Source organism: Roseateles sp. 22389 (genome assembly GCF_052044995.1).
In the GTDB taxonomy this organism is placed as follows: domain Bacteria; phylum Pseudomonadota; class Gammaproteobacteria; order Burkholderiales; family Burkholderiaceae_C; genus Roseateles.
The window spans coordinates 192561-237713 of the sequence record NZ_JBQEOF010000009.1 but is presented as its reverse complement, the minus strand read 5'-3'; the positions used below and the strand labels follow the sequence as shown (position 1 = coordinate 237713).

Below are 45153 nucleotides of genomic sequence, written 5' to 3'. Positions count from 1 at the left end.
TCTTCCTGCGAGTAGCCGAGCTCAATCCGTCTGGCCTTGATTTCCACGGCCATGGCGTCGATTAATTCCGGATTCCTGCTGGGTCGCATTGCGCGACGCAGTTTTCATGGATCGTAAACTGAAGACACGTGTCAACTGACAGCAAAGTGAGCGTTCCTCGCTCGCTGGCGGGACGTGACATCGCGGCCGTTTTCACGGCCGTACGGAGCAAGTGGAGCCCCGGTCCCCGGGGCTGCTCGACAACGTCAATCTCAGGGAAGCCATGTCTCTCGCATCCAGGTCACTCATCTCGATCCTCGCCAGCTTGGCGATGACCTCTCCGGCTCTGGCCGGGCTCACCCCCACCGAAGGCAACGTGGCGCAGAAGAAGTGCGGCGCCAGCCGCGCCGAGTCGTTGACTGCCATGGGCACCCTGGTGCGCGGCAGTACCAGTCTGAACGTCGCCAACAGGCGCCTGTCCATCGGCAAGGTTCTGGCTCCCGGCGAGGTCGTCTTCTACGCCAGCTTGGCTGAAAGCAAGAAGGTCTATCGGGCCAAGAAGCAGATCGAGGTCATCGATTCGAGCCCCATGACACCGGATGTGAAGATCACGCCCGAGATGCCATTACCCGTGCTCGGTACCTTCACGAGCAACAGCGGACGACGTTATGACGTGGTCGGCGTGGGCAGCGGCTATAGCGGTTTCCTGACCTTGGTCGACGACGCAGGGTTCCTCTGCTCGGATCGCCTGGATGACAAGCTGGTGGCCGTTGGCATGCCGACGGTCTACCAGCAGGAGCCCTTGATCAGCCAAACAGCGGATGCTGGTCTGACCAAGCCGCGCACCCAGGCGGTTGCCGTGACCTTCCTGGGCTTGGCCGGTGCCTCGGCTAGCTTCGAAGTTGCAGTAATGGTCAACGGTGCGGTGGAAGCGAAGAAGGTCTCGAGCTTCGACGCGTTCTCGCCAACCGTGCAGCTCGGCGACCTCGCTATGGCCATCAGGGTCGACGGGAGCGGACTGACGGTGACATCCCTGAACGAGCCCACCGACTACGTTCGCTGGCTCGGAGAACTCCGGGCGGGCATGCGTCGCTGATCCCCCGGCCAACTTCGACCATGCGGCTGTTGGTCGTCTGGACCCTCTGCTGCCCGGTGTGCAGGGGGCCAGGCGTTGCGACCTGTTGACGCAACGTCAGAGCCGCCCCGCTGTCACCGAACATGGAAGAAGGCCTAACGCCTCCTTGGGGTCTGGTTAAATGGCGCCGCGTCGCCACGAGCGACGACCATAGATCCAAAAGGAGAGAGTCATGCCGAAGTCCCTGCAACATGTTTTGAGCCAGATCGACAAACTGCAGAAGGAAGCGGACTCGCTTCGAGCCAAGGAGGTGTCGGGAGTCGTGGCGCGCATCCAAGAGGCGATCGCCCACTACAACCTGACGCCCGAGCAGCTGTTCGGGCGCGCTGGGCGCAAGGCGAAGGGTTCTGCTACTTCCTCGAGCACAGTGGCAAAGCGCGGCCGCGGCGTGCCGAAGTACCAGAGCGACGACGGGCGCACGTGGAGCGGTGTCGGCAAGCGTCCGGCCTGGTTCGTCGAGGCGCTGGCGAACGGGCGAGCGGCGGAAGAACTGCTGGTCGCAAAGTCTGGCCCCCAAGCCGCCTCGACATCTCGCAAGCCCGGCAAGCGGGCCAAGACTGCTCGCTCCGCTGGTGTCGCAAAGTACGCCAGCGCCGATGGCCGGACATGGACGGGGGTGGGCAAGCGTCCGAAGTGGTTCAACGAAGCACTGGCGGCCGGCAAGACGCCAGAAGATCTGCTCCTTGCAAGATCCTGAGGGACTTGAGCCCTTCCTCATTTCGAGAGCGGCGCGCGATCTCCCCGGTTGGGCGCGTCAATCATTCAGCCTGAGTGCGGAAGCGACCTATGCTTAGACGGTTTGATATTCACAAGACCATCAGCCTTGGCTTCTTTAACGGGCGTGAACAGAACGAACAGATCATCGAACCTGGGCTCGGTCATCTTGAGTTCGACGGGCACGACATATATTGGGTGACCGGAGATCGACGGTTGATGTCGGACACGATCAACGAAGCCATCCTGATATGGCTTCGAAGCGGCGACATCGTAGAACGCGATTGAGGCAGGCCGCGGAATCGCTGCGCACTGGTTGTTCCCGGGGCGCTGGGCATGGAGCGAGAGAGATTTTGCTGCGCACCGATGGGTGCTTGCGTCAGATCAATATCTCTACTGGGCACGGGTGGGGCTAGTGCGTGGCAGCCCCACTTCTCTGCATGTGTCGGAGTTCCGCTTATCTGAGGGCCTGGCCATCATGTTGGGAAGGCCCCCACTTCACCCCTGAACCAACTGGCCGGAGTGCCTCACAGCTGCAGAACCAGTAGTCGTGTGGTTCCCAGGGGCGACTTCAGCTGGGCCGGCTCTTTGTAGATCTCCATCCCTGAGCCGTCGTGGAAGGTGATGAACGTTCCATCGTCGTTGGTGAGGAGCCAAACCTCGTACACATCCGTTGCGCTCCAAGCGCGAGGCGACGAGTCGTTAACTGGCCGCATGCACGCAAGAGCGCGTACTTGGACGTTTTGCCGGTCTTCCAGGACCTGCATCAAGTCGTGCGCCCACGCGACGCACCAAGTGCGCAACAGTGACAGTTCTGCAGCCTGATGGTGCTCGACAACGGTGAGAACAAACCATGGGCAGCGCAAGGCCACCTCCATCAGGCGCCAGTGCTGAGATTTGTCATCGGTGAGCACCGGCGGAACGTGGAATTGATGACCGGTGTGTGATACGAACATGGCTGATCTTCACAGCAGCATCGACGTTGAGCTCTTCTTGCGCTGTGTTATATAAACACAAGCAGCATGTTCACTCCGCACTCCCGCTGGGGCAAGTGTGAGCCGAAAGGCGAGCCCCAGGTCCGGAAAAATATCCGTTTACCGAATACGAGGAGTCATCGGCTAGGGTCCCCGACCGGAAGGTCAAGATGGCAAAGATCCTGAACACGCGCCACAACGAAATTTTCTTGAACAAGCTGCGGCGCCAGCGCACATCGCTCCGCCTTCGACAAGCCGATCTGGCCATCCGGCTGGGGCGGCATCAGGGTTTGGTGAGCAAGGTCGAGCGCGGGGAGCGTCGTCTCGATGTCATTGAACTGCGCGATTGGCTCATGGCAATGCAAATTGACTTCATAGCGTTCGTCGCAGACCTGCACGCGGAGCTAGAAGAACATGGGACATCCGAACTCAGGGTACTCAGGAGGGAGCGCCCAAGATCTCGTTGATGGCCCACAAGGCTGACGCGACGCGTCTGTCGAACTGAGTTATATATAACGTGGCATAAATAATACATTTGCCCGACCCTCGGGTGGATGTCAACCCGTCCGAAGGCCGCCCCCCGTCCAGGTCGCCCCAAGGGCGCCACTAGCTTCGATGAGGAAGTTGCGAAGGCTTTCGGTACCGCGTTAAAGGCGCGACGGATTGCGACGGGCATGTCGCAGGAGCTCTTGGCGCTGACTACTGGCATGGAGCGTTCTTACCTAAGCAGACTTGAGCGCGGTCTTAGTCAGCCTACCCTGCTGGTACTGCTCAAGGTTGCAAAAGGCCTGGACTGTGAATCCTCTGATTTGGTCGCTCCGGTTGAGAAAAGGTTTCGTCGGAACCATGAGGCGAAGTTCAGAAGGCTGTAGTGACCGATCTGATTTTGTCGAGCGGCCTCTGAAGCGTCCCGACCATGCACGGCTTGCCGAGGTGGTTGATTCATTCCGGTCGGGAGCTGTTGCTCGACAGCAGGTGGCACTCCGTAACCTAGCGGCCCAACGTGGCTAGCAGATCAACGTTAGCTCGGCGTGGCGCCGGCCGGCTACAAGAAGGCTGGCGTCACCTTCCCACAGCCGAAGTCCTTTTCGGCCATGGTCACGGTCGTCCACTACTTACTGACTCAGACAGGCCTTCCTCATCGCTGGAAGCCAACGCTATAGACCGCGTTTGCGGCCGTCCCCGGGTGCAGATTTCCGAGGTCGGTTCTCCCGTGGGATGGGAGACCGCCTGCGGCCGGTAGGTCCTCGCCCTAGCTTTGGCGTGCTGGAGTCCATAGGGCAGGGCAGCCTCGGCGAGCGTGTGACGCTGATCAGATCGGTTTGCCGTTCGACTCGGCCTGGCGAACGGATTCGCGCTGAGCGTAGTCTCCGCAACAAAGTCGATGAAGGCGACGGCGGACGCTACCGCCAGCCGTGCATGTCGAGGCTGCAGTCCGCGGTGCTGCCCGTCACGACCATGCCCGGTGCCGTACAGGCCGCGGAGCTGCGCCAGGTTGTTGGTCAGCTGGGTCAGGTTGCGAAGGATCAGTCGGATGTTGTCGGCCCCCTTGGTCTCGTCTGTGATGCCCTCAGGGACCAGGTGCAGCTCCTTGGTCACCTTCTTGGTGAGCTCCCCCAAGTCTTCCGACTTCGTGAACGGCACACTGCGCTTGCCCAGCAGCGACTTGCAGCAGGACTCGACCAGCTCCTTGGCAGTCCCGATCGCGAGGGCTGGATCTCGTTCGACGGCCTGCTCCAGGCGCTCGATCTCTTTGGCCATCCACCCGGCATCCAGCGCATCAGCAACCGTTCTTGCACGCATCACCGCTCGGGCCGTCTGATCTCGCAGCCGGCGGTATGAAAAGCGCGGGCGGCCTGCGATGAACTCTTCTTCGAAGATCTCCCAGCCAGTCTGGCGCAGTTGGTCGTTGAAGTGGCTCACGAGCTTGATGGCCTCATCACGACTCGGTCGAACCACCGGGTGCACGATCTCGCACAGGAAACGCAGGAAGGCCTCGGCTGAGCCATCGAGCAGTGTGAAGCGATCGTCGGAGTAGACCCAGTCGTTCTCCCAGTCGTCGTTGTTGAAGCGATGCTGCCAGATGTCTCCGGCAGCATCCTTGTATCGGGAGTCCTTGGAGGGCATGCCCTTCAGGTCATACAACCGACTGAGGATTTCGACGTCGTCAAGAGTGCCGAACCACACGACTTTCTCTAGCTTGAGACCGTCGACGATGTTCTGTCGGACCTGGCGCGGCAACGCGATGTCCTTTTGAGGTGCATCGGTTTGCGCATCGCTGCGCCAATCGGACCGGGTCGCTTTCGCAGGCACGAAGCGGACTGAATACCAGTCCTGTGTCTCCGGCTCGAGGACGGTCTTCAGCCCCGCGGCGATCTGTTCTTCCAATTGGCTGCGGCGCGTTCCCAGACGCGCGAACTCAGAAGGCGGCAGTTCTAGACGCATCTCGTAGATGTCCGTGCCTCCGTTCCAGTTGTCGTACCCGACTTGCTCCGCGCTTGCCGGGCAACGGCGCAGAAGGGCGGCTGCTTCATCGAGACGCTCGGCGCGCAGCAGGTCGTGCACTGTGGCCAGGGTTTGCTCAAGCGAGTCCATGTCTTCTCCCTCTTTGCTGTATGTGCTTCGCCCGGTTCTTATACCCGGCCGCACTTTCGCCGCCCCCCCGATGGCAGCTACCGCGACGAATGCTTGGTGTTGGCGGCCGGAACGGCCGCGCTGCGCCAGTTGCAGGGCGAAGGCTGGTTCAAGTTGCCACGGCGTCGAATGCCTGGAAAGGTGGCCGTGCTCAGCGGAGAGGTTCATGAGGCCTAGTCGAACTGATTCCGGTGCTAAAGCGCACGCGAGGTTGTCCGACACGGGGTCCTCGCGTGAGCCACACAGGCCTAATCTTTTGCCGCTCAATCCGGTATAAAAGTGAATTAAATCAATGACTTATATCACATGCATCGGTACGTCTGATGTATTAAACCAATACCGTCATACCCATTTGCTGACCACGCATCCAACTCATGGGAACTACCTCGCCGCCTTCTTCGAAGACTGAAAAGTACGTAGCCAAGCGCATCCGCTTCCGCAATGGCGAGCGCTTGTCCGTACTTCTGCGTGCTGGAATGCCGGTGCACATCGCCGTCTTGTTCCTGAATCGATATCGGACGCGTGGCCTGGCTGCGAACACCATCCACGATGTCTGCGATGTCCTGGCCGGCCTTCACAACCACATGCTGCGGCGGGAGGTGGACATTTGGGAAAGGCTCAGCGCCGGCCACTTCCTGTCGCTGCCCGATCTGAATGCGTTCGCGGAGGCGGCACAGTACAAGAAGCGACAACTGGACGAAGTTGACGAAGCCAAGGCCAAGCGCGTTGTGAACATGGAGAAGCTTCGGTTGCGCGCGACGGTGAAAGCCAAGCCTCGTACGCCAGTCAGCGGCAGCTCGCATGCCTTTCGCCTTCGGACCGCTCGGGCCTACCTCAAGTTCGTTTCAGACTACGCGCGAGCCTGCCTGCCCGAGGAGCAGGCTGCGATCCTCGACGCTGAAACCCAGCAAGGCCTGGCCGTCCTTCAGGCGCAGGTGCCACGGGTCAGTGGCCGGTCCAAGGTTGGAGCGCGCAAGGGGCTCACCAGGGAGCAGGAAGCCTTGCTGCTGAATGTGATCGACCCCAACTCGCCCAAGAACCCGTGGAAGTCCCCCTTCGTCCGCATAAGGAACCGGATGATTGTGATCACGCTGCTTGCCGGCGGAATGCGTAAAGGGGAAATGCTCGGCCTGAAGGTTCAAGATCTGCTGGCGCACAACGCGAAGCTGCAGATTCTGCGCCGGGCCGATGACCCAGAGGACTCCCGCAGGTACCAGCCATGCACGAAGACAGCTGATCGGGAGGTCCCGCTCGGCCGCAACATCTGCCGCGCCCTGGAGGATTTCATCCGCCACGAACGGCACAGCATCAAGGCAGCCCGGCGCATCCCCCAGATCTTCACGTCCGATGAAGGTGACGCGCTCTCGCTATCCAGCGCTAACCAGATCTTCGTGGCCATCCGGCGGGCTTGTCCCGAGCTGCCGCGTGACCTCACGGCGCACGTGCTGCGCCATACCTGGAACGATCGATTTTCCGAGTATGCAGACGAGACCGGCATGGCACCTGTTGAGGAGGAGCGGGCACGAGCCGAACTCCAGGGCTGGGTTGCCGGATCGCAAATGCCGGCGACCTATACGGGGCGCCATACCGAACGCAAGGGCCGGGCCGTGGCGCTGAGCATCCAAGAAAAGTTGGAGAAGCGTCTAGATGGCCAGTCCTGACCACAAGAGCCAGCACGAGCCGGCACTGTTGGAACTCCCCAACGAGGCGCACACGAAAAGCGGGTTGAGCTATGACCCTCGAATACCGGTTTGGGACTGGGTCGACGGACCATTTCGCATGCTGCTCGACTTCGGCGCCGTGCCTGCCAACTTTGAGCAGTTCGTACAGCCTTTGAAGTTCTGCCTGGTGGTGTTCGCTAAGGGCTACTCGCCGGTCTATGTCACGAACTTGTTCTGGGCGTTCTTACACTTTGCTCGAGCAACCCCGACCTTGCCCTCGGTCGCTGCGGCCATTACTTCCGCCGAGATCGGCACGTATGCCGCATCGCTTGGAAGCCAAGCGGCCTGGCGGGTGTCAGCCCTGAACCCCCTGCTTCAGAAGTGGAAGTCGCTGGGCCTGCCGGGCATCGACCAGACTTGCGCTGATTACTTGCGCGGCCGGCGCAAGCCCGGGAATACCAAGGGAGCGGCCGTACGAACTCGCGACCCCGAGGCCGGTCCGTTCACCGACAGCGAGTTCCAGGCAATCTTCCGGGGGGTGACCACCGCCTATGAATCGGGCGATATTCCTCTCTGGGTCAACGTGATGGTTCGGCTGCTTGCGGCCTGCGGAGGTCGCCCTTCTCAGCTGGCGTCCCTGAAGATCATCGACTTCACGCCGGCCGACTTATCCGCTGAGAAGGTGGTTCCTGCCAGGATTGCACTTCCGCAGATCAAGAATGGTCAGGAGCACGCCCGCGAGAAATTCCTGGAGTTCGACCTCTCGGACCGAGCAGCGGCGTTGCTGGCCGATCACGTCAAAGCGCTAGTCGAGGATCTTGGCTGCACGCCGAACTCGGCTCTGTTCCCGCTGAGCATGCTTCGACTTGACCGGCAGGAAGACAGGCAGAGACCTGTCGACGATCTGTACTTCGACCATCCTACAGGGCGTAGCTTGTCCTACTACTTCGTGGCTCGCGTACGGCACTCTGCGCCGACATCGGACCGTACGGGCTTCGCGCCAATCTCGATGAACCCCCGTCGGTTCCGGTACACCTTCGGCACACGAATGGCCGAAGAAGGCTGCAGCAAGGCGGTCATTGCCGACCGACTGGGCCATGCGGACCTGCAGAACGTCGATGTGTACTTCGAGGCGTCGCCAGCGATCGTGGAGAACATCGACCGCGCCATGGCGGCCGGCCTTGCTCCCATCGCCCAGGCCTTCTGCGGCCGGACCATCGACGGGGAACACCAGGCGTCGCAGAAAGGGGCGCCAGGGTCGCGGATCATCGACTTCCGCAGTTCAGCCAATCCACTGGGGAGCTGCGGCAAGGGGTCCAGTTGCGGGTTGACCAAGCCCGTGGCCTGCTACACCTGCTTCCGGTTCGAGCCCTGGGTAGACGGACCCCATGAGGAATCGCTAGATCGCCTTCTGGCGGAACGGGACCGTTGCGCCGACGAGCGGATGGCCGGTGTGAACGACGACGCCATCACTGCCGTCATGGAGGTCATCGCCGAATGCGAGCAGGCCCGTCAGCAGCGCCAAGGCGGTGTGACCGCATGACCGCGTCAGTTCTCCACTTCACGCCTCGTGCCGAGCTCTCGGCCCACGACAACATGCTGTCGTTCGTTGAGATGTGCCGCAAGTCTGCCATCCTGGGGGCGTCGGATCAGTTCGACCAAAACGTCTGGGAGGGTGCCTACCGGAAGGGCAAAGGCAACAAAACGCGCATCGTCTTCAGCACCCATGAGGCCGCCCGCAAGGCGAAGCCAAGCCCCACGCCGGCCCTGCCTGAGCCCTTCTTGTCCTTCGCCAAGGCAATCCTGACCTACCTGCAGGATCGGCGGCCTGTCGTCTCTCAGCAGGTGCGGTTGTCTGCGCTTCGGTACCTGGAAGCAGCGCTGCGGCGTCACGGTAGGAATGCCCGACCCTCCGGCACCGACGCGCTGGTGCTCGATGCCGCCGTGCAGATCGCGGAGGAATCCGTCTCCGCCAGCGTTGCATACCGAGCGGCCGGTCAATTGGAGCTGTTCGCCGAGACCATGCAAGAGCTCGGCATCGTCAAGCTCCGCGGCCGCTGGGAGCATGGGCTCACGAAGCCTGCGGAAACCAACTCCCGCATCTCGGAAGAGGCTCTGGCCGCGCGCCAGAAAAAACTGCCGTCGGCCGCCGTCATTCGAGCGATCGCGGGGATCTTCAACGAGGCTCAAGGCGTCGCCGACACCCTCGTCTCCTCCTACTGCGCCCTGATGCTGTGTGCACCAGAACGTGTCAACGAGGTCATGCGTCTCGAAGTTCGCTGCCTGGTTGATGGGGAGGGCCGTTACCAAGGCAAGCTCGGCATTCGGTGGCCGGGCTCCAAGCTCGCCGATGACACCATCAAGTGGCTGCCATCCCACATGGCCCCCCTCGCCAGGGAGGTGATCGCTCGTCTGGAAAAGACTTCCGCGCCGGCCCGGGCGCTCGCTGACTGGTACACAAAGAATCCACGGCGTCTGTACCTAAACGAGGATGCAGAGCACCTGAGAGGCGTGGAGCTACTCTCTGCCGAGGACGTCGGTCTGATCCTTTGGGGGCCGTCAGCCAGCAGAGACAGCGCGAACCAGTGGATCAAGGGCCATGGTTTGGGCCCTGCCCGCACGGTCCGGAAGAAGTTCCTGTACCGGTTTGCCGACGTTGAGGCTGCGGTTCTCAGCCTGCTCCCGGAGACGTTTCCAGAGGTGCCTGGTGCCCCTGGCCTCGAGTGCCGCGCATCGCTCGCGCTTTGCATGATGACGGAACTCCATGCTGGCAAGTCAACCTACACCTGCATGTTCCAGACGGTCAGCCAAGATGACTTGTACAACCGGATGGGCGCACAGGCAGATCGGTCCTCGATCTTCGATCGTTACGGCTACACGGAGGATGACGGGTCGCCAATTCGCGTCACCAGCCACGCGTTCAGGCACTACTTGAACACCTTGGCCCAGTTGGGCGGGCTGTCTGACACCGAAATCGCCATCTTCTCGGGCCGCAAGGACGTGCGCCAGAACCGGGCGTACGACCACCTGACCTCTGACCAGGTCTTGGCGCCGATCATCAAGGCCACCGCACGGGGGTATCGCGCTGAGCTGGTCGCCTCGACTGGCCGACAGCTGTATACCCGGTCGGAACTGCTGGCGCTGGGCAAGGCGGCCTCCCATACGACTGAGTTCGGATACTGCATGCTCGACTTCGCGGCAGAGCCTTGCCAAATGCATCGCGACTGCGTGAACTGCGACGAGCAGGAGTGCGTGAAGGGCGAACAGCACAAGGAGGAGAACCTGCGCAGATCGCGTTCTGAGGCTGAGCAGGCCCTTGCGCGCGCTAGGGCGGCCCTGACCGACGAGGAGTACGGCGCAGACAAGTGGGTCACGCACTATGTCAAGACGCTGGGCCGCATTGAGGAGCTTCTGTCGGCCCTTGAGGACCCCGCGGTCCCCGTTGGCGCTCGCATTCGCCTAGCCAAGGGTTCCCCGCCGCAGGTTCGCATTCGCGACGGCGTTCACCCCATCAAGTTCCTGCCGCGATGAGGAAGCAGCGCGCGCCCGATCTGACGGAGGCCACCATCGCCGTGGTGGTGGACGTGCTGGACGGTTGGACAGGGAAGCTCACATGGGACCTGCTGATCGCGGAGGTGCTCCGGCTCACCGGCTTCGAGTACTCGCGGTTCACGTTCGCCGAATACCCCCGAATCGCCGACGCCTTTGCGGTCAAGAAGAAGAAGCTCAGCGGCACGCTGGTCAGAGGGGCTCGAACGGCGCGGGACGGGCAGATCCTGGCCGCGCTGGACCAGGCGGAGCGCTTCAAGGAGAAGGCGGACCGGCTGGAGCGTGAGAACGAGTTGCTTCTGGAGCAGTTCCAGACATGGGCAGTGAACGCCGAACGGCATGGCGTCACGATCGCTAAGCTCAATGCACCCCTAGCCCTGCCCAACCGAGAGCGGTCCAGAAAGACCGGCTGACGCTCTTGCTGGGTAGATCGGCCCTCCGGCCCTACCCACACTTCAGCCATCGAGGCCTACTTCGGACGGAGATGGTGGCTTCTGACTGCCAAACCCACATTTGCAACCGGCGATAGCCCGGCGGCGACGGTAGACATCGGGCAAAACGGCGTATCAACAGTTCCTTGTGCTTAGAACCATTTTGATCGATAGCGATCCCGGCTGTGCCGGGGTCGGATGATCAAGATGAAGGAAGCCCGTTGGCGTTCACGCCGCGGGCTTTTTTCCTTTTCGAGCCGGACGCCCACCTTCAGCCGAAATGGCCGCCGCTCAGGGCAGGTCCACGATCTCGATCCAGTTCGCGGCGCGTCCCACCGGTTGCCGGCCGATCAGCCGGAGCGCGCCCTTGTCCGGATCGATGCGGTACACCGACAGCCGCTCCGATTTCTCTCCGGCCACGAGCAGGAACTTCCCGGTCGGATCGATGCGGATGCCACGCGGCTGCGTTTCCGTCGGATAGGCGTCCACCAGGCTCGGTTTGCCGGACGCCGCGGCAAGCGTCAGCAACGAGATCGTGCTGCTCGTCCGTTCGGACGTGTACATGAACCGGCCATCCGGCGTGATGGCGATGTCGGAGGACCAGATGCGTCGCTGCTCGTCGCTCGCCGGCACCGTGAGCGTGGTCGAGAGCTCGGTGAGCGTCCCCCGATCGCGATCCCTTCCGAACTGGATGACGTTGCCGCTCAGCTCGCTGATCACGTAGACGAATCGACCGTCGGGGGAGAACTCGATGTGCCGCGGGCCGTTGCCCGGCTTCGTCTTGACGAGCGGCGGATCGAGCGGCGTCAGCTTGCCGCTGGCGGCGTCGAATCCGAACTGCAGGAGCTGGTCGCTGCCGAGGTTGGTGACGTACAGGAAGCGATTGCCGGCGTCGATCCGGATGCTGTGTGCCTTCTCGCCGGTGGGCAGGACCTGGATGGCGCCCTGCTCGACCAGGCCGTCCTTGATCGCGCTGATCGCGATCCGGCTTCCGTCATAGGAGGCCGTGAACAGGAAGCGTCCGGTCCGGTCGGTGGACGCGTAGGCCATGCTGTCCGGGAGTGGCGCGTCGGCCTTCTGGCGCAAGGCGCCGCTCGCGGCATCGATGTCGTAGCTCAGCACGCGGAATGGCTCGGAGCGCACGACCGCGTACAGATGCCGTCTGGCGGGATCCACAGCCATCGGCATCACGAGCTTGCCAGCCGCCGTCTTGCCCAGCGGCGTGAGCGCGCCGGCGGCGTCCATCTCGAACGCGTCGATGACGCCGTCCTGCGCCGCGGAGACATACACGTAGGTCTTCGCCGAGACCGGGACGGCGGCGGCGATCGCCATGGCGGCGGCGCTGGCGATCTTGATCATTCCACTTCTGAGCTTGCGCATCGACTCTGCTCCGGGCCTGTCATGAATGCTGGTGCGCCCGCATTCTGCCGGCGCGGAGTGTCACCAGCCGCGACGTGCGGTCCGGAACTCCACGCCATTGCCGATGGTGCAGTTGAAGCTCGACTGGCTCACGAGGGCGTAGTCCGGCAGGTTGAAGAGCACCTGACGGAAGTTCACGCTGCCATCGACCTTGACCTGATAGCGCAGCGTCTGGAACAGCGGCGCGGCGCTGTCGGACGCCGTGAAATGCGTGTCGGCGAAGGAGATGGTCCCGTCGGGCAGGACGCGATAGGCATCGATGGCCAACAGGCCGCCCTTGGTCTGCGACGGCCGGCCGCCGGCCTGGGGCTGGCAGCGGCTCAGGTCGATGGTGACGGAGACCTTCTGGCCCGCGTCGAGCGCCTCCAGGAGCGCCGCGGGTTGGTTCAGCGTGGTCGTCGGCTCGGCGTGGCTGAGCGCGGCGCCCAGCAGCAGGGGCAGCAGGACGAGCGATTTCTTGGGGAACACGGAGGTCATGGCAATGGCTATGGCGTTGAAGAGAACGTCAGCGTGCCATGTCTTGCCTGGCCGGAGAGCGGCCAGCGCCGAGTTCGCGGCCGAGTTTGCAATCAGCGGTTGAAGCCCGTAAACGACTGAAATTGTCTCGATGGAAGTCTCTACGGGATCCTCGGCGATCGCAGAGAGGGGCCCCCGCATCACCGGCGTCCGGTCATGCGTGTGGAGCGATCTCAGCCATCCGATCCAGACGCCCCACCGCTTCCTCGGGCAACCGCAGTTCAGCGGCCGCGAGGTTCTCCCGCAGATGCTGAACCGATGAGGTGCCCGGAATCAGCACCAGGTTGGGCGAGCGCTGCAGCAGCCAGGCCAGTGCCACCTGCATCGGCGTGGCGCCGAGCTGGCTGGCGACCTCCGACAAGGCGCTCGACTGCAAGGGCGTGAAGCCACCGAGCGGAAAGAACGGGACATAGGCGATGCCGTCCCCGGCCAGCTGCCGCACCAGCGCGTCGTCGTTCCGATGGACGAGGTTGTAATGGTTCTGCACGCAGACGATGGCGCAGAGGCGACGCGCATCCTCGACCTGCCGCGCGGTCACGTTGCTCAGCCCGATGTGCTGGATCAGGCCCTGTCGTTGCAGTTCGGCCAAGGCGGTAAGTGGCTCCTCCAGCGAGCCCTCGGCCGGCCCGTGGACGTCCAGCATGCTGCGCAGGTTGACGAGCTCCAGCGACTCCAGACCGAGGTGGCGCAGGTTGTCGTGCACCGCCCTCGTCAGCTCGTCGGCGGACAGGGCGGGCAGCCACGACCCATCGGACCCCCGCTTGGCGCCCACCTTGGTGGCGATGAGCAGATCCTGGCGATAGGGGTGCAGCGCCTCGCGAATGATCTGGTTGGTGATGTGCGGGCCATAGAAGTCAGCGGTGTCGATGTGATCGAGACCGTGCTCCACGGCCGCCCGCAGCACCGCCACGGCGGCGGCCCGGTCCTTGGGAGGGCCGAAGACGCCGGGTCCGGCGAGCTGCATCGCGCCGTACCCGAGGCGCTTCACGTTGCGGTTGCCGATGCGGAAGGTGCCGGCCTTGTCGAGTGAGTTCATGAGCAATTTCCTTTCGAAGGTGGCTCACTCTAGGCAGCGCCGCGGCGTACGATAAGTGGCTCCAATCCGCACGGGTCGTGCGGAAAACAGAACAGTGGCGGGTGCGATGGCGGATCACATGGCCGATCTGGCGGTTTTCGTGGCGGTGGCGCGCGCCGGAGGCTTCCGGCAGGCGGCGCGCGGCGAGGGCGTCAGCGCGTCCAGCCTCAGCGAGGCCCTGCGCAGGCTGGAAGCCCGCCTGGGGGTTCGGCTGCTCCACCGCAGCACGCGTAGCGTCGTGCCCACCGAAGCGGGCGCGCGACTGCTTCATCGGCTGGGGCCCGCGTTGGGCGAGGTGGAAGCGGCGCTCGACGAGATCAATGGCTTCCGTGACCGTCCGGCAGGCACGCTGCGACTGAACGTCCCCGTCAGCGCGGCGCGCCTGGTGCTCCCGGCCCTGGTGCCGCCTTTCCTCGCCGCCTATCCGGACATCCGACTGGAAGTGATCGTCGACGAAGGTTTCGTCGACGTCGTGGCGGCGGGCTGCGACGCCGGCATCCGCTACGAGGAACGCCTGGAGCAGGACATGATCGCCCTGCCCATCGGCCCGCGTCACCAGCGCATGGCGACGGCCGCCGCGCCGGGCTACCTCGCGCGCAGCGGCCGGCCGTTGCATCCCCGCGACCTGCTGCAGCACGCCTGCCTGCGGGTGCGCTTCGCCAGCGGGGCCATGCCGCCCTGGGAGTTCCAGCGCAAGTCGGAGGTCGTGACGGTCGATCCGGCCGGACCGTTGGTCGTGCGGGCCGGTGGCGGCGTGGACCTCGCCATCGATGCGGCGCTGGCCGGCAGCGGTGTCATCCACCTGTTCGAGGACTGGCTCCAGCCCCATCTGGCCAGCGGCGCGCTGGAGCCATTGCTGCAGCCCTGGTGGCGCCCATTCACCGGGCCGTTCCTGTACTACCCCGGCCGGCGCCACGTGCCCGCGCCCTTGCGGGCCTTCGTCGACTTCTTGCGGATGCGTTACGCCGAAGACTGAGCGGCGGCCTGGGCGCATGCCCGCGGCGCTCGCGGCATAGACGACAGGCCGCCGGCCGGCTCAGCCCTTCTTATCCGCCTTCACATCCATCACCACCAGCCCGGCCAGCATCACCAGCGGCAGTAGCAGCGCCCAGAACTTCCACGCCGCATAGGCGAATGCGCCCGTCAGCGCGCCCACCGCGAAGGCCGCCACCGGCCAGATGAAGCGACCCAGCCGCTCCCGCACGTCCGGACCGGCGGCGCCGCGCAGCAGGTCCACGCTGTCGATCACCACCTGCGTCACATTGCCCGTCATCACCGTCGTCGGCGTCAGCGCCGGCCAGGCCAGGCGGCCCGCCGCGTTCTGCACGCCCATCGCCGCGGTGATGAACAGGCCGGTGGCCATCGCCCACGGCGCGTCGGGCGCCAGCGCCGCACCCGCCGGCACGCTGCAGATCAGCGCCACCACCAGCAGCGCCGCCTGCATCACCAGCAAGGGCCGGCTCGCCACCGTCTTCGTCCGCTCGCAGCGCAAGGCCACCATCCGTGCCAGCGCGACCGACACCACGAAGGTCGGGAACACCAGCAGCTTCAGCAGCACGCTGCCGCCGCTGGCGCGGCTCAGCTCCGCGCCGATCAGCACGAAGTTCCCCGTCACGTGCGCCGTGAACAGCCCGAACAGCGCCACGAAGCCCACCGTGTCCACATAGCCGCCGATGAACCCCAGCGTCAGACTGGCCACCAGCAAGCGCTTCACGCCCGTCATGCCAGCACCTTCCTTTCCAGCACCGCGATCCGCGCCGCGCAGGCCAGCCCGGCGATCAGGCCCAGGTGCTCGAAGAAGGCGTTCTTGGCCATGAAGCGCGCCTGGCCGCTCAGGTGCCAGAAGTCGTTGGCCACCAGCATCGCCACCAGCGTCAGCACGCCCAGCGCGCCGGCCGCCAGCCACACCCAGCGGTTCAGGATCAGCAGCAACGCGCCGATCAGCTCCACCGCGATCGCCAGCACCGCCCACAGCACCGCGGGCTGGAGGCCGAAATGGGCCTGTTCCGCCACCGCGCCGGGAAAGTCCATCGCCTTGTCGATCCCACCGATGAGGTAAGCCGACGCCAAGCATAGGCGCAGCATCACCCCGAAGCTGGGCCATTGCAGCACCGCCTCCACCCAGCGCGGCGCGGCGGGGGAGAACAGGCGGGTGGATCGGTACTCGCTCATCGTGGGGCCTCCTGGTGCCGCCGGTTGCGCCCGGCTTCGGCGCGCCGCTTCAAGGCGGCTCGTGCTTCCAAGTCCATCATCAGACCGCCCAGCACGCGCATCCCAGCGCGCCCCAGAAGCTCTTCAGGTCGGAGGCGGGCACCTCCGACGCCCAGGCATTCGCATGCGCATGACCGTGGACGCCGCAGGCGGTGTCGCAGCACGCGGTGCGCCGCATCGCCGCCTGCAGTGGCTTGCCTTCCGCGCCCCAGGCGCCGTAGCCGCCGTAGCGCCGCACCGGCGACCAGTCCGGCATCGCCGGCGGCGGGGCCGATTCGTCCAGCGACGCGAAATCGCCGGCGCCCCACACCACCTTGCCGCCGACCATGGTCAGCAGCGCGCTGGTGTCGGCGATGTCCGACTCCGGGCAGCCGAAGAAGTCGCGGTCCGGCACGATCAGGTCGGCGAGCTGGCCCGCCGCGATCTGCCCCTTGTTGCCCTGCTCGTTCGAGAACCAGGTGACGTTCTCCGTCCACATGCGCAGCGCCGCCTCACGGTCCAGGCAGTTGCGCTGCGGCGTGATCTGCAGGCCGCCGACGGTACGGCCGGTGACCAGCCAGGACAGCGACACCCACGGGTTGTACGAGGCCACCCGCGTCGCGTCGGTGCCGGCCGAGACCTTCATGCCCCGGCGCAGCATTTCGGCTACCGGCGGCGTCGCCTCGGCGGCGCGCGCGCCGTAGCGCTCGACGAAATACTCGCCCTGGTAGGCCATGCGGTGCTGCACCGCCACGCCACCGCCCAGCGCGGCGATCCGGTCCATCGAGCGCGTCGAGATCGTCTCGGCGTGATCGAAGAACCAGTTCAGCCCGTCGATCGGCGTGTCGCGATGGACCTTCTCGAAGACGTCCAGCGCGCGCGAGATGGTCTCGTCGTAGGTCGCATGCATGCGCCACGGCCAGCGGTTCTGCACCAGGATGCGCACCACCTCCTCGAGCTCGCCTTCCATCTGCGGCGCCATGTCGGGCCGCGGCTGGCGGAAGTCCTCGAAATCCGCGGCGGAGAACACCAGCATTTCGCCGGCGCCGTTGTGGCGGAAGTAGTCGTTGCCCTGCTTGTAGGGGACCGACTTCGCCCAGTTGAGGAAGTCCTCCTTCTCCTGTCCCGCCTTCTGGGTGAACAGGTTGTAGGCCAGGCGGATCGTCAGCTGGCCGGCGTCGGACAGCTGCTGGATGACCTGGTAGTCCTCGGGATAGTTCTGGAAGCCACCGCCCGCGTCGATGGCGCCGGTGACGCCCAGCCGGTTGAGCTCGCGCATGAAGTGGCGCGTGCTGTTGAGCTGGTACTCGGGCGGGAGCTTCGGCCCCTTGGCCAGCGTCGCGTACAGGATGGACGCATTGGGCTTGGCCAGCAGCAGGCCGGTGGGGTTGCCGGCGCTGTCGCGCAGGATCTGGCCACCGGGCGGCTCGGGTGTCTCGCGGGTGTAGCCGACGGCGCGCAGCGCCGCGCCGTTCAGCAGCGCGCGGTCGTAGAGGTGCAGGATGAAGACCGGCGTGTCCGGCGCGACGGCATTGAGCTCGTCGATGGTCGGCAGCCGCTTCTCATGGAATTGGTGCTCGGTGAAGCCGCCCACCACGCGCACCCACTGCGGCGCGGGCGTGATGTCGACCTGCGCCTTCAGCATCGCCATCGCGTCGGCGAGGCTGCGCACGCCATCCCAGCGCAGCTCCATGTTGAAGTTCAGGCCGCCGCGGATGATGTGCAGGTGGTTGTCGATCAGGCCCGGCAGCACGCCGCGGCCTTTCAGGTCGATGCGGCGCGTCGTCGCGCCGGCCAGCGCCAGGATCTCCTGGTTGCCGCCGACGCTGAGGAAACGTCCGTCCTGGATGGCCACCGCCTCGGCGCTCGGCCGCGTGCGGTCCAGCGTCGTGAAGCGGCCGTTGAACAGCACCAGGTCGGGCGTCATGCCCGCGCTGCGGGAGAAGGAGGTGTCAGGCATCGTGGGACTCCGCGTTCGCCGCCGGGGCCGTGCCGGCGCGCCGGACAGTGCCCGCCTCGGGTGCCGCGCCGGGGGCCGCCGCGGTCTTCGTCTTCTCGCATCCGGGCATGTGCCCGAACATGTGCGGGCGCAGTTTCTGGTCGACCCAGCTGACCTGCGCCGGATCGCGCTGCAGCCACTGGCGCACCAGCGGCGGGATCTGCTCGCCGGCGAGGATGCCCAGCAGGCCCACCAGCGCGATCACCGGCGGCGCCGGCGACCTCACGTTGAGCAGGCCGTAGATCACGCCGACGAGCAGGCCCACGGCGGCCGACAACACATATGCATTCATGAGGACCGCCTTTGCGCTGCCGTCGAGGTTCAGCCCTCGTGGGCGTTGAACATCGTCTTGGCGTAGTTGATGCCGATGCCGTAGGCGCCGCCGACCTTCTTCGCGATGCCGGTGGTCATGTCGTAGGTCTCGCCGCGGGCCCAGTCGCGCTGCAGCTCCAGCAGGTACTGCAGCGAGGTGATCGGCTGCGCGCCGGCCTGCACCATGCGCTCGACGGCGCGGTTGTGCGCTTCCAGCGAGACGTCGCCGCAGGCGTCGGTGATGACGTAGACCTCGAAGCCCTGGTCGATCGCCGACAGCGCCGGACCGACGATGCAGACGCTGGTCCACAGGCCGGCCAGCACGATGCGGTCCTTGCCGATGCGGTTGATCTCCTCGATCACCGCCACGTCCTCCCAGGTGTTCATCGAGGTGCGGTCCAGCATCTTCTTGCCGGGGAAGGGCGCGGTGACCTCGTCGAACATGGGGCCGGAGAAGCTCTTCTCGGCGACCGTGGTCAGGATGGTGGACACGCCGAAGCCGGCGGCCGCCTGCGCCACCAGCGAAGCGTGGGTGCGCAGGTTGTTGGCATCGATCGAGTGCGTGGCGAAGGCCATCTGCGACTGGAAGTCGATCATGACCAGCGTGTGGTCGGTGGGGTTCAGCAACTTGGCGCCGGGAACGGCCTTGGCGAGCTTGCTCATGGGGGTCTCCTGGAGAAACGAGGAAACGACGGTCCGCGCGGCGGTGATGAACGGCGCGGACCCTCGAGGGGATCGTTGAAGCGGACTACTGGCGGGATCAGGACTTCGCGAAGGCCAGCAGGTCGGCGTTCAGCTGGTCCTTACTGGTGGCGGCCAGGCCATGGCTGCCGCCCTTGTAGACCTTGAGCGTCGCCTTGGGGGCCAGCTTCACCGACAGCTCGGCGGAGTTGCCGATCGGCACGATCTGGTCGTCGTCGCCATGGATGATCAGCGTCGGCACGGTGATCTTCTTCAGGTCCTCGGTGAAGTCGGTCTCGGAGAACTGCTTGATGCAGTCGAACTGCGACTTCAGCGAGCCTTGCATGCCCTGCAGCCAGAAGCTGTCGCGCATGCCTTGCGAGACCTGCGCGTTCGGGCGGTTGGCGCCGAAGAAGGGCGTCGTCAGGTCCTTGTAGAACTGCGAGCGGTCCTTCTGCACGCCGGCGCGGATGCCGTCGAAGACGTCCTTGGGCAGGCCGTTCGGGTAGGCGGCGGACTTCATCATCGTCGGCGGCACGGCGCCGACCAGCACGACCTTGGACACGCGCTTGACGCCGTGGCGGCCGACGTAGCGGGTGACCTCGCCACCGCCGGTGGAGTGGCCGACCAGCATCGCGTCCTTGATGTCGAGCTTGTCGAGCACGGCGGCCAGGTCGTCGGCGTAGGTGTCCATGTCGTTGCCGTTCCAGCTCTGGCTGGAGCGGCCGTGGCCGCGGCGGTCATGGGCGATCACGCGGAAGCCGTTCTGGCCGAGGAAGAGCATCTGGTCTTCCCAGGCGTCGCTGCTCAGCGGCCAGCCGTGGGAGAAGACGACGGGCTTGCCGCTGCCCCAGTCCTTGTAAAAGATCTGGGTGCCGTCCTTGGTGGTGACGTAGCTCATGGGGGCTCCTGGTAGGGGGTGTTGGGAGGGGGTGGAGGGGGAGGAAGAGGCCGCGGCCTCGGCGCCGTCGGCCAGCGCCAGCGGCAGCGCCGCGGCGAGCGCGAGCTGGCCGCCCAGCGCGAGCAGGTCGCGGCGGGTGAGGTCCGAGGGGGTCGAAGGAATCGTCATCGAGGGTCTCCGAGGGATGAAGGCATCCTAGGAAACCGATGTCCGGCGCGACAGCCGCCGATGGCGCAGCCAGCGCTCTCCCGTCAGAGGCAGGCGGTGGGCGACCCTTCTCCCTCGACCTCTCCCTCGACCCCTCCCCCCGTGGGGGGAGGGAATGAGCGGGGACGCCCGGGGGAGTTCAGAGGCGCAGCAGGCCGCGCTTGAGCGCCAGCACGACGGCGTGGGTGCGGTCGCGGGCGTCGAGCTTGGACAGGATCATCTTCACGCGCGCCTTGATCGTGTCCTCGGACAGCGAGAGCAGGCCGCCGATCTCGCGGTTGCTCAGGCCCTGCGCGATGTGCTCGAGCACGTCGATCTCGCGCCCCGAGAGCTGCTCCTGGCCGGCGTGCGCGGCGATCTCCTGGGCGACCTCGTTGGGGATCCAGCGGTGGCCGCGATGCACCGCGCGGATCGCGTCCAGCAGCTCGGTGCGCAGCTGCGTCTTGAGCAGGTAGCCCGAGGCGCCCAGCTTGAGCGCCTGCCAGGCCTGGGCATCGGCCTTGAAGGTGGTCAGCACGATGACCCGCGCGCCCGGGCTCAGCGTGCGCAGCCGCGACAGCGCCTCCAGGCCGTCCATGCCCGGCATCTGGATGTCCATCAGCGTGACGTCGGGGCGCAGCCGCTCGAAGGCCTGCAGGCCCTGCCAGCCGTCGGCCGCCTCGCCCACCGGCGCCATGTCGGGCTGCTCGCCCAGCACCGCGGCGATGCCCTCGCGCATCAGCGGGTGGTCGTCGACCGTCAGGACGCGGATGGGTTCGGGCGCGGGCAGCATGGCGGCGATCATAGGGCGACCCCCTTCGGGGCGTCCCTCTTCCAGGGGGCCACTACCCTTTCGGGTAGCGGGCATCGACTCGACCGGGGCTATCGCGGTGCAGCATGGCTTCCGATGATCGGCGCAGTCCTCCGGCGCCCCCGCGCCACCGCCCTTCACCGCCCCCCGGGAGCTGTCCATGTCCCTGATCGAGCGTCCCCCCGCCGTCCTCGACGCGATCGTCGTGCATCGCAATCCGCTGCTGCGCGCCGGCATCGCCGCCGCGCTGTCGCCCTTCTTCCGCGCGCACGACACCGGCGACGACGGGCTGCCGTCCGGCTTCCCGTCGCTGGGCGCGGCGGGGCCGGGCAGCCGGAGCACGTCGGTGCGGTTGGTGATCGCGGATCACGAGGGCGCGCTGCAGTCGCTGGCCGGCGCGCCGCGCCGCGGCGGNGCACGGCCTCGGGCGGCGTGCCTGCGCCGCAGTGGCTGGTGGTGAGTCCGGTCACGCACGGCGGCCGCGTCCGTCATGCGATGGCGGCGGGCGTGCTCGGCTACGTGCATGCGGCCTGCGCGCTGGAGGAACTGCGCGACGCCGCGCGTGCCGTCGCGGCCGGACGGCGTTATCTCTGCCGCACGGCGGCCGGTGCCGTGGCCGAGGGCTGGCTCGGGGACGAGCTCACGCCGCGCGAGCGCGACGTGCTGCGCATGCTCTGCCTGGGCCTGGACAACAAGTCGATCGGCCTGCGGCTGGGCGTCGCGGCGGGCACCGTCAAGACACATGTGAAGACGCTGCTGCAGAAGCTGGGCGCGCGCAGCCGCACCCAGGCCGCCACCGAGGCGCTGCGCCGCGGGCTGCTCGACGACGAGCCGGTGGCCGATGATCCGGTGCCGCTGCCGGCGCGTCCGTCGCGCGGCGCCGCGCAAGGGCTCTACCGGCTCCAGCCGCTGCCGGCCGCATGACCGGGACGACGCGCGCTTGACCGCCAGGGGCCCGGGTCGGCACAGTCGCCGGCCGGCATGGCGCCGGACAGAGGGAGGTCAAGTGGCGAGGTGGTGGATCGGATGGATGCTGGTGGTCGCGTTTGCGGCCGCGACCGCCCACCCTGCGGCGGGGGCCGCCGCCGAGGGCCTGCCCGATTTCTCCCACCGCTCCTGGAACGTCCGCGACGGCGCGCCGGCGGATGTCTGGACGCTGGGCGGCGGGCGCGAGGGCGTGCTGTGGCTGGGCACCGGCATGGGGCTGTACCGCTTCGACGGCCTGCGCTTCGAGCGTTACCGGCCCGGCGACCAGCCGCTGCCGGCGTTCAACATCAACGCCTTGCTGGTCGACGAGGACCGCACGCTGTGGATCGGCCTGTTCGAAGGCGGCGTGCTGCGCCTGCGCGACGACGGCGTGACCCGCTACGGCGCGGCGCAGGGGCTGCCCGGCGGCCGCGTGCTGCGCCTGGTGCGCGCCGGCGGGGCGCTCTGGGCCGCGGCGGGCAAGGGCCTGGCGCGTTTCGACGGGCAGCGCTGGCAGCGTGTGGGCGAGGCGCAGGGCTATCCCGCGGCCGGCGCCGAGTACCTGTTCCGCGACCGCCAGGGCACCCTGTGGGTCAGCTCCGGCGAGCGCCTGTACCGGCTGGCCGCCAATGCCGAGCGCTTCGAGGACACCGGCGTGCCGCTGGGCCGCAGCGCGGTGATGGCGCAGGACGGCCAGGACCGGCTCTGGATCGCCGACGGCCGCGGCGGCGTGCGGCCGCTGGGGGTGCCGGGCTCCTGGCGCTCGTGGGCGCAGCTGCCGGACACCGCGCCGGCGCCCGCGCCCGTGCGGATGGACGACCTGGCCGCGGCGCCCTTCTCCCCCAGCGTGGTGTCCGAGCGCGACGGCCGGCCGTCCACGCTGGTCAAGCAGATGCTGTTCGCCAGCGACGGCGGGCTGTGGGTGACCGTCAACGGTCGCGGCGTGTTCCGCACCGAGGCCGCGGACGCGGCCCGCCTGATGGCGGGCGAGCAGCTGGACTGGTCGCGCGGGCAGTGGTTCACCGTCGCCGATGGCCTGGGCTCGTCCATCACCGTGCCGCTGGTGGAAAGCGACGACGGCGAGATCTGGGTCGGCACCAACGTCGGCGTCAGCAGCCTGCGCCAGCACCGCATCCGGCGCGTCACGCGGCTGGAGGACGCCGCCTCGACCGGGTTCAACGTGCAGCCGGACGGCAGCGGCGTGCTGCTGTCGAGTTCTTCGGCGAGCTGGCGGGTCGATCCGCCTGGCGGTCCGGTGCGCGAGACCGGCATCGATCCGCGGCCGAGCTCGCGCCGGCCGGCCACGCAGGCGGTGCGGGCGACCGACGGCTCGCTCTGGCTGTGGGACAACGAGACGCTGTGGCGCTCGCCGCCGGGCGGCCGCTGGGAGCGCTGGGCCCAGCCGCTGCCCGCCGGGACGCGGGCCGCCGCCAGCGGCATGGCCGCCGATCCGACCGGCGGGTTGTGGCTGTCGCTGCACGAGGTTGGCGTGTTCCACGCCACGCGCGCCGGCATCGCCCGCGTCAGGGACGGGGAGCTCGACGGCCAGCCGCCGGGCTCGCTGGCGGTGGACGCGGACGGGGCCGTGTGGTTCGGCCACGACGGCGTGCTCACCGCCATCGACGACCTGGGCCGGCGCCTGCGCTTCGGACCGGAGCAGGGCCTGCGCACCGGCCGGATCCTGACGGTGCGCAACACCCGCCACGGCCTGGTCGTCGCCGGCGAGAACGGCGTCGCGCTGGGCCGGGACGGCCGTTTTGCCACCATCCCCATCGAGCGCGATCCGGCCTTCGGCCGGGTGTCGGGCATCGTCGAGTCCTTCGACGGTGACCTCTGGCTCAACGGCGGCCGCGGCCTGGTGCGCCTGGCCGCGGCGGAAGTGCCCGCGCTGTTCGAGGCCTCGGCCAGTCCGCTGAGCTACCAGCTGCTGGACGCGGCGGACGGCCTGCCCGGCATCGCCCGTCAGGCCTCGGCGACGCCGACCGCGGTGCGCGACGCCCGCGGCCGGTTGTGGTTCGTGACCAACCTCGGGGTGGTCTGGCTGGACCCGGCGCGCACGCCGCGCAACTCGCGCGAGGTCGGCGTCGACGTGCAGGCGCTGATGGCCGGCGGGCAGAGCTATCCGGCCGCGCAGGGCCAGCAGCTGCCGCAGGGCACCAATGCGCTGACGCTGCGTTACGCCGCACGGGTGCTGAGCAAGGCGGAGCAGGTGCGCTACCGCTTCCGACTGGTGGGCGTCGACGCGGACTGGCGCGATGCCGGCACGCAGCGCGAGGCGACCTACGCCAACCTCGGTCCGGGCGACTACCGCTTCGAGGTGCTGGCCTCCAATCCCGACGGGCTGTGGAGCCGCCGGCCGTCGGTGCTGGCTTTCCGCATCGCGCCGGCGCTGCACGAGTACGCCGCCTTCCGCTGGGGACTGGCGTTGGCGCTGGGGGGGGCCATCTGGGGCGGGTATCGCCTGCGGGTGCGGGCGCTGCAGGCGCGGCTGCGGATGCGGCTGGAGGTGCGCCATCGCGAGCGGGAGCGCATCGCGCGCGACCTGCACGACACGCTGCTGCAGGGCTTCCAGGGGTTGCTGCTGGGGCTGGACGCGAGCATGCGACGCGTGACCGACCAGGCGCTGCGGCACAAGATGGAGCGCGACCTGACCCGGGCCGAGGGGCTGCTGGCCGAAGGCCGTGATCGCGTCGGCCAGTTGCGTCAGCGCATCGACGACGAAGACGCTGCCGAGCGCGGCGGCTGGGGTGATGACGACGAGGGCGACGACGACGCGGACGGCGGCGAGGGCCGGGGCCCGGACCGTCGGCTGGCCGAGCGGCTGGCGCGCGCCGGCCAGGACCTGGTCCGGCCGCCGGGCCAGTTCCGGATCCGGGTGACCGGCACGCCGCGGGCGCTGGCGGCCTCGATCGAGGATGAAATGCTGCTGATCGCGCGCGAGGCCCTGACCAATGCCGACCGCCATGCGCGGGCGAGCGAGGTGAGCCTGGAGCTGGAGTACCGCGCCGACGGGCTGACGCTGACGGTGCGCGACAACGGCATCGGCCTGCCGCCGGACTGGGAGGCCCGGCAGCCGCGCGACGGGCGTTACGGCATGTGCGGCATGCGCGAGCGGGCGCGCCTCATGGCGGCGTGCCTGTCGGTGCGCAGCACGCCGGGCGCCGGCACCGAGCTGGTGTTGCACGTGGCCGATGCGCCACGCGCCGGCTGGCGGGCGCGCTGGCGGCAGCAGCGCGCGGCCGTCTCCCCGTGAAGTCCCCGAGGGTCAGGGCATACCCGGCTTCCTAGAATCCGCGCGACGTCGAAGTTCCGACGTTTTCACGAGGGAAGAGTGATGAAGAAGTTTGCCGCGCTGTCCGCGCTGTGCCTGTCCTTGGCCGCCGCGCTCCCCGCCTTCGCCGATCCGGCGCCGGTGCCCGATGCCACCCAGGCGCAATCGCTGCGCGATGCCGTGCGGGCCGACCGCAAGGGCGTCGTCCTCAAGGCGCTGCAGCTCGACGAGGCGCAGACCAAGAAGTTCGTGCCGGTCTACGAGGCGTATGAGCGCGAACTGGCCACGCTGAACCGCCAGTTCACCCGCATGTCGGTGGAATTCGTGCAGATCGGCGACAAGCCGACCAATGCGCAGTCGAAGTACTTCTCCAAGGGCTACCTGGGATACGTCGACGCTGAGCAGAAGCTCTACAAGAAGTACCACCCGCGCGTGGTGAAGGCGATCGGCGAAGTCGGCGCCGCCCGCTTCCTGTCGGTCGAGCGGCGCATCCGCGCCCTCCAGGACTACGACCTCTGGATCTAAGGCTTTCAGCCTCTCCCTTCTTTCACCCTCTCCCGCAGGGCGGGAGAGGGAGGGGTGAGGGTGGGAACCTGCGAAGACCCTCACCCCTGCCCTCTCCCACTTTGTGGGAGAGGGAGTAAGAAGGTGAGAGCGGTGGGGGCGGGAGAGGGAAAGGCGGTGCTCAGATCCAGCCCAGATCGATCGCGCGCAGCACGGCCTGCGTGCGGTCGCGGACGCCCATCTTCGCGAACACCGCGGAGCAGTGGTTCTTGATGACGCCCTCGCTGTTGCCCAGCAGCGCGGCGATCTCGGTGTTGCTGCGGCCGCTGGCCACCAGGCGCAGCACCTGCAGCTCCTTGGGGCTGAGCGGCTCGGGCTCCGCCGTCGCCGCGAAGGCGCGCTCCACCGGCGCGCGCTCCATGCGCTCGGTCAGCAGCGGACGCAGCGCCGTCGAGCCACCCACCACGTCTCGCAGCGCCTGCACCAGCGTGTCCGGGCTGATCGCCTTCAGCAGGAACCCGCGCGCCCCCGCGCGCACCGCCTCGTCGAAAGCCGCCGTGTCGTCGAAGGTGGTCAGCAGCACCACCGGGATCTTCAGCGCCCGCGCCGCCAGCGCCCGGATCAGCCCGATGCCGTCCAGCCGCGGCATCCGCATGTCCGACAGGATCACGTCCGGCTGCTCGCGCGCCAGCAGCTCCAGCGCTTCCGCGCCGTCCGACGCCTCGCCCACCAGGCGGATGTCGTCGTGCAGCGCCAGCAGGCCCTTCAGCCCCTCGCGCACCAGTTGCTGGTCTTCCACCAGCAGCAGCTTGATCGTGTTGTCGCTCATGTCGTCTCCTTGCTGGATGGCGCAATCCCGGTTCAGGCGCGCCGCGGGCAGTTCAGTTCGATCAGGAATCCGGGGTGATGCCGCAGCACCTGCATCGTCCCGCCCAGTTCGGCCATGCGTTCCTGCATGCCCTTGAGGCCGTTGCCCTCGCGCAGCTTGCGCGTGCCGCGGCCATTGTCGTCAACCCGCACCCGGACCTGCGGACCGGATTCGTCCACCGCCTCCAGGCTGACGCGCACCCGCGTCGCGCCGGCATGGCGCACCGCGTTGGTCACCGCCTCCTGCACGCAGCGCAGCAGCGCATGCGCGCAGCGCGGCGTCAGGTCCTGCGCGACCGGGTCCAGCGCCAGTTCGATCTGCGTGCTGGCGATGCCGTCGGCCAGCGTGCGCAGCGCGGCCTCGAGGTTGATGCGCTGGCTCTCCCGTTCGCGCGACACCGCCGCGCGGACCTCCGCCAGCAGCCCCGCCGCGCCCAGCTTGGCCTTCTCGACCGCCTGCGCGGCGCCGGGCTCGTCGTGACGGCGCAGCAGCGCCTCGCTCAGCTGCAGGTGCAGGTTGAGCGCGGTCAGGTGATGCCCCATCACGTCGTGCAGCTCGCGCGCCATGTGCAGGCGCTCGGCATAACGCAGCTGCTCGATCTGCAGCCGCTCGCCCGATTCCTTCTCGGCCAGCATGGCCTGGAACCAGCGTCTGCGCTCGGCCTCCGCCGCGGCCAGCCGGCCCAGGCCGAAGGCCATGCCGTGCAGCGCCACCATCGACATCGACAACCCCAGGCTGTTCAGCCACCAGGGCAGGTCGGGCTGGAGCTGCTCGAGCCGCTGGGCCTCGCTGGGCAGCAGCCAGTACAGCGCCACGCTGATCACGACCTGCGCGAGCGCGAAATTGAAGGCGCGCCGCACGTTCAGCAGCAGCGCCGCCAGCACGGTCACGAGGAAGGGCAGCCCCGGCGTGACCAGCAGCGCCAGCACGTTCAGCAGCAGCACGCGGGCGAGCGCGTCGGCCGGCGGCAGGTCCAGGTGTTGCTGGCGCGCCAGCCGCCAGAAGTGCCACGCGAACAGCATCACCAGCGCCAGGCAGGTGAGCACGAAGGGCGCGTCGTGGGTGTCGCCGCCGGTGCGGCGGTAGAGGCTGGCCAGGACGCCGTCGTAGGGCTCGGTCGCGTTGCCCATCAGGCCCCAGACCGCCGAGCCCAGCTCCAGCAGGCAGATCGCCAGGGCGGCAATGCGCAGCACGAAGGCGGGCTGGGCGATGCGGGCGAGCAGACGATCCAAGGGGTCCATCCAGGCGAGGCGGCAACACGCCAGCGTGCCACAGGCGACGTCCGGCAGGGAAGGTGCGCATTGTCATGGGACACCGGCCGCGGCGGTTCCGTCGATGCGACGAGTGCCCCGAATCGCTGGATGAGCTGCCGGCGGGAGTGCGACGGGCAGCGGACCGCCGCCGCGCCGGCCCTGGTCGGCTGGGCACCCGGGACGGCCAGCCGGCGGACGCGGCCTCGGGACTACGCGATCGCTTCCGCGATGACGCCGCCGCCCAGGCAGACGTCGCCGTCGTAGAGCACCGCGCTCTGGCCGGGCGTGACCGCCCATTGCGGCTGCGGGAAGTCCAGGCGGATGCTGCCCTCGCCGGGGGTCAGCGCGCAGGGCGCGTCGGCCTGCCGGTAGCGGGTCTTGGCGCCGAAGCCGCCGAAGGCCGGCGCCTGGCCGGTCCAGCTCAGGTCCTGCGCCACCAGGCCGCGGCTCTGCAGCAGCGGGTGGTCGTGGCCCTGGACGACCACCAGCGTGTTGCTCGCCAGGTCCTTGCGGGCGACGAACCAGGGCTCGTGCTCGCCGCCGCCGCGCGGCGCGCCCTTCTCCTTCACGCCGCCGATGCCCAGTCCCTGGCGCTGGCCCAGCGTGTAGAAGGACAGGCCGACGTGCTCGCCCAGCTTGCGGCCGCGCTCGTCCTTGATCGGGCCGGGCTTGTGGGAGAGGTAGCGGTTCAGGAACTCGCGGAAGGGCCGCTCGCCGATGAAGCAGATGCCGGTCGAGTCCTTCTTCTTCGCATTGGGCAGCCCGATCTCCTCGGCCAGCCGGCGCACCTCGGTCTTGGGCAGCTCGCCGACCGGGAACATCGTCTTGCGCAGCTGAGCCTGGTTGAGCCGGTGCAGGAAGTAGCTCTGGTCCTTGAGCGGATCCAGGCCCTTGAGCAGCTGCACCTGGCCGTCCTGCTCGCGCACCCGCGCGTAATGGCCGGTGGCGATCTTCTCAGCGCCCAGTCGCATCGCGTGGTCCAGGAAGGCCTTGAACTTGATCTCGGCGTTGCACAGCACGTCCGGGTTGGGCGTGCGGCCGGCCTGGTACTCGCGCAGGAACTCGGCGAAGACGCGGTCCTTGTACTCGGCGGCGAAGTTCACGTGCTCGATCTCGATGCCGATCACGTCGGCCACCGCCGCCGCGTCGACGAAGTCGATGTTGGAGGAGCAGTACTCGCTGTCGTCGTCGTCTTCCCAGTTCTTCATGAAGATGCCGACGACCTCATGGCCCGCCTGCTTGAGCAGCCAGGCGGACACGGCGGAATCAACGCCGCCGGACAGCCCGACGACGATGCGTTGCTTCTTGGGATTCATGGGGCGCGATTGTCCCAAAGGTCCGCAAGACCTGTCCGGCGCGGGGCCGGCCGCCGCCCGACGCGCCTCAGCGCCCCTTCACCCACCGCCTCCACCCCGATTTCGTGACGCCGTTCACGACCCACGGCGCCCGGGGGGAGGCGTGTCAGGAATGGCTGACACGCGCTGCGCGATTCGACGCACAGCGGGGCCGGTGGTCGCCGACTCCTCCGGCGCGCGGCGTCCGAAGAAACTGAATGAAACAGGGAGACCGATCATGAACGTCGTCATCGTCGAAGGGTCCATCACCATCCGGGCGCAACTGCAGGCGCTGCTGGCGCGAGAACGCCGGATCCAGGTGGTGGGCGAGGCGGCTTGCGAGGCCTCCGCGATCGAGACGATCACCCGGACCCAGCCCGACGTGGTGGTGATGGACCTGGCGCTGCAACCCGGCAGCGGGCTGCGGGTGCTGAGGGCGATCCGGCAGCTGGGCATCGGCGCGCGGGCGATCGTGCTGAGCAACAGCTATTACGAGGACATGCGGCGCGCCTGCGCCGAGCACGGCATTTCCGGCTTCTTCGACAAGGGCACGCAGGCCGAGGAGGTGCTGGCGCTGCTGCAGGGCTGGCTGCCGCCGCTGCGGGCGGACGAGCCGGAGCGCCAGGCCGCCGTCGACGGGCTGGACCTGCCGTCGCGCGGCCACTCCGCCTTCGACGAACTGGCCGACCTGGCCTGCGACATCAGCGGCGGCGCGATGGCCGCGGTCGGCCTGGTGGATGGCGAGCAGCTGCGGCTGATCGGCACCTCCGGCCTGCCGCTGCGGACGATGCCGCGCGCACGTGGCTTGTGCTCGCACGTGATGCATCACGGCGGACTGCAGGAGGTGCCGGACACCTGGCACGACAGCCGCTTCCTCGACCACCCGCTGGTGCAAGGCGCGCCGTATGTGCGCTTCTATGCGTCGGTGCCGCTGTCGCTGTCCACCGGCGAGGTCGTCGGCAGCCTGTGCGTGATGGACCGCCTGCCGCGGCGCCTGCGCGAGCGCCAGCGCGAGTCGCTGGTGACGCTGTCGCGCTGCGCGATCAATGAGCTCGAGGCCCGCCGGCGCGAGCCGCGCCACATCGACCAGGCGATCAGCGCCGCGATGACGCTCTGAGCGCGATCGCGCCCCGGCCGCTCAATGCGGCCAGGCGCGCGGCGCGTACAGCGACGGGTGGGCCGCGACGGCCTCCAGCGGCAGCCGGCGCCCGGCGGCGTGGTCCTCGATGCACTGCAGGATCAGCGGGCTGCGATGGCGGTCGCGGCTGGCGCGGATCTCGTCCAGCGTCAGCCAGAGCGTGCGCTGGATCGGCTCGTCGAAGGGGCGGCCGGGGATCTGGTCGCCGACCCGGCCGGTGAAGGCCAGGCGCACGTAGGTCACGTCGTCGCCGCGGTCCGGGCGCAGGAAACGCGACATGTAGACGCCGAGGAAGGCGTCCGGCGTGAACGGCCGGGCGGTTTCCTCGAGGACTTCGCGCTTGACCGCGTCGATCGCGGACTCGGCCTGCTCCAGATGGCCGGCGGGATTGTTGAGCAGCAGGCCGTCGCGGGTGAGCTCCTCGACCAGCAGGTAGCGGCCGTCCTGCTCGATCACGGCGGCGACGGTGACGCTGGGCTTGAATCGTTCGGTCATGGTCCTTCCTGGGGGGCGGCTGGTCCGGCGGCATGGGATGCCGGGGAGCGCCACCTCGATGTGGGAACGGGGCCGCATTGTGAGGGGGCCTGGTGACAGCGGCGGCGAACAGCGACCACGCCGGCGAAGGCGTGTCCCCTGAACCCGTCGGCGCACCCGTCCGACATCGCCCAAAAGCAAAACCCCGGCAAGCCGGGGTTTTCTTCATTCTTCAGCGCGAGGCTCAGTTGCCCCGGCCGTGTCCGTGGCCGCGGTCATCGTCGCGGTCCTTGTCGTGACCGCGTCCCCGGCCATGACCCTTGCCAGGACCGCGATCGTCATCGCGGTAATCGCGGCGGCCGTCGTCGCGCCAGCGGTATTCGCTGTGATCCCGGCGGTATTGCGGCGCATACACGTCCCGATACCACTCGTCCCGCACGAAATAGACCGGCCGGCCGCACGCGTTGTAGCGCGCGCAGTGCTTGGCCCAGTTCTTCTCATGGCCCGGCGGCACGCGGAGATAGACCGCCGGCGCGGGCGCCGGCACCCGCGTCACCAGCACCGGCCGCTCGTACACCACCTGCGGGCGCACATTGCCGATGTCGATCTGTCCATAAAAACCCGGTTCGCCAATGGTCACCGAGACCCCCACATCGGCCGCCCGGGATGCCATCGGCATCAGGGCGACCAACGCCAACGCACTGTTGAGGAGAATTTTCTTTGTCATGGTCTGACTCCTTTCGGTCGTCATTTAACGCCGCTTTGACTCCCTTCGACGACTCTAGTTCACCATTCGAAACAGCTTTGCCTCACATTGCTCATGGGTTTGGTTGGTGAAAACCCCAGTCGCGGGCGCGTCCCGCCCGAGGCGGTCCCCCGGTTAAGCTCGCCCGGACCCTGATTCAGGATGGAGGGATTCCAGATGCTGATCGGTGTGCCGCAGGAAACCGCGGCGGGGGAGGCGCGCGTCGCCGCGACGCCGGAGACCGTCAAGAAGCTGGTCGCGCAGGGCCACACGCTGCGCGTTCAGCAGGGCGCCGGCCTGAACGCCAGCGTGACCGACGAGGCCTACGCCGCCGCCGGCGCGGAACTGGTCGGGCGCGAGGCGGCCTTCGCCTGCGACCTCGTCCTGAAGGTCCGTGCGCCGGAGCCCGGCGAGATGGCGCTGTTCAAGCCCGGCGCGGTGCTCGCCGGCATGCTCAATCCCTTCGACCGCGACGGCCTGCAGCGCCTGGCTGACGCGCGGCTCACCGCCTTCGCGCTCGAGGCCGCGCCCCGCACCACCCGCGCGCAGAGCATGGACGTGCTCTCCAGCCAGGCCAACCTGGCCGGCTACAAGGCGGTGATGCTGGCCGCCTTCCATTACCAGCGCCTGTTCCCGATGCTGATGACCGCCGCCGGCACGATCAAGGCCGCGCGGGTCGTCGTGCTGGGCGTCGGTGTCGCCGGCCTGCAGGCGATCGCCACCGCCAAGCGGCTGGGCGCGGTCATCGAGGCCTCCGACGTGCGCCCCGCGGTGAAGGAGCAGGTCGAGTCCCTCGGCGCCAAGTTCATCGACGTGCCCTACGAGACCGACGAGGAGCGCCAGGCCGCCGAGGGCGTCGGCGGCTACGCCCGCCCGATGCCGCCGAGCTGGCTGCAGCGCCAGCAGGTGGAGGTCGCCAAGCGCGTCGCGCAGGCCGATGTCGTCGTCACCACCGCGCTGATCCCGGGGCGGCCGGCGCCGGTGCTGGTCACCGAGGAGATGGTCCGCGCGATGAAGCCGGGCTCGGTCATCGTCGACATCGCGGCGCCGGCGGGCGGCAATTGCCCGCTCACCGAGCCGGGCCGGACGGTGCGCAAGCACGGCGTGACGCTGGTGGGCGAGACCAACCTGCCCTCGCTGGTGGCGGCGGACGCGTCCGCGCTCTACGCGCGCAACGTGCTGGATTTCCTGAAGCTGGTGCTGACGAAGGAAGGCGGCTTCGCGCTGCCGGCCGACGACGACATCGTGACCGCCTGCCTCGTCGCGCACGAGGGCCAGGTGCTGCGCCAGGCCTGAGCGGCCACCCTGCTGGAGGCCGCGAGGCCGCATGACGACCGGGCCGCGCGCCCGCAAGGAGAGTCCCGGATGGATGCCGTTTCTCCCACCCTGATCAACCTGACGATCTTCGTGCTGGCGATCTACGTCGGCTACCACGTCGTCTGGACCGTGACGCCGGCGCTGCACACGCCGCTGATGGCCGTGACCAATGCGATCTCGGCCATCGTCATCGTCGGCGCGATGCTCGCCGCCGCGCTCACCGAGACCTCGCTGGGCAAGTTCATGGGCACCTTCGCCGTCGCGCTCGCGGCGGTCAACGTCTTCGGCGGCTTCCTCGTGACGAGGCGGATGCTGGAGATGTTCAAGAAGAAGGAGCGCAAGACCCCGGCCGACGGCCACGGCAACGCGAAGGGCTGACCGATGTCGATGAACCTCGTCACGTTGCTGTATCTCATCGCGAGCGTCTGCTTCATCCAGGCGCTCAAGGGGCTCTCGCATCCGACCACCTCCATCCGCGGCAACGTCTTCGGCATGGTGGGCATGACCATCGCCGTGCTCACCACCGGCGCGTTGATCCTGAAGCTGGCCGGCGGACAGACGCTGGGGCTGGCCTATGTCCTGGGCGGACTGGTGGTCGGCGGCGGCATCGGCACCGTCATGGCGCAGCGCGTCGAGATGACCAAGATGCCGGAGCTGGTGGCCTTCATGCACAGCATGATCGGCCTGGCGGCGGTGTGCATCGCGGTGGCCGCAGTCGTCGAGCCTCATGCCTTCGGCATCGCGCCCCGCGACGCGCCCATCCCCGGCGGCAACCGCATCGAGCTGGCCCTGGGCTGCTTCATCGGCGCGGTGACCTTCTCTGGCTCGGTCATCGCCTTCGGCAAGCTCAGCGGCAAGTACAAGTTCCGCCTGTTCCAGGGCGCGCCGGTCACCTTCCCCGGGCAGCACTGGCTCAACCTGGCACTGGGCCTGGCGGCGGTGTTCTTCATCTTCGGCTTCTGGCACTCGCAGAGCGCGATGGACTTCCTGCTGGTCGCGGCGCTGGGCTTCGTGCTGGGCGTGCTGCTGATCATCCCGATCGGCGGCGCCGACATGCCGGTCGTCGTGTCCATGCTCAACAGCTACTCCGGCTGGGCCGCGGCGGGCATCGGCTTCTCGCTCAACAACAGCATGCTGATCATCGCGGGCTCGCTGGTGGGCAGCTCGGGCGCGATCCTGAGCTACATCATGTGCAAGGCGATGAACCGCTCGTTCTTCAACGTGATCCTGGGCGGCTTCGGCGCCGAGGGCACCACCGCCGCCGGGGCCGCGCAGCAGCGCAATGTGAAGAGCGGCAGCGCGGACGATGCGGCCTTCATCCTCGGCAACGCGGAGAGCGTGATCATCGTGCCCGGCTACGGCCTGGCGGTCGCGCGCGCGCAGCATGCGGTCAAGGAGCTCGCGCAGAAGCTGATCGAGAAGGGCGTCACCGTCCGCTATGCGATCCATCCGGTGGCGGGCCGCATGCCCGGCCACATGAATGTGCTGCTCGCCGAGGCCGAAGTGCCCTACGACCAGGTTCATGAGATGGAGGACATCAACGCCGAGTTCGGCCAGACCGACGTGGCCATCATCCTCGGCGCGAACGATGTGGTGAACCCGGCCGCGCTCCAGAAGGGCAGCGCGATCTACGGCATGCCGATCCTGGAGGCCTACAAGGCGCGCACCGTCATCGTCAACAAGCGGTCGATGGCGGCCGGGTATGCGGGCCTGGACAACGAACTCTTCTACATGGACAAGACCATGATGGTCTTCGGTGACGCGAAGAAGGTGGTCGAGGACATGGTCAAGGCGGTGGAGTGACCGAGGGGTGTGGGGCGGTGTGGCGCGATCAGCGCGATCGCGTGGCGGTCGCCCCGGCTAGTTTCAGTAGGACACCTACCGACTGAAGGGGAAGGCGTCCAAGCTCACCACCGCTGAAGGTCGATGCGCATCCGAGTGCGCTTGAACAGACTGCGAGGCTTTCCATCGCCGTCTGTTTGCCATGACCACTCCCTCCGATCCGTTGTCCCATGTCCGTGCCGTGAAGTCGCCGGCGCCAGGGGGCGATGCGCCAGCGCGCCGCCGTCGCGACGAGGACGCCCTCGACACCGCGCCGCCCGCTGACGCGGATGCGGCCGCGCGCGAAGGCGCGCCGCCGCCGCCCGCCACGCCGGCAGAGCCCGCGGAGCCGCCGGCTTCGGACGCCGGCGCACCCGTGAAGGCGGATGCCGATGGCGCCGACGCGTCGCGCGCCGATCGCTCCAGCGCGCTGCTGGCCTCGGGACTCGGCCTGCTCGGCGTGGGCGGCGCGGCCAGCGTCGCGGTGGCCGCCGCGGGCGGCTCGAGCAGCAAACCGCCCGTGGCCGAGGTGGAGCGACCGAAGCCCGAGACGCCCAAGCCGGAACGCCCCGAGCAGGAGCAGCCCGGACCGGAGCAGCCAAAGCCCGAAGCACCTGGGCCCGAGCAGCCAAAACCCGAAGAGCCGAAGCCGGAGAAGCCGGAATCGGAGTCCCCGAAGCCCGAGCAACCCAAGCCCGAGCAACCCAGGCCCGAACAGCCAAAACCGGAAGAGCCAAAGCCGGAAGAGCCCCAGCCCGAGCGACCGAAGCCCGAGGAGCCCAAGCCTGAGCAGCCGAAGCCCGAGCAGCCCAAGCCGGAGGAGCCCAAGCCCGAGCAGCCCAAGCCCGAAGAGCCCAAGCCCGAGCAACCGAAACCGGAACAACCCGGCGGCACCGACCCTGAGCCGAACCCCGACGTCCCCGCGCCGCGACCGCGCCTGGTGATGGACACCGGCGTGTCGGACCACGACGGCATCACCTCGCGCGCGGACGTCCAGGTCGACGCCCTGCTGGGCAGCGGCCGCTGGCGCTACAGCCTCGACGGCGGCGAGTCCTGGGTCGCTGGCAGCGGCGATCGCATCGCGGCCGCCGCCTTCGGCGCGGACGGCCGCAAGGACCTGATCGTCGAGCAGTTCGATGCGCAGGGCCATCGCAGCGTCTCGAGCCGGCTGTCGTTCGAGCTCGACACGCAGGCGCCGGTGGCGTTGACGCCCTCGGCGCCGGCCAACGGCTGGCTGGGCCGCGACGGCGACATCCATGTCGGCCGCCTGGACCGCGACGCGCACTGGCAGTACAGCCTCGACGGCACGGCCTGGCGGCCCGGCACCGGCGGCGGGCTGCGCGGCGCCGAGGTCGGCCAGGAGGGCGAGCAGCAGATCTGGCTGCGCCAGGTCGACCTGGCGGGCAACGCGAGCGAGGCGAGCCGCGTCACCGTGAACGTGGACCTCACCCCGCCGAAAGGCGCGCTGATCCGGCTGCCGGTCGACCCCCCGATCGACGGCCCGTTCACCACCGCTCCGCACATGAAGCACGGGACCATCGACGTGGCGGCCATGGACGGCTGGGCCTACAGCTGGGACGGCCAGTCCTGGCTGACCAATGCCGACCATGGGCGCAGCGTCAGCACCGCGGGGCTGAAGGACGGGTCGCACACGCTGCAGGTCCGTCAGCAGGACCTGGCCGGCAACGTGACGATCACCGAGCGGTCGTTCACGCTGGACACCATCAAGCCCGTCGCGCCGACGGTGCAGCTGGTCAACGACACCGGCTACTGGAACAACGACAGGATCACCTCCGACGGCACCTTGCGGCTGGGCAAGCTCGAGCCCAACGCGGAGTGGTGGCTGAAGGTCACCGTCAACGGCAAGGAGTACTACCAGGGCGGCAAGGGCCACACGATCACCACCGCGGACATGGGCCTGCCGGCCGGCACGGCGGGCCAGGTCGAGGTGTTCCTCCAGCAGGTGGACCTGGCCGGCAACCAGAGCCTCGCGACCCACTTCCAGTTCGAGCTCTATGTCCAGAGCGCCGTGATCTGAAGCGGACGGGACGCTGCCGCCCCTAGGTCCAAGGTTGTCCCGCCCCGCCCCTTGACCTAGCATCGGCCGCGCCGGTTCCATCTCGGGCCGGCGTTCCTTTTGGCGATGCCGTGGGGGGCCACTTGGCGGTATGGACTCGCGCGATGGAGGCGCGGCCGGCGACGTCGGCGATCTCGATCCGCCGGCTCGCGCTGCTGGTGGTGCTGCCGCTGCTGCTGCTGGGCGCCGTCCACCTGTTCTCGCAGCAGTACGGGACGGCGATGCCGCCCCAGGTGCTGCGGCTGGCCGAGGCGCGCCTGCTGCCCGGCGACGCCCTGGACCCCGCGCAGATCCCCGGCGCCTTGCTCGATCCGCAACTGCCGGCCCCCGCCGCGTCGGCCATCGTGTCCCGCCCGCTCGAAGCGACGGCCACGCCGACGCCGATGCCATCGACGGCGCCGACGACGCCGGTGACCTCCCTCGCGCCAGGTCACGTCGTGGCGCTGCCGGTCCAGATCCACGACACCGATGCGCCGGGCCCGCTCTGGTTCGCGCTCGATTTCCGCCTCGATCGGCCGGCGCAGGTGCCGTACTGGCTGGTGATTCAGCATCGGCCCGCGGCCTCGATCTACCTCGACGGCCAGTTGATCGCCACCTCCGGGCCGGGCGTCGGCTACGTGTCCGAGGACGAGGACGACCTCGCGCAGCGCGGCCTGCTGCTGGCGGGCCGGCGCCTGCAGGTCAGCATCCCGCCGGCATTGCTGCCTGCCGGACCGCATCGGCTGAGCCTGCGCCTGGCGCGGCCGGGCTTCGAGGGCGCGGGGCTGTCGGCGCCGCTGCTGGGTCCGGCGTCCCAGATCCGCGCGCTCCAGGAGGGGCGGCGCTTCTGGCAGGTGGCGCGCGTGACGACGACCCTCGCCGGTCTGGTCATCGGCGCCTTCATGCTGATGGTGTGGCTGGCGCTGCGGCAGGAGTGGCTCTACGGCGTCACCGGCGTCTTCTGCCTCTGCACCGCGCTGCTGCTCTCGCCCTACCTGCTCAACGGCGCGCTGTTCCCCGCACCATGGTGGCGCGTGGCGCTCGATGTCGCCGACGTGCTGTCCAAGGCGCTGCTGCTCTTCCTGGTGGCGCGGCTGTCCGGCCTGACCGCGGGTTGGGCGGAGCGGATGGCTGCGGCCTACCTGGGCCTCGGGCTGGTGATCGACGCCGCGGCGGCGATGCTCGGCTGGAGCTGGACCGACTTCCACCATCCCTGGCCCTGGTGGGCGCTGGGCAGCCGCTTCGTCGTGCTGGTGGCCGCAGCGGCGCTCGCCGCGCGCGCCGCGCTGGCGTCGGGCCGTCGAGCCCACCTCGCCGCCGCCTGCGCCGTCGCGCTGTCGGGCTGGGTGTGGCTCTACGTGAGCGCCTTCGCGCTGGTGATGTCGCGCCAGATGAGCGTCGTGGACATCAACGTCGTCGGCCATGCGGTGCTGATCGCGATTGCCGGCGTGGCGCTGCAGCGGCGCTTCGTCGGCTCGCTGCGCGACCAGGCGATGGCGCGGGTGCGGCTGGAGCAGGCGCTGGACGCGCGCACCCGCGAGCTGCAGGACCGCTGGGAAGACCTGCAGGACAGCGAGCGGCAGCGTTCCGCGGCGCAGGAGCGTGAGCGCCTGCTGCAGGAGATGCACGATGGCCTGGGCTCGCAGCTCGTGACCGCGCGCCTGTGCGCGGAGCGCGGCGTGCCGTCGCAGGCGCTGGTGGGCCAGCTCGACGAATGCATCCGCGAGATGCGCTTGACCGTCGATGCGCTGGCCGTCACCGACGGCGACCTGACGCTGCTGCTGGCCAACCTGCGGCACCGGATGGCGCCGCGCCTGCAGGACGCGGGCCTGGAGCTCGACTGGCAGCTGACCGACGTGCCGCTGCTGCCCACCTTGCGCGGCACCGGCGGCCGCGAGCTGATCCGGATCGTGCAGGAGGCGCTGAGCAACATCATTCACCACGCCGGGGCCACGCGGGTCCGGTTCTCGACGCGCGTGGACGCGGCCCGCGGACAGGTCCTGCTGTCGATCGTCGACAACGGCTGCGGCATGGCCGTCGACCTGCGCCAGGGCAACGGCCTGCGCGGCATGCGCCGGCGTGCCGAGCGGATCCGCGCCGCGATCGACTGGCGCCCGCCCGAGGATGCCGCCGTCGAGGGCGGCACCGAGTTGCTGCTGCGCCTGCCTCTGCACGCCGATGCCTGAACGTCGATGCCTGAACGTCGATGCCTGAACGTCGACGCGCGATCGCCACCGATCGCGGTCGTTCCCGGTGCGTTCTGGAGTCATCTCTCCACTTTGTGCGCTCTATCGAATCCCCTGATGGGGGGCGCATGACGATCAGCGAGAATCCGCGCCGTACCTTGGAGACAGAACAATGGAGAAGAACTGGCTGAAGCACTATCCGGCCGGGGTGCCCGCCGAGATCGATGCGGATGTCTATCCCTCGCTGATGGAGCTGATGGAGGCCGCGTTCAAGCAGTTTCCCGAGCGCGCCGCCTACAAGATGCTGGGCCGCTCGATCAGCTTCGCGCAGATCGACGAGGCCTCGCGCGCGCTGGCCGCGTACCTGCAGGGCCTGGGCCTGGAGAAGGGCGACCGCGTCGCGATCATGATGCCCAACGTGCCGCAGTACCCGGTCGCCGTCGCGGCCGTGCTGCGGGCCGGCTTCGTTGTCGTCAACGTCAATCCGCTGTACACGCCGCGCGAGCTGGAGCACCAGCTCAAGGACGCCGGCGCCAAGGCCATCGTCATCATCGAGAACTTCGCCGCCACGCTGCAGCAGGTGCTCGCGAGCGTGCCCACCAAGCACATCGTGCTGGCGGCGATGGGCGACATGCTGGGCTTCGCCAAGGGCATGGTCGTCAACTACGTGGTGCGCAAGGTCAAGAAGCTGGTGCCGGCCTTCGAGCTGCCGTCGGCGGTGCGCTTCAACGACGCCGTCGCCAAGGGCCGCGGCCAGACCTACAAGCGCCCGACGGTGGGCCCCAATGACATCGCGGTGCTGCAGTACACCGGCGGCACGACCGGGGTGTCCAAGGGCGCGGTGCTGCTGCATCGCAACCTGGTGGCCAACACGCTGCAGTGCGAGGCCTGGTACCAGCCGGCGCTGAAGAAGAAACCCGCCGACGAGCAGCTGATGAGCGTCTGCGCGCTGCCGCTGTATCACATCTTCGGATTCACGACCAACCTGATGCTGTCGATGCGGGTGGGCGGCTGCAATGTACTGATCCCCAATCCGCGGGACCTGCCGGCCGTGTTCAAGGAACTGAGCCACCACAAGATCCACAGCCTGCCGGCGGTCAACACGCTCTTCATGGCGATGGCCAACCATGCGCAATTCAACACGGTGGACTGGAGCGGGCTGGTGATCTCGGTCGGCGGCGGCATGGCCGTGCAGCAGGCCACCGCGCGACTGTGGCTGGAGAAGACCGGCTGCCCGATCGTCGAGGGCTACGGCTTGTCGGAGACCTCGCCGGTCGCCTGCTGCAACCCGACCGACAGCACCGCCTATACCGGCTCGATCGGCCTGCCGCTGTCCGGCACCGAGGTGACGCTGCTGGACGATGACGGCAACGAGGTGCCCCCCGGCGGCACCGGCGAGATCGCGATCCGCGGCCCGCAGGTGATGGCCGGCTACTGGCAGCGGCCGGACGAGACCGCCAAGGTCATGACCGCCGACGGCTACTTCCGCACCGGCGACATCGGCACCGTGGACGAGCGCGGCTTCTTCCGCATCGTCGACCGCAAGAAGGACATGATCCTGGTCAGCGGTTTCAACGTCTATCCCAACGAGATCGAGGATGTGCTGACGCAGATGCCGGGCGTGCTGGAATGCGCGGCCGTGGGCGTGCCCGACGAGAAGGCGGGCGAGGCGGTGAAGGTCGTGATCGTGCGCCGCAACCCGGCGCTGACCGAAGCCGACGTGAAGGCCTTCTGCGAGGCCAACCTGACCGGCTACAAGCGGCCGCGGATCATCGAATTCCGCACCGAGCTGCCCAAGACGCCAGTGGGCAAGGTGTTGCGCCGTGAATTGCGCGACAAAAAGTAGCAGTCGGTAGCAGTTTTCGGGAATGCTCGCGGGCGAAAACCGCCCGTGTCCGCCTAAAGTTCGCCCTCCTGTGGAGGAGACAAGGCCGTGCTCGAAGAACGTTACGAAAAGACCGAGGCCGGGAGAGCGGAAATCAAGTCGCGCGCGCTGGTGCAGGCGCGCGTGGCCCGCAATCTGCTGCTGGTGATCGACGCCAGCAAGACCGGTGCCGACTGGGTGGCGATGGTGCAGGGCGCCGCGCCGGGTGATCTGGAACTGCTGATCCAGCACCAGCTGGTGAAGGCGACCGCCGGCGCGCCGCTGTCGCGGCCCATGGGGCCGGCGTCGATCGCGACGCCGATGAGCGCGGGGCCGTCCTCGCGCATGAGCGGCGCCTCGCCGTCGCGGCCGGCGCCCTCGCGCCTGGCCGGCGTGCCGACCTCGTCGCTCGACTACGCGCAGCTCTACACCGCGCTGAGCACCTTCGCCAAGCAGCAGGGGCTGCTCAAGGGTTACAAGCTGGCGCTCGAGGTCGAGCAGTGCGCCGACATGAACCAGCTGCAGACGCTGGCGCTGGACATCATCGACCGCGTGCGCGCCACCAAGGGCGACGCCGCGGCCCACGAACTGCGTGCGACACTGGGCTTCAACTGAACCGGACCGCCCTGGGGCGGTCCTTCCTTTGTTGGGAGCTCATCCATGTCCTCGCCCTATCGCGTCGCGGTACTCGTCGGCAGCCTGCGCAAGGCTTCGTTCAACCGCAAGCTGGCCCTCGCGCTGGCGCAGCTGGCCCCGGCCGAGCTGAAGCTGGAGATCGTCGAGATCGGCCAGCTGCCCTTCTACAACGAGGACGAGGCGGCCGAGCCGCCGGCGTCCTGGGTCGAGTTCCGCAACGCCATCAAGGCGGCGGACGCCGTGCTGTTCGTCAGCCCCGAATACAACCGCTCCATCCCCGGCGCGCTGAAGAATGCGCTGGACGTGGGCTCGCGGCCCTACGGCCACAACGCCTTCGACGGCAAGCCGTCGGCGGTGATCACGCTGTCGCCGGGCGCGCTGGGCGGCTTCGGCGCCCATCACCACCTGCGCCAGGTGCTGGCCTGCCTGAACGCGCCGCTGCTGCCCTCGCCGGAGGTGTACCTCGGCGGCGCGAACGAGATGTTCAAGGACGACGGCAGCCTGGCCAAGCCGGAGACGGAAGCCTTCCTGCGCAAGGTCATGACCGCCTTCGCCGCCTGGGTGCAGAAGCTCAAGGGGTGAGGCTTGGCGGCGAGGTTGTTTGTCGAGCAGCCGCTGGGCGCGCTCGCGCTCGAGGCTGAACTGGCGCTGCCGCCCGGCGCGGCGCGCCATGTGCAGGTGCTGCGGTTGCAGCCCGGCGATGAGCTCACCTTGTTCGACGGCAGCGGGGACGAGTGGATCGCCGCGGTGACGGCCATGGGCCGCAGCGAGGTCCGTGTGGCGCTCAAGTCCCGGCAGCCGGTCGATCGCGAGATGAAGCGCGCGGTGACGCTGGCGGTCGTGATGCCGGCCAACGACCGCATGGACGGCATCGTCGAGAAGGCCTGCGAGCTGGGCGCGGCGGCGATCCAGCCGCTGATGAGCGAGCGCTCGGTGCTGCGGCTGCAGGGCGATCGGGCGGAGAAGAAGCGGGCGCACTGGCAGGGCGTCGCGATCGCGGCGGCCGAGCAATGCGGGCGGTCGAAGCCGCTGCAGGTGGCGCCGGTGAAGACGCTGGCGCAGTGGCTGGCGGACCTGCCTGACGATGCCGATGAACAGCGCTGGCTGCTGAGCCCGGTGGCGGCGCAGCCCTTGTCGGCGCTGGCGTCGAAGGCGGGCGATGCGGGACGCATCGTGGTGCTCAGCGGCCCCGAAGGCGGCCTCAGCGAGGCCGAGGAGCAATCGGCCCGCGCGCGAGGCTTCAGCGCCGCGAAACTGGGTCCGCGGATCCTGCGGGCGGATACGGCGCCGCTGGCGGTGCTGGGTTGGCTATCCCTCAGCGGATCCTGAAGCGCCCTCTCGCGCTTCGATTCCCAATTCCTGGTAGAGCTGCTCAAAGGCCTCGTCCACCGGGATGTACTCCGACGATGGTGTCGCCAAGCGACGGTCCAGCAGTTCGCGGAATGCCTGATAGCGTTCCGCTTGCTGTCGGAGCGCGTACGGGATGTCGTTCATGTCAACGGTCTCGACTATTCAAAGGCGCGCAGTAGCCGGGCGGTGTCGCGCGCCGTCGCGCAGGTCGTCCAATGCCTCCGGCTGGAGGCAGACCTTCATTCGTCGCGATGCCTCAGCAGAGGGAACTCTGCACGCAAAGTCTCGAAGGCCTCATCCAGAGGGATGCCCTTCCCGGCCTTGATGTCCGCGACGGCTCGGTCAACCGAGGCATCGAAGGCGCGCAGTTGCGCCTCCCGCCAGTCCTTCAACTCCTCGCTGTCGCGCAGCACCTGCGTGCGCGACGAATACTTTCCGCTCTCGATCAGATCCAGCACGATGGCCTCCAGGTCGGGTCCAAGTTCGGCGTGAATCATCTCGGTCCTTCCGTCGGAAAGAAATCGCATCGTAGGGGGTGACCGCATCCCCAACAAGGAGGCCCCCACCCGGCGAAGTTATTCGTCGGAGTCAGTGGTCCCGGCGTTCTGCCGGCGCGCCGAGCCGGCCACCAGGTCGAACTTGAACAGCCGGCATTCGATCGGGCCGTTCCACATGGGGATGCGGCGCGACTCCTTGAGCCGCATCTTGCTCGGCAGCTTCATCTCCGGACACAGCAGCCAGGCCGTCCATCCCGCCTCGTGCTGCGTGTAGGCGCGTTTCCAGTGCGCGGACAGGCGCGGGAAGAAGTCGTCGCCCGCGTCGCGTTCCTCGGACAGCGCGCCACCGTCCATCCGGTGCGCACCGGCCTTGCCGCGCACCTCGATCCGCTCGCCATACGGCGGGTTCAGCATCAGCGTGCCAGGCATGTCCGCCGGCAGCTTCGGTGCGGGGCGCTCCAGCGCATCGCCGCCGTTGAACTGGATGTACTGCGCCACGCCCGCGCGCTCCGCATTGCGGCGCGCGAAGTCGACCATCCGGAACGACACGTCGCTGGCGAAGATCGGGACCTCGGGCGGATGCTCCGCGGCGCGCGCCTGCTCCTTCATCGCGCGCCAGGCCGGCAGCAGCGGCTGGAACGGCGCGAGCTTCTCGAAGGCGAAGCGGCGCTGGATGCCCGGCGCGATGTTGCAGGCGATGGTCGCCGCCTCGACCGGGATGGTGCCCGAGCCGCAGCACGGATCGCTCAGCGCGCCGCCCGCCTCGCGCGTGCCCTTCCAGCCCGCCGCGGCCAGCATCGCCGCGGCCAGCGTCTCCTTCAGCGGCGCATCGCCCTTGTCCTCGCGCCAGCCGCGCTTGAACAGCGATTCGCCGGAGCTGTCGACGTAGACCGTCGCCAGGTATTCCGTGAGGTGCAGCTGCAGCGGCAGGTCCGGCCAGCGCGTGTCGACGCTGGGGCGCTCGCCGCTGGCCTCGCGCAGCACGTCGCAGACGGCGTCCTTCACCCGCAGCGTCGCGAAGTTCAGGCTGTGCAGCGGCGAGCGCTGCGCCGTCGTGTCCACCCGCAGCGTCTGGCGCGGGGTGATCCAGCGCGTCCAGTCGACGGTGCGCGCGATCGCGTAGATGTCGTCCTCGTGGCGGTATTCCTCGCGCGCCACTTCGATCAGCACCCGCTGCGCGAGCCGGCTGTGGAGGTTCAGCCGCATCACCGCGGCCAGCGTGCCGTACAGGCCCACGCCGCCGCGGAAAGCCTTGGGCCCGTCCAGGCATTCGTCCGGGCCGAGGATGTCGCGGACCTCCGCCTCCAGCCAGTCTTCGACGCCGGCGGCGCAGGGCAGGAACAGGTGGTAGGCGGTATCGGACATCGTGGGGCGGCGTGAGGAAGCGGGCGCTGCGGCGCCCGGGGATCGAGCGGCGGATTGTCCCACCGACAGGCGATCGGGGCTGCTGCCCTGCGACGCGGGGTTGGCCCTCAGCGCGCCTTTCGCAGGTTCGCTGGCGCGAGCTTGAGCGCCTCCCGGTACTTGGCGACGGTGCGGCGCGCCACGGTGATGCCCTGCTCGCCGAGCATCGTCGAGAGCTGGCTGTCCGACAGCGGGCTGGTGGCGTCCTCGGCGGCGATGAACTGCTTGATCAGCGCCCGCACTGCCGTGCTCGAGGCATTCCCGCCCGCCTCGGTCGACAGGCTGGAGCCGAAGAAGTACTT

General features: G+C 68.2%; 44 protein-coding genes (1 of these 44 cut by a window edge). 23 read left to right on the top strand and 21 right to left on the bottom strand.

All coding sequences use genetic code 11. The features are described from left to right. Positions 1 to 262: 262 nt before the first annotated feature. The 3 genes from ACTJKJ_RS14800 to ACTJKJ_RS14790 all read left to right on the top strand — a co-directional run bounded on the left by ACTJKJ_RS14800 (position 263) and on the right by ACTJKJ_RS14790 (position 2116). Positions 263 to 1075, top strand: coding sequence for a hypothetical protein (locus tag ACTJKJ_RS14800; protein WP_440820176.1), 813 nt, complete (start codon positions 263 to 265; stop codon positions 1073 to 1075). Between the two features lie 211 nt (positions 1076 to 1286). Then, complete coding sequence (locus ACTJKJ_RS14795) at positions 1287 to 1811, top strand: H-NS family nucleoid-associated regulatory protein (protein ID WP_440820935.1); 525 nt, start codon at positions 1287 to 1289, stop codon at positions 1809 to 1811. An 89-nt stretch (positions 1812 to 1900) separates the two neighbouring features. Further along, complete coding sequence (locus tag ACTJKJ_RS14790; RefSeq protein ID WP_440820934.1) at positions 1901 to 2116, top strand: hypothetical protein; 216 nt, start codon at positions 1901 to 1903, stop codon at positions 2114 to 2116. A 239-nt stretch (positions 2117 to 2355) separates the two neighbouring features. Here the strand turns inward: ACTJKJ_RS14790 and ACTJKJ_RS14785 are convergent, their stop codons facing one another. Further along, complete coding sequence (locus tag ACTJKJ_RS14785; protein ID WP_440820933.1) at positions 2356 to 2784, bottom strand: hypothetical protein; 429 nt, start codon at positions 2782 to 2784, stop codon at positions 2356 to 2358. Between the two features lie 188 nt (positions 2785 to 2972). Between ACTJKJ_RS14785 and ACTJKJ_RS14780 the strand changes: the two genes are divergently transcribed. After that, on the top strand, positions 2973 to 3269 hold the full coding sequence (locus tag ACTJKJ_RS14780; protein ID WP_440820932.1) for a helix-turn-helix domain-containing protein: 297 nt from the start codon (positions 2973 to 2975) through the stop codon (positions 3267 to 3269). Positions 3270 to 3356: 87 nt separating this feature from the next. Then, positions 3357 to 3674 (top strand): helix-turn-helix domain-containing protein, encoded by a 318-nt coding sequence (locus ACTJKJ_RS14775; RefSeq protein ID WP_440820931.1) that lies wholly within the window; start codon positions 3357 to 3359, stop codon positions 3672 to 3674. A 226-nt stretch (positions 3675 to 3900) separates the two neighbouring features. Here ACTJKJ_RS14775 and ACTJKJ_RS14770 read toward each other — a convergent pair whose 3' ends face one another. Continuing rightward, complete coding sequence (locus tag ACTJKJ_RS14770; RefSeq protein ID WP_440820930.1) at positions 3901 to 5604, bottom strand: abortive infection family protein; 1704 nt, start codon at positions 5602 to 5604, stop codon at positions 3901 to 3903. Between the two features lie 206 nt (positions 5605 to 5810). Between ACTJKJ_RS14770 and ACTJKJ_RS14765 the strand changes: the two genes are divergently transcribed. Genes ACTJKJ_RS14765 through ACTJKJ_RS14750 form a run of 4 tightly spaced genes read left to right on the top strand, consistent with a single transcriptional unit; the run spans position 5811 to position 11059 of the window. Next, positions 5811 to 7097 carry a tyrosine-type recombinase/integrase gene (locus ACTJKJ_RS14765; protein ID WP_440820929.1) on the top strand — a complete coding sequence of 429 codons (1287 nt, stop codon included), beginning with the start codon at positions 5811 to 5813 and terminating at the stop codon, positions 7095 to 7097. Next, positions 7084 to 8640, top strand: a complete 1557-nt coding sequence (locus ACTJKJ_RS14760) for a site-specific integrase (RefSeq protein WP_440820928.1) — start codon at positions 7084 to 7086, stop codon at positions 8638 to 8640. Before ACTJKJ_RS14765 ends, ACTJKJ_RS14760 begins: the two co-directional genes overlap by 14 nt. Then, positions 8637 to 10628 carry an integrase gene (locus tag ACTJKJ_RS14755; RefSeq protein ID WP_440820927.1) on the top strand — a complete coding sequence of 664 codons (1992 nt, stop codon included), beginning with the start codon at positions 8637 to 8639 and terminating at the stop codon, positions 10626 to 10628. Before ACTJKJ_RS14760 ends, ACTJKJ_RS14755 begins: the two co-directional genes overlap by 4 nt. Further along, a complete protein-coding gene (locus ACTJKJ_RS14750; RefSeq protein WP_440820926.1) occupies positions 10625 to 11059 on the top strand; it encodes a hypothetical protein in 435 nt (144 codons plus the stop codon). The genes ACTJKJ_RS14755 and ACTJKJ_RS14750 overlap by 4 nt, the downstream gene beginning before the upstream one ends. 309 nt (positions 11060 to 11368) lie before the next feature. On the opposite strand, the gene ACTJKJ_RS14745 is transcribed toward ACTJKJ_RS14750, so the two are convergent. The 3 genes from ACTJKJ_RS14745 to ACTJKJ_RS14735 all read right to left on the bottom strand — a co-directional run bounded on the left by ACTJKJ_RS14745 (position 11369) and on the right by ACTJKJ_RS14735 (position 14048). Beyond that, positions 11369 to 12436: a lactonase family protein gene (locus ACTJKJ_RS14745; protein ID WP_440820925.1), complete on the bottom strand. Its 1068-nt coding sequence runs from the start codon at positions 12434 to 12436 to the stop codon at positions 11369 to 11371. 81 nt (positions 12437 to 12517) lie between these two features. Beyond that, complete coding sequence (locus tag ACTJKJ_RS14740; protein ID WP_440820924.1) at positions 12518 to 13153, bottom strand: VirK family protein; 636 nt, start codon at positions 13151 to 13153, stop codon at positions 12518 to 12520. Positions 13154 to 13166: 13 nt separating this feature from the next. Continuing rightward, positions 13167 to 14048, bottom strand: coding sequence for an aldo/keto reductase family oxidoreductase (locus ACTJKJ_RS14735; RefSeq protein WP_440820923.1), 882 nt, complete (start codon positions 14046 to 14048; stop codon positions 13167 to 13169). Between the two features lie 118 nt (positions 14049 to 14166). On the opposite strand from ACTJKJ_RS14735, the gene ACTJKJ_RS14730 reads away from it, so the two are divergent. Beyond that, the gene (locus ACTJKJ_RS14730) at positions 14167 to 15063 is read left to right on the top strand and encodes a LysR family transcriptional regulator (RefSeq protein ID WP_440820922.1); all 897 of its coding nucleotides are present in this window, start codon (positions 14167 to 14169) and stop codon (positions 15061 to 15063) included. A gap of 60 nt (positions 15064 to 15123) precedes the next feature. Here ACTJKJ_RS14730 and ACTJKJ_RS14725 read toward each other — a convergent pair whose 3' ends face one another. The 7 genes from ACTJKJ_RS14725 to ACTJKJ_RS14695 all read right to left on the bottom strand — a co-directional run bounded on the left by ACTJKJ_RS14725 (position 15124) and on the right by ACTJKJ_RS14695 (position 21149). Continuing rightward, positions 15124 to 15810, bottom strand: coding sequence for a YoaK family protein (locus ACTJKJ_RS14725; RefSeq protein WP_147241199.1), 687 nt, complete (start codon positions 15808 to 15810; stop codon positions 15124 to 15126). Next, a complete protein-coding gene (locus tag ACTJKJ_RS14720; protein ID WP_440820921.1) occupies positions 15807 to 16259 on the bottom strand; it encodes a DoxX family protein in 453 nt (150 codons plus the stop codon). The genes ACTJKJ_RS14725 and ACTJKJ_RS14720 overlap by 4 nt, the downstream gene beginning before the upstream one ends. 79 nt (positions 16260 to 16338) lie before the next feature. Then, entirely contained in the window at positions 16339 to 18237 is a 1899-nt protein-coding gene (locus ACTJKJ_RS14715) for an amidohydrolase (RefSeq protein ID WP_440820920.1), read from the bottom strand. Then, the gene (locus ACTJKJ_RS14710; RefSeq protein ID WP_343602057.1) at positions 18230 to 18568 is read right to left on the bottom strand and encodes a XapX domain-containing protein; all 339 of its coding nucleotides are present in this window, start codon (positions 18566 to 18568) and stop codon (positions 18230 to 18232) included. Before ACTJKJ_RS14710 ends, ACTJKJ_RS14715 begins: the two co-directional genes overlap by 8 nt. A gap of 29 nt (positions 18569 to 18597) precedes the next feature. Next, positions 18598 to 19251, bottom strand: coding sequence for a hydrolase (locus ACTJKJ_RS14705; protein WP_091730426.1), 654 nt, complete (start codon positions 19249 to 19251; stop codon positions 18598 to 18600). A 97-nt stretch (positions 19252 to 19348) separates the two neighbouring features. Continuing rightward, positions 19349 to 20338 (bottom strand): alpha/beta fold hydrolase, encoded by a 990-nt coding sequence (locus tag ACTJKJ_RS14700; protein WP_147242708.1) that lies wholly within the window; start codon positions 20336 to 20338, stop codon positions 19349 to 19351. 178 nt (positions 20339 to 20516) lie between these two features. Then, entirely contained in the window at positions 20517 to 21149 is a 633-nt protein-coding gene (locus ACTJKJ_RS14695) for a response regulator (protein WP_183484223.1), read from the bottom strand. Between the two features lie 450 nt (positions 21150 to 21599). Between ACTJKJ_RS14695 and ACTJKJ_RS14690 the strand changes: the two genes are divergently transcribed. From ACTJKJ_RS14690 to ACTJKJ_RS14680, 3 genes are all read left to right on the top strand, one after another. After that, positions 21600 to 22091 carry a response regulator transcription factor gene (locus ACTJKJ_RS14690; RefSeq protein ID WP_440820919.1) on the top strand — a complete coding sequence of 164 codons (492 nt, stop codon included), beginning with the start codon at positions 21600 to 21602 and terminating at the stop codon, positions 22089 to 22091. A gap of 106 nt (positions 22092 to 22197) precedes the next feature. Beyond that, positions 22198 to 25386, top strand: coding sequence for a sensor histidine kinase (locus tag ACTJKJ_RS14685; RefSeq protein WP_440820918.1), 3189 nt, complete (start codon positions 22198 to 22200; stop codon positions 25384 to 25386). 81 nt (positions 25387 to 25467) lie between these two features. Then, entirely contained in the window at positions 25468 to 25929 is a 462-nt protein-coding gene (locus ACTJKJ_RS14680) for a hypothetical protein (protein WP_091730443.1), read from the top strand. A 160-nt stretch (positions 25930 to 26089) separates the two neighbouring features. Here the strand turns inward: ACTJKJ_RS14680 and ACTJKJ_RS14675 are convergent, their stop codons facing one another. From ACTJKJ_RS14675 to mnmA, 3 genes are all read right to left on the bottom strand, one after another. Beyond that, on the bottom strand, positions 26090 to 26737 hold the full coding sequence (locus tag ACTJKJ_RS14675; protein WP_091730445.1) for a response regulator: 648 nt from the start codon (positions 26735 to 26737) through the stop codon (positions 26090 to 26092). A 32-nt stretch (positions 26738 to 26769) separates the two neighbouring features. After that, positions 26770 to 28008, bottom strand: coding sequence for a histidine kinase (locus tag ACTJKJ_RS14670; protein ID WP_141225401.1), 1239 nt, complete (start codon positions 28006 to 28008; stop codon positions 26770 to 26772). Positions 28009 to 28238: 230 nt separating this feature from the next. After that, positions 28239 to 29345 (bottom strand): tRNA 2-thiouridine(34) synthase MnmA, encoded by a 1107-nt coding sequence (gene mnmA, locus ACTJKJ_RS14665; protein WP_147243045.1) that lies wholly within the window; start codon positions 29343 to 29345, stop codon positions 28239 to 28241. A 256-nt stretch (positions 29346 to 29601) separates the two neighbouring features. Between mnmA and ACTJKJ_RS14660 the strand changes: the two genes are divergently transcribed. Then, a complete protein-coding gene (locus ACTJKJ_RS14660; RefSeq protein ID WP_440820917.1) occupies positions 29602 to 30480 on the top strand; it encodes a response regulator in 879 nt (292 codons plus the stop codon). A gap of 21 nt (positions 30481 to 30501) precedes the next feature. Here ACTJKJ_RS14660 and ACTJKJ_RS14655 read toward each other — a convergent pair whose 3' ends face one another. Further along, the gene (locus ACTJKJ_RS14655) at positions 30502 to 30996 is read right to left on the bottom strand and encodes an NUDIX hydrolase (RefSeq protein ID WP_091730456.1); all 495 of its coding nucleotides are present in this window, start codon (positions 30994 to 30996) and stop codon (positions 30502 to 30504) included. A gap of 223 nt (positions 30997 to 31219) precedes the next feature. Then, positions 31220 to 31702, bottom strand: coding sequence for a hypothetical protein (locus ACTJKJ_RS14650; protein ID WP_440820916.1), 483 nt, complete (start codon positions 31700 to 31702; stop codon positions 31220 to 31222). 195 nt (positions 31703 to 31897) lie between these two features. On the opposite strand from ACTJKJ_RS14650, the gene ACTJKJ_RS14645 reads away from it, so the two are divergent. The 9 genes from ACTJKJ_RS14645 to ACTJKJ_RS14605 all read left to right on the top strand — a co-directional run bounded on the left by ACTJKJ_RS14645 (position 31898) and on the right by ACTJKJ_RS14605 (position 42929). Beyond that, positions 31898 to 33016, top strand: a complete 1119-nt coding sequence (locus tag ACTJKJ_RS14645) for a Re/Si-specific NAD(P)(+) transhydrogenase subunit alpha (RefSeq protein ID WP_440820915.1) — start codon at positions 31898 to 31900, stop codon at positions 33014 to 33016. Between the two features lie 69 nt (positions 33017 to 33085). Then, the gene (locus ACTJKJ_RS14640; protein WP_091730467.1) at positions 33086 to 33415 is read left to right on the top strand and encodes an NAD(P) transhydrogenase subunit alpha; all 330 of its coding nucleotides are present in this window, start codon (positions 33086 to 33088) and stop codon (positions 33413 to 33415) included. Between the two features lie 3 nt (positions 33416 to 33418). Then, positions 33419 to 34840, top strand: a complete 1422-nt coding sequence (locus tag ACTJKJ_RS14635; RefSeq protein ID WP_440820914.1) for an NAD(P)(+) transhydrogenase (Re/Si-specific) subunit beta — start codon at positions 33419 to 33421, stop codon at positions 34838 to 34840. Positions 34841 to 35021: 181 nt separating this feature from the next. After that, a complete protein-coding gene (locus tag ACTJKJ_RS14630; protein WP_440820913.1) occupies positions 35022 to 36896 on the top strand; it encodes a hypothetical protein in 1875 nt (624 codons plus the stop codon). 122 nt (positions 36897 to 37018) lie between these two features. Further along, on the top strand, positions 37019 to 39100 hold the full coding sequence (locus tag ACTJKJ_RS14625) for a sensor histidine kinase (RefSeq protein WP_440820912.1): 2082 nt from the start codon (positions 37019 to 37021) through the stop codon (positions 39098 to 39100). Between the two features lie 172 nt (positions 39101 to 39272). Further along, positions 39273 to 40946 (top strand): long-chain-fatty-acid--CoA ligase, encoded by a 1674-nt coding sequence (locus ACTJKJ_RS14620; protein ID WP_440820911.1) that lies wholly within the window; start codon positions 39273 to 39275, stop codon positions 40944 to 40946. An 87-nt stretch (positions 40947 to 41033) separates the two neighbouring features. Then, a complete protein-coding gene (locus ACTJKJ_RS14615; protein ID WP_297381206.1) occupies positions 41034 to 41579 on the top strand; it encodes a hypothetical protein in 546 nt (181 codons plus the stop codon). A 45-nt stretch (positions 41580 to 41624) separates the two neighbouring features. Beyond that, on the top strand, positions 41625 to 42182 hold the full coding sequence (locus ACTJKJ_RS14610; protein ID WP_091730489.1) for an NADPH-dependent FMN reductase: 558 nt from the start codon (positions 41625 to 41627) through the stop codon (positions 42180 to 42182). Between the two features lie 15 nt (positions 42183 to 42197). Then, positions 42198 to 42929 carry a 16S rRNA (uracil(1498)-N(3))-methyltransferase gene (locus tag ACTJKJ_RS14605; protein WP_440820910.1) on the top strand — a complete coding sequence of 244 codons (732 nt, stop codon included), beginning with the start codon at positions 42198 to 42200 and terminating at the stop codon, positions 42927 to 42929. Here ACTJKJ_RS14605 and ACTJKJ_RS14600 read toward each other — a convergent pair. From ACTJKJ_RS14600 to ACTJKJ_RS14585, 4 genes are all read right to left on the bottom strand, one after another. Next, entirely contained in the window at positions 42909 to 43094 is a 186-nt protein-coding gene (locus tag ACTJKJ_RS14600; protein ID WP_440820909.1) for a hypothetical protein, read from the bottom strand. The two genes, ACTJKJ_RS14605 and ACTJKJ_RS14600, sit on opposite strands and share 21 nt — an antisense overlap. A gap of 95 nt (positions 43095 to 43189) precedes the next feature. Beyond that, a complete protein-coding gene (locus tag ACTJKJ_RS14595; RefSeq protein WP_091730495.1) occupies positions 43190 to 43447 on the bottom strand; it encodes a ribbon-helix-helix domain-containing protein in 258 nt (85 codons plus the stop codon). A gap of 78 nt (positions 43448 to 43525) precedes the next feature. Then, positions 43526 to 44812: a THUMP domain-containing class I SAM-dependent RNA methyltransferase gene (locus ACTJKJ_RS14590; protein ID WP_440820908.1), complete on the bottom strand. Its 1287-nt coding sequence runs from the start codon at positions 44810 to 44812 to the stop codon at positions 43526 to 43528. Positions 44813 to 44919: 107 nt separating this feature from the next. Next, on the bottom strand, positions 44920 to 45153 hold the 3' portion of the coding sequence (locus ACTJKJ_RS14585; RefSeq protein ID WP_440820907.1) for an RNA polymerase factor sigma-54. Its footprint extends 1290 nt past the window's final position; only the last 234 of its 1524 coding nucleotides appear in the window; the start codon falls outside the window, past its right edge — the gene reads right to left on this strand; its stop codon occupies positions 44920 to 44922.

What these genes read in the sequence shown, in the direction of transcription:
- mnmA (WP_147243045.1), bottom strand. Translation starts at nt 29,345, where the DNA reads ATGAATCCCAAGAAGCAACGCATCGTCGTCGGGCTGTCCGGCGGCGTT.
- ACTJKJ_RS14770 (WP_440820930.1), bottom strand. Translation starts at nt 5,604, where the DNA reads ATGAACCTCTCCGCTGAGCACGGCCACCTTTCCAGGCATTCGACGCCG.
- ACTJKJ_RS14725 (WP_147241199.1), bottom strand. Translation starts at nt 15,810, where the DNA reads ATGACGGGCGTGAAGCGCTTGCTGGTGGCCAGTCTGACGCTGGGGTTC.
- ACTJKJ_RS14595 (WP_091730495.1), bottom strand. Translation starts at nt 43,447, where the DNA reads ATGATTCACGCCGAACTTGGACCCGACCTGGAGGCCATCGTGCTGGAT.
- ACTJKJ_RS14760 (WP_440820928.1), top strand. Translation starts at nt 7,084, where the DNA reads ATGGCCAGTCCTGACCACAAGAGCCAGCACGAGCCGGCACTGTTGGAA.
- ACTJKJ_RS14735 (WP_440820923.1), bottom strand. Translation starts at nt 14,048, where the DNA reads ATGAACTCACTCGACAAGGCCGGCACCTTCCGCATCGGCAACCGCAAC.
- ACTJKJ_RS14640 (WP_091730467.1), top strand. Translation starts at nt 33,086, where the DNA reads ATGGATGCCGTTTCTCCCACCCTGATCAACCTGACGATCTTCGTGCTG.
- ACTJKJ_RS14710 (WP_343602057.1), bottom strand. Translation starts at nt 18,568, where the DNA reads ATGAATGCATATGTGTTGTCGGCCGCCGTGGGCCTGCTCGTCGGCGTG.
- ACTJKJ_RS14765 (WP_440820929.1), top strand. Translation starts at nt 5,811, where the DNA reads ATGGGAACTACCTCGCCGCCTTCTTCGAAGACTGAAAAGTACGTAGCC.
- ACTJKJ_RS14610 (WP_091730489.1), top strand. Translation starts at nt 41,625, where the DNA reads ATGTCCTCGCCCTATCGCGTCGCGGTACTCGTCGGCAGCCTGCGCAAG.
- ACTJKJ_RS14750 (WP_440820926.1), top strand. Translation starts at nt 10,625, where the DNA reads ATGAGGAAGCAGCGCGCGCCCGATCTGACGGAGGCCACCATCGCCGTG.
- ACTJKJ_RS14650 (WP_440820916.1), bottom strand. Translation starts at nt 31,702, where the DNA reads ATGACAAAGAAAATTCTCCTCAACAGTGCGTTGGCGTTGGTCGCCCTG.
- ACTJKJ_RS14800 (WP_440820176.1), top strand. Translation starts at nt 263, where the DNA reads ATGTCTCTCGCATCCAGGTCACTCATCTCGATCCTCGCCAGCTTGGCG.
- ACTJKJ_RS14620 (WP_440820911.1), top strand. Translation starts at nt 39,273, where the DNA reads ATGGAGAAGAACTGGCTGAAGCACTATCCGGCCGGGGTGCCCGCCGAG.
- ACTJKJ_RS14635 (WP_440820914.1), top strand. Translation starts at nt 33,419, where the DNA reads ATGTCGATGAACCTCGTCACGTTGCTGTATCTCATCGCGAGCGTCTGC.
- ACTJKJ_RS14780 (WP_440820932.1), top strand. Translation starts at nt 2,973, where the DNA reads ATGGCAAAGATCCTGAACACGCGCCACAACGAAATTTTCTTGAACAAG.
- ACTJKJ_RS14795 (WP_440820935.1), top strand. Translation starts at nt 1,287, where the DNA reads ATGCCGAAGTCCCTGCAACATGTTTTGAGCCAGATCGACAAACTGCAG.
- ACTJKJ_RS14645 (WP_440820915.1), top strand. Translation starts at nt 31,898, where the DNA reads ATGCTGATCGGTGTGCCGCAGGAAACCGCGGCGGGGGAGGCGCGCGTC.
- ACTJKJ_RS14695 (WP_183484223.1), bottom strand. Translation starts at nt 21,149, where the DNA reads ATGCTGCCCGCGCCCGAACCCATCCGCGTCCTGACGGTCGACGACCAC.
- ACTJKJ_RS14790 (WP_440820934.1), top strand. Translation starts at nt 1,901, where the DNA reads ATGCTTAGACGGTTTGATATTCACAAGACCATCAGCCTTGGCTTCTTT.
- ACTJKJ_RS14745 (WP_440820925.1), bottom strand. Translation starts at nt 12,436, where the DNA reads ATGATCAAGATCGCCAGCGCCGCCGCCATGGCGATCGCCGCCGCCGTC.
- ACTJKJ_RS14715 (WP_440820920.1), bottom strand. Translation starts at nt 18,237, where the DNA reads ATGCCTGACACCTCCTTCTCCCGCAGCGCGGGCATGACGCCCGACCTG.
- ACTJKJ_RS14655 (WP_091730456.1), bottom strand. Translation starts at nt 30,996, where the DNA reads ATGACCGAACGATTCAAGCCCAGCGTCACCGTCGCCGCCGTGATCGAG.
- ACTJKJ_RS14685 (WP_440820918.1), top strand. Translation starts at nt 22,198, where the DNA reads ATGCTGGTGGTCGCGTTTGCGGCCGCGACCGCCCACCCTGCGGCGGGG.
- ACTJKJ_RS14705 (WP_091730426.1), bottom strand. Translation starts at nt 19,251, where the DNA reads ATGAGCAAGCTCGCCAAGGCCGTTCCCGGCGCCAAGTTGCTGAACCCC.
- ACTJKJ_RS14660 (WP_440820917.1), top strand. Translation starts at nt 29,602, where the DNA reads ATGAACGTCGTCATCGTCGAAGGGTCCATCACCATCCGGGCGCAACTG.
- ACTJKJ_RS14720 (WP_440820921.1), bottom strand. Translation starts at nt 16,259, where the DNA reads ATGAGCGAGTACCGATCCACCCGCCTGTTCTCCCCCGCCGCGCCGCGC.
- ACTJKJ_RS14675 (WP_091730445.1), bottom strand. Translation starts at nt 26,737, where the DNA reads ATGAGCGACAACACGATCAAGCTGCTGCTGGTGGAAGACCAGCAACTG.
- ACTJKJ_RS14730 (WP_440820922.1), top strand. Translation starts at nt 14,167, where the DNA reads ATGGCCGATCTGGCGGTTTTCGTGGCGGTGGCGCGCGCCGGAGGCTTC.
- ACTJKJ_RS14680 (WP_091730443.1), top strand. Translation starts at nt 25,468, where the DNA reads ATGAAGAAGTTTGCCGCGCTGTCCGCGCTGTGCCTGTCCTTGGCCGCC.
- ACTJKJ_RS14755 (WP_440820927.1), top strand. Translation starts at nt 8,637, where the DNA reads ATGACCGCGTCAGTTCTCCACTTCACGCCTCGTGCCGAGCTCTCGGCC.
- ACTJKJ_RS14630 (WP_440820913.1), top strand. Translation starts at nt 35,022, where the DNA reads ATGACCACTCCCTCCGATCCGTTGTCCCATGTCCGTGCCGTGAAGTCG.
- ACTJKJ_RS14700 (WP_147242708.1), bottom strand. Translation starts at nt 20,338, where the DNA reads ATGACGATTCCTTCGACCCCCTCGGACCTCACCCGCCGCGACCTGCTC.
- ACTJKJ_RS14785 (WP_440820933.1), bottom strand. Translation starts at nt 2,784, where the DNA reads ATGTTCGTATCACACACCGGTCATCAATTCCACGTTCCGCCGGTGCTC.
- ACTJKJ_RS14740 (WP_440820924.1), bottom strand. Translation starts at nt 13,153, where the DNA reads ATGCGGGGGCCCCTCTCTGCGATCGCCGAGGATCCCGTAGAGACTTCC.
- ACTJKJ_RS14600 (WP_440820909.1), bottom strand. Translation starts at nt 43,094, where the DNA reads ATGAACGACATCCCGTACGCGCTCCGACAGCAAGCGGAACGCTATCAG.
- ACTJKJ_RS14775 (WP_440820931.1), top strand. Translation starts at nt 3,357, where the DNA reads ATGTCAACCCGTCCGAAGGCCGCCCCCCGTCCAGGTCGCCCCAAGGGC.
- ACTJKJ_RS14590 (WP_440820908.1), bottom strand. Translation starts at nt 44,812, where the DNA reads ATGTCCGATACCGCCTACCACCTGTTCCTGCCCTGCGCCGCCGGCGTC.